Source organism: Streptomyces sp. NPDC006193 (assembly GCF_040613915.1).
In the GTDB taxonomy this organism is placed as follows: domain Bacteria; phylum Actinomycetota; class Actinomycetes; order Streptomycetales; family Streptomycetaceae; genus Streptomyces.
The window spans coordinates 113,406-167,098 of the sequence record NZ_JBEXTB010000012.1 but is presented as its reverse complement, the minus strand read 5'-3'; the positions used below and the strand labels follow the sequence as shown (position 1 = coordinate 167,098).

General features: G+C 73.4%; 51 protein-coding genes and 1 riboswitch (1 of these 52 only partly in view). Of the genes, 26 read left to right on the top strand and 25 right to left on the bottom strand.

Annotated elements, in window-relative coordinates:
- Window positions 1-400: 400 nt before the first annotated feature.
- Complete coding sequence (locus tag ABZ261_RS14735) at window positions 401-1,051, bottom strand: DNA-3-methyladenine glycosylase (RefSeq protein ID WP_356859016.1); 651 nt, start codon at window positions 1,049-1,051, stop codon at window positions 401-403.
- A 100-nt stretch (window positions 1,052-1,151) separates the two neighbouring features.
- Here ABZ261_RS14735 and ABZ261_RS14730 point away from each other — a divergent pair, with 100 nt between their 5' ends.
- From ABZ261_RS14730 to ABZ261_RS14720, 3 genes are all read left to right on the top strand, one after another.
- Complete coding sequence (locus ABZ261_RS14730) at window positions 1,152-1,934, top strand: sporulation protein (protein WP_356859014.1); 783 nt, start codon at window positions 1,152-1,154, stop codon at window positions 1,932-1,934.
- A gap of 45 nt (window positions 1,935-1,979) precedes the next feature.
- Window positions 1,980-2,519: a YbhB/YbcL family Raf kinase inhibitor-like protein gene (locus ABZ261_RS14725; RefSeq protein ID WP_356859012.1), complete on the top strand. Its 540-nt coding sequence runs from the start codon at window positions 1,980-1,982 to the stop codon at window positions 2,517-2,519.
- Between the two features lie 169 nt (window positions 2,520-2,688).
- Complete coding sequence (locus ABZ261_RS14720; protein ID WP_356859010.1) at window positions 2,689-3,195, top strand: HNH endonuclease; 507 nt, start codon at window positions 2,689-2,691, stop codon at window positions 3,193-3,195.
- A 64-nt stretch (window positions 3,196-3,259) separates the two neighbouring features.
- Here the strand turns inward: ABZ261_RS14720 and ABZ261_RS14715 are convergent, their stop codons facing one another.
- The 3 genes from ABZ261_RS14715 to ABZ261_RS14705 form a co-directional block, all read right to left on the bottom strand.
- Window positions 3,260-4,231 carry an SPFH domain-containing protein gene (locus ABZ261_RS14715; RefSeq protein WP_356859008.1) on the bottom strand — a complete coding sequence of 324 codons (972 nt, stop codon included), beginning with the start codon at window positions 4,229-4,231 and terminating at the stop codon, window positions 3,260-3,262.
- A 124-nt stretch (window positions 4,232-4,355) separates the two neighbouring features.
- Window positions 4,356-4,787, bottom strand: coding sequence for an NfeD family protein (locus ABZ261_RS14710; protein WP_356859006.1), 432 nt, complete (start codon window positions 4,785-4,787; stop codon window positions 4,356-4,358).
- Window positions 4,788-4,858: 71 nt separating this feature from the next.
- The gene (locus tag ABZ261_RS14705; protein WP_356859004.1) at window positions 4,859-5,656 is read right to left on the bottom strand and encodes an ABC transporter ATP-binding protein; all 798 of its coding nucleotides are present in this window, start codon (window positions 5,654-5,656) and stop codon (window positions 4,859-4,861) included.
- Between the two features lie 150 nt (window positions 5,657-5,806).
- Between ABZ261_RS14705 and ABZ261_RS14700 the strand changes: the two genes are divergently transcribed.
- The gene (locus ABZ261_RS14700; protein ID WP_356859002.1) at window positions 5,807-6,595 is read left to right on the top strand and encodes a hypothetical protein; all 789 of its coding nucleotides are present in this window, start codon (window positions 5,807-5,809) and stop codon (window positions 6,593-6,595) included.
- A 109-nt stretch (window positions 6,596-6,704) separates the two neighbouring features.
- Here the strand turns inward: ABZ261_RS14700 and ABZ261_RS14695 are convergent, their stop codons facing one another.
- Together ABZ261_RS14695 and ABZ261_RS14690 are read right to left on the bottom strand one after the other, a co-directional pair.
- Window positions 6,705-7,346, bottom strand: a complete 642-nt coding sequence (locus ABZ261_RS14695; RefSeq protein WP_356859000.1) for a response regulator transcription factor — start codon at window positions 7,344-7,346, stop codon at window positions 6,705-6,707.
- Window positions 7,339-8,484, bottom strand: coding sequence for a GAF domain-containing sensor histidine kinase (locus tag ABZ261_RS14690; protein ID WP_356858999.1), 1,146 nt, complete (start codon window positions 8,482-8,484; stop codon window positions 7,339-7,341). Before ABZ261_RS14690 ends, ABZ261_RS14695 begins: the two co-directional genes overlap by 8 nt.
- 662 nt (window positions 8,485-9,146) lie before the next feature.
- Between ABZ261_RS14690 and ABZ261_RS14685 the strand changes: the two genes are divergently transcribed.
- Window positions 9,147-9,950, top strand: coding sequence for a transglycosylase SLT domain-containing protein (locus ABZ261_RS14685; protein WP_356858997.1), 804 nt, complete (start codon window positions 9,147-9,149; stop codon window positions 9,948-9,950).
- Between the two features lie 84 nt (window positions 9,951-10,034).
- Here the strand turns inward: ABZ261_RS14685 and ABZ261_RS14680 are convergent, their stop codons facing one another.
- A complete protein-coding gene (locus tag ABZ261_RS14680; protein WP_356858996.1) occupies window positions 10,035-12,614 on the bottom strand; it encodes an FHA domain-containing protein in 2,580 nt (859 codons plus the stop codon).
- 972 nt (window positions 12,615-13,586) lie between these two features.
- On the opposite strand from ABZ261_RS14680, the gene serB reads away from it, so the two are divergent.
- The gene (gene serB, locus ABZ261_RS14675) at window positions 13,587-14,837 is read left to right on the top strand and encodes a phosphoserine phosphatase SerB (protein WP_356858994.1); all 1,251 of its coding nucleotides are present in this window, start codon (window positions 13,587-13,589) and stop codon (window positions 14,835-14,837) included.
- A 259-nt stretch (window positions 14,838-15,096) separates the two neighbouring features.
- Here serB and ABZ261_RS14670 read toward each other — a convergent pair whose 3' ends face one another.
- The 4 genes from ABZ261_RS14670 to ABZ261_RS14655 form a co-directional block, all read right to left on the bottom strand.
- Window positions 15,097-15,615 (bottom strand): histidine phosphatase family protein, encoded by a 519-nt coding sequence (locus tag ABZ261_RS14670; protein WP_356858992.1) that lies wholly within the window; start codon window positions 15,613-15,615, stop codon window positions 15,097-15,099.
- Window positions 15,616-15,694: 79 nt separating this feature from the next.
- Window positions 15,695-15,916, bottom strand: coding sequence for a hypothetical protein (locus ABZ261_RS14665; RefSeq protein WP_356858990.1), 222 nt, complete (start codon window positions 15,914-15,916; stop codon window positions 15,695-15,697).
- A gap of 217 nt (window positions 15,917-16,133) precedes the next feature.
- The gene (locus ABZ261_RS14660; protein ID WP_356858988.1) at window positions 16,134-16,253 is read right to left on the bottom strand and encodes an SGM_5486 family transporter-associated protein; all 120 of its coding nucleotides are present in this window, start codon (window positions 16,251-16,253) and stop codon (window positions 16,134-16,136) included.
- A 56-nt stretch (window positions 16,254-16,309) separates the two neighbouring features.
- A complete protein-coding gene (locus ABZ261_RS14655; RefSeq protein WP_356858986.1) occupies window positions 16,310-17,671 on the bottom strand; it encodes a CynX/NimT family MFS transporter in 1,362 nt (453 codons plus the stop codon).
- Window positions 17,672-17,764: 93 nt separating this feature from the next.
- Here ABZ261_RS14655 and ABZ261_RS14650 point away from each other — a divergent pair, with 93 nt between their 5' ends.
- Window positions 17,765-18,457 carry an FCD domain-containing protein gene (locus ABZ261_RS14650; RefSeq protein ID WP_356858984.1) on the top strand — a complete coding sequence of 231 codons (693 nt, stop codon included), beginning with the start codon at window positions 17,765-17,767 and terminating at the stop codon, window positions 18,455-18,457.
- Here the strand turns inward: ABZ261_RS14650 and ABZ261_RS14645 are convergent.
- The 3 genes from ABZ261_RS14645 to fabG form a co-directional block, all read right to left on the bottom strand.
- Window positions 18,435-18,785: a hypothetical protein gene (locus ABZ261_RS14645; RefSeq protein WP_356858982.1), complete on the bottom strand. Its 351-nt coding sequence runs from the start codon at window positions 18,783-18,785 to the stop codon at window positions 18,435-18,437. The two genes, ABZ261_RS14650 and ABZ261_RS14645, sit on opposite strands and share 23 nt — an antisense overlap.
- A gap of 184 nt (window positions 18,786-18,969) precedes the next feature.
- Window positions 18,970-19,737: an enoyl-ACP reductase FabI gene (gene fabI / locus ABZ261_RS14640; RefSeq protein WP_356858980.1), complete on the bottom strand. Its 768-nt coding sequence runs from the start codon at window positions 19,735-19,737 to the stop codon at window positions 18,970-18,972.
- Window positions 19,738-19,742: 5 nt separating this feature from the next.
- Window positions 19,743-20,447 carry a 3-oxoacyl-[acyl-carrier-protein] reductase gene (gene fabG / locus ABZ261_RS14635; RefSeq protein WP_356858978.1) on the bottom strand — a complete coding sequence of 235 codons (705 nt, stop codon included), beginning with the start codon at window positions 20,445-20,447 and terminating at the stop codon, window positions 19,743-19,745.
- Window positions 20,448-20,685: 238 nt separating this feature from the next.
- Here fabG and ABZ261_RS14630 point away from each other — a divergent pair, with 238 nt between their 5' ends.
- The 3 genes from ABZ261_RS14630 (at window position 20,686) to tyrS (ending at window position 24,935) form a co-directional block, all read left to right on the top strand.
- Window positions 20,686-22,209 (top strand): TldD/PmbA family protein, encoded by a 1,524-nt coding sequence (locus tag ABZ261_RS14630; RefSeq protein WP_356858976.1) that lies wholly within the window; start codon window positions 20,686-20,688, stop codon window positions 22,207-22,209.
- Window positions 22,206-23,600: a metallopeptidase TldD-related protein gene (locus ABZ261_RS14625; RefSeq protein ID WP_356858974.1), complete on the top strand. Its 1,395-nt coding sequence runs from the start codon at window positions 22,206-22,208 to the stop codon at window positions 23,598-23,600. The genes ABZ261_RS14630 and ABZ261_RS14625 overlap by 4 nt, the downstream gene beginning before the upstream one ends.
- Window positions 23,601-23,666: 66 nt before the next feature.
- Window positions 23,667-24,935, top strand: a complete 1,269-nt coding sequence (gene tyrS / locus ABZ261_RS14620; protein WP_356858972.1) for a tyrosine--tRNA ligase — start codon at window positions 23,667-23,669, stop codon at window positions 24,933-24,935.
- Between the two features lie 87 nt (window positions 24,936-25,022).
- Here the strand turns inward: tyrS and ABZ261_RS14615 are convergent, their stop codons facing one another.
- A complete protein-coding gene (locus ABZ261_RS14615) occupies window positions 25,023-25,304 on the bottom strand; it encodes a GlsB/YeaQ/YmgE family stress response membrane protein (protein ID WP_356858970.1) in 282 nt (93 codons plus the stop codon).
- Between the two features lie 251 nt (window positions 25,305-25,555).
- Between ABZ261_RS14615 and ABZ261_RS14610 the strand changes: the two genes are divergently transcribed.
- Window positions 25,556-25,975 (top strand): DUF3099 domain-containing protein, encoded by a 420-nt coding sequence (locus tag ABZ261_RS14610; protein ID WP_356858968.1) that lies wholly within the window; start codon window positions 25,556-25,558, stop codon window positions 25,973-25,975.
- Window positions 25,976-26,245: 270 nt separating this feature from the next.
- On the top strand, window positions 26,246-26,464 hold the full coding sequence (locus ABZ261_RS14605; RefSeq protein WP_356858966.1) for a hypothetical protein: 219 nt from the start codon (window positions 26,246-26,248) through the stop codon (window positions 26,462-26,464).
- On the opposite strand, the gene moaA is transcribed toward ABZ261_RS14605, so the two are convergent.
- The 3 genes from moaA to ABZ261_RS14590 all read right to left on the bottom strand — a co-directional run bounded on the left by moaA (window position 26,461) and on the right by ABZ261_RS14590 (window position 29,598).
- On the bottom strand, window positions 26,461-27,450 hold the full coding sequence (gene moaA, locus ABZ261_RS14600; protein ID WP_356858964.1) for a GTP 3',8-cyclase MoaA: 990 nt from the start codon (window positions 27,448-27,450) through the stop codon (window positions 26,461-26,463). The genes ABZ261_RS14605 and moaA overlap by 4 nt on opposite strands.
- A gap of 169 nt (window positions 27,451-27,619) precedes the next feature.
- On the bottom strand, window positions 27,620-29,245 hold the full coding sequence (locus tag ABZ261_RS14595; RefSeq protein WP_356858962.1) for a cation acetate symporter: 1,626 nt from the start codon (window positions 29,243-29,245) through the stop codon (window positions 27,620-27,622).
- Window positions 29,242-29,598 carry a DUF485 domain-containing protein gene (locus ABZ261_RS14590; RefSeq protein WP_356858961.1) on the bottom strand — a complete coding sequence of 119 codons (357 nt, stop codon included), beginning with the start codon at window positions 29,596-29,598 and terminating at the stop codon, window positions 29,242-29,244. Before ABZ261_RS14590 ends, ABZ261_RS14595 begins: the two co-directional genes overlap by 4 nt.
- A 310-nt stretch (window positions 29,599-29,908) precedes the next feature.
- Here ABZ261_RS14590 and ABZ261_RS14585 point away from each other — a divergent pair, with 310 nt between their 5' ends.
- From ABZ261_RS14585 to ABZ261_RS14550, 8 genes are all read left to right on the top strand, one after another.
- A complete protein-coding gene (locus ABZ261_RS14585; RefSeq protein ID WP_356858959.1) occupies window positions 29,909-31,435 on the top strand; it encodes a S8 family serine peptidase in 1,527 nt (508 codons plus the stop codon).
- A 130-nt stretch (window positions 31,436-31,565) separates the two neighbouring features.
- Window positions 31,566-33,080 carry a S8 family serine peptidase gene (locus tag ABZ261_RS14580; protein ID WP_356858958.1) on the top strand — a complete coding sequence of 505 codons (1,515 nt, stop codon included), beginning with the start codon at window positions 31,566-31,568 and terminating at the stop codon, window positions 33,078-33,080.
- 84 nt (window positions 33,081-33,164) lie between these two features.
- Complete coding sequence (locus ABZ261_RS14575) at window positions 33,165-34,541, top strand: CoA transferase (protein WP_356858957.1); 1,377 nt, start codon at window positions 33,165-33,167, stop codon at window positions 34,539-34,541.
- Between the two features lie 395 nt (window positions 34,542-34,936).
- Window positions 34,937-35,920: a DEDDh family exonuclease gene (locus ABZ261_RS14570; RefSeq protein WP_356858955.1), complete on the top strand. Its 984-nt coding sequence runs from the start codon at window positions 34,937-34,939 to the stop codon at window positions 35,918-35,920.
- A gap of 158 nt (window positions 35,921-36,078) precedes the next feature.
- The gene (locus tag ABZ261_RS14565) at window positions 36,079-36,312 is read left to right on the top strand and encodes a hypothetical protein (RefSeq protein WP_356858953.1); all 234 of its coding nucleotides are present in this window, start codon (window positions 36,079-36,081) and stop codon (window positions 36,310-36,312) included.
- 49 nt (window positions 36,313-36,361) lie between these two features.
- On the top strand, window positions 36,362-37,159 hold the full coding sequence (locus tag ABZ261_RS14560) for an SURF1 family protein (protein WP_356858951.1): 798 nt from the start codon (window positions 36,362-36,364) through the stop codon (window positions 37,157-37,159).
- 79 nt (window positions 37,160-37,238) lie between these two features.
- Window positions 37,239-39,023 carry a glycoside hydrolase family 15 protein gene (locus ABZ261_RS14555; protein ID WP_356858949.1) on the top strand — a complete coding sequence of 595 codons (1,785 nt, stop codon included), beginning with the start codon at window positions 37,239-37,241 and terminating at the stop codon, window positions 39,021-39,023.
- 5 nt (window positions 39,024-39,028) lie between these two features.
- Window positions 39,029-39,784 (top strand): SDR family oxidoreductase, encoded by a 756-nt coding sequence (locus tag ABZ261_RS14550; protein WP_356858947.1) that lies wholly within the window; start codon window positions 39,029-39,031, stop codon window positions 39,782-39,784.
- A 301-nt stretch (window positions 39,785-40,085) separates the two neighbouring features.
- Here the strand turns inward: ABZ261_RS14550 and ABZ261_RS14545 are convergent, their stop codons facing one another.
- The 4 genes from ABZ261_RS14545 to ABZ261_RS14530 all read right to left on the bottom strand — a co-directional run bounded on the left by ABZ261_RS14545 (window position 40,086) and on the right by ABZ261_RS14530 (window position 44,189).
- Entirely contained in the window at window positions 40,086-40,889 is an 804-nt protein-coding gene (locus ABZ261_RS14545; RefSeq protein ID WP_356858945.1) for an enoyl-CoA hydratase/isomerase family protein, read from the bottom strand.
- A gap of 117 nt (window positions 40,890-41,006) precedes the next feature.
- Complete coding sequence (locus ABZ261_RS14540) at window positions 41,007-41,228, bottom strand: helix-turn-helix domain-containing protein (RefSeq protein WP_004002281.1); 222 nt, start codon at window positions 41,226-41,228, stop codon at window positions 41,007-41,009.
- A gap of 335 nt (window positions 41,229-41,563) precedes the next feature.
- A complete protein-coding gene (abc-f, locus tag ABZ261_RS14535) occupies window positions 41,564-43,162 on the bottom strand; it encodes a ribosomal protection-like ABC-F family protein (RefSeq protein WP_356858943.1) in 1,599 nt (532 codons plus the stop codon).
- A 130-nt stretch (window positions 43,163-43,292) separates the two neighbouring features.
- Window positions 43,293-44,189, bottom strand: coding sequence for a hypothetical protein (locus ABZ261_RS14530; protein ID WP_356858941.1), 897 nt, complete (start codon window positions 44,187-44,189; stop codon window positions 43,293-43,295).
- A gap of 357 nt (window positions 44,190-44,546) precedes the next feature.
- Here ABZ261_RS14530 and ABZ261_RS14525 point away from each other — a divergent pair, with 357 nt between their 5' ends.
- Window positions 44,547-44,960: a VOC family protein gene (locus ABZ261_RS14525; RefSeq protein WP_356858939.1), complete on the top strand. Its 414-nt coding sequence runs from the start codon at window positions 44,547-44,549 to the stop codon at window positions 44,958-44,960.
- A 16-nt stretch (window positions 44,961-44,976) separates the two neighbouring features.
- Here ABZ261_RS14525 and ABZ261_RS14520 read toward each other — a convergent pair whose 3' ends face one another.
- The 3 genes from ABZ261_RS14520 to ABZ261_RS14510 all read right to left on the bottom strand — a co-directional run bounded on the left by ABZ261_RS14520 (window position 44,977) and on the right by ABZ261_RS14510 (window position 48,722).
- Complete coding sequence (locus ABZ261_RS14520) at window positions 44,977-46,395, bottom strand: hypothetical protein (protein WP_356858937.1); 1,419 nt, start codon at window positions 46,393-46,395, stop codon at window positions 44,977-44,979.
- A 181-nt stretch (window positions 46,396-46,576) separates the two neighbouring features.
- Window positions 46,577-47,704, bottom strand: coding sequence for an alpha/beta fold hydrolase (locus ABZ261_RS14515; RefSeq protein ID WP_356858935.1), 1,128 nt, complete (start codon window positions 47,702-47,704; stop codon window positions 46,577-46,579).
- Window positions 47,705-47,984: 280 nt separating this feature from the next.
- Window positions 47,985-48,722 carry a class II aldolase/adducin family protein gene (locus ABZ261_RS14510; protein ID WP_356858933.1) on the bottom strand — a complete coding sequence of 246 codons (738 nt, stop codon included), beginning with the start codon at window positions 48,720-48,722 and terminating at the stop codon, window positions 47,985-47,987.
- 148 nt (window positions 48,723-48,870) lie between these two features.
- On the opposite strand from ABZ261_RS14510, the gene ABZ261_RS14505 reads away from it, so the two are divergent.
- From ABZ261_RS14505 to cobN, 5 genes are all read left to right on the top strand, one after another.
- Window positions 48,871-50,154, top strand: a complete 1,284-nt coding sequence (locus ABZ261_RS14505; RefSeq protein WP_356858931.1) for an inorganic phosphate transporter — start codon at window positions 48,871-48,873, stop codon at window positions 50,152-50,154.
- 30 nt (window positions 50,155-50,184) lie between these two features.
- A complete protein-coding gene (locus ABZ261_RS14500; RefSeq protein ID WP_356858929.1) occupies window positions 50,185-50,412 on the top strand; it encodes a hypothetical protein in 228 nt (75 codons plus the stop codon).
- A 176-nt stretch (window positions 50,413-50,588) separates the two neighbouring features.
- Window positions 50,589-50,660, top strand: a riboswitch (cobalamin riboswitch).
- Between the two features lie 124 nt (window positions 50,661-50,784).
- Complete coding sequence (locus ABZ261_RS14495; protein WP_356858927.1) at window positions 50,785-51,729, top strand: cobalamin biosynthesis protein; 945 nt, start codon at window positions 50,785-50,787, stop codon at window positions 51,727-51,729.
- Window positions 51,726-53,270 carry a cobyric acid synthase gene (locus ABZ261_RS14490; RefSeq protein ID WP_356858925.1) on the top strand — a complete coding sequence of 515 codons (1,545 nt, stop codon included), beginning with the start codon at window positions 51,726-51,728 and terminating at the stop codon, window positions 53,268-53,270. The genes ABZ261_RS14495 and ABZ261_RS14490 overlap by 4 nt, the downstream gene beginning before the upstream one ends.
- A protein-coding gene (cobN, locus tag ABZ261_RS14485; protein ID WP_356858923.1) for a cobaltochelatase subunit CobN crosses the window boundary here: on the top strand, window positions 53,267-53,693 show its beginning. It continues 3,224 nt past the right edge of the window; the window shows 427 of its 3,651 coding nt (coding positions 1-427); its start codon is at window positions 53,267-53,269; its stop codon lies off the right edge, out of view. Before ABZ261_RS14490 ends, cobN begins: the two co-directional genes overlap by 4 nt.

The following is a 53,693-nucleotide window of genomic DNA, read 5'->3' as shown; positions in this document are numbered from 1 at the left end:
GGAGACGGGGTATCAACATATCTGGCGTTGATTTTTGGCACGCTGTTGAGTTCTCAAGGAACGGTCGCTTCCTTCGTACTCACCCTCTCGGGCTTCCTCCGGGCGCTTCCCTTCGGTGTCTCCGACTCTATCAGACCCTCTCGGCGTCCGATTCCCGGTCGGCGGAATTGTCTGCCGGCCTTCGGCTTTTCGCCTCCGGCCTTTCGACGTTCACTACGTTAGCCGATTCCCTCCGCGACTCATAATCGAGTCAGCGAGTTCGAATTCGAGCGCGCGGGCGCGCCGGAATCGACCCCGGCGAAGGGGTGGAGCTAGGTAGTGGGTTGGCCGCTCCGGCTGCAGGCGATCGCCGTACCCGGTTCAGCGGCTCGGGATACATTACGCAGCCCCGGCGGCCGAGTCAACTTCGTCGGCGCCTCGGCACGTGGGCCCGGTACGGGCTCACCGTCGGGTCGTCCGCGACCCAGTACCGCCACGGGTGGAGGTCCCCGTCCCCGCCCTCGCCGGCGACTCCGGTGCGCGGGCCGCTGCGCACCTGGTCGGCCGGGACCGGCGTACCGCTCAGCATCCTCAGCGGTGTCTCCCCGAAGGCGCACGCGTCCGTGCCGTTCAGGGCCCGGTCGACGGCCAGCGCCGTCGCCAGCCGGGCCGGTCCCTTGGCCAGTTCCTTGTCGTTGCGGGCCGACAGCCGGCGCCTGCGGGCCAGTTCAGCGCCCTCCACGACCTCGCCGGCGCGCAGCAGCACGGCGCTCGCCCGCCCCTCGGGTCCGCAGACGAGGTTCATGCAGTGCCACATGCCGTAGGTGAAGTAGACGTACACATGTCCGGGAGGACCGAACATCACCTCGTTGCGGGCGGTGCGGCCGCGGTAGGCGTGCGAGCCGGGGTCGTTCGGGCCGTCGTACGCCTCCACCTCGGTGAGGCGCACGGCGATCGGGCCGTCGGGGGTCTCCCGGACCAGGACGCGGCCGAGGAGGTCCTGCGCGACCTCCAGGACCGGGCGGTCGAAGAAGTCGCGGGGCAATGGCGTACGGTCCGGGGGCGCGATCATGCTCTCCGAGGGTAGCCCAGATGGGACGCCGCACCGGCGGAACCGGTCGCGGGCTGATCGCGTTGGTACGGGTCGAGGGTCCATTCGTCAAGGGAGAGTCATGGCGTTCAAGAAGCTGCTCGCGAGCCTCGGTGCCGGCGGGGCGTCGGTCGAGACGGTGCTGACCGAGGTCAACGTCGTACCGGGCGGTGTCGTCCAGGGCGAGGTGCGGATCCAGGGCGGGTCTGTGAACCAGAACATCGAGGGGCTGTCGGTCGGTCTGCAGGCCAAGGTCGAGGTGGAGAACGGCGACCAGGAGTACAAGCAGGACATCGAGTTCACCAAGGTGCGGCTCGGCGGCGCGTTCGAGCTGCAGGCCGGCGCGGTGCACGCGGTGCCGTTCGGGCTGGAGATCCCCTGGGAGACGCCGGTCACGATGATCGACGGGCAGGCGCTGCGCGGGATGAACATCGGGGTGACCACCGAGCTGGCGATCGCACGGGCCGTGGACTCCGGCGACCTGGACCCGATCAACGTGCACCCGCTGCCGGCGCAGAAGGCGATCCTGGACGCGTTCATCCAGCTCGGCTTCCGGTTCAAGAACGCGGACCTGGAGCGCGGCCACATCCGGGGCACGCGGCAGAAGCTGCCGTTCTACCAGGAGATCGAGTTCCTCCCGCCGTCGCAGTACCGGGGTCTGAACCAGGTCGAGCTGAGCTTCGTGGCGGACGAGCACGCGATGGACGTCGTGCTGGAGATGGACAAGAGGCCGGGTCTGTTCAGCGAGGGCTCGGACACCTACCGCTCCTTCCAGGTGGGTCTGAACGACTGGCAGGGGACCGACTGGGCGGCTTACCTCAACCAGTGGCTGTCCGAGGTCGGCAGCAAGCGCAACTGGTTCTAGGCTCGGGAACTGCTGGTTCCAGATCATCGATCAGGAGGTACCGAGGTGACCGAGCTCAAGCGGCGGCCGCTCCCCCACGACTTCCATCCCCCCGTGCCGTCGTTCACGGTGACGAGCGAGGACATCGAGGAGGGCGCGACGCTCAAGGCCGCCCAGGTGCACGCGGAGGGCAACACCTCCCCGCAGCTGCGCTGGGAGGGCTTCCCGCCGGAGACCAAGAGCTTCGCCGTGACGTGCTTCGACCCCGACGCGCCGACCGGCAGCGGGTTCTGGCACTGGGTCCTGTTCGACATCCCGGCCTCGGTGACGGAACTGCCGGCGGGTGCGGGCAGCGGGAAGTTCGAAGGGCTGCCGGCGGGCGCCGTGCACGCGCGGAACGACTACGGGACGAAGGACTTCGGGGGCGCCGCGCCGCCGCCCGGGGACGGCCCGCACCGGTACGTCTTCACGGTGTACGCGGTGGACCAGGAGAAGCTGGGCCCCGACGCGGACGCCTCGCCGGCCGTCGTCGGCTTCAACCTGCGGTTCCACACGCTCGCGCGCGCCCAGCTGATCGGCGAGTACGAGAACCCCGGCAGGGGCTGACCGCACCGCTTCGTCTCAGCCGGGCGTTCACGGAACGTTTGCCCGCCTCCGGTCTTGGAAGTGATCGGAGGCGGGCAGTTTTTTATTGCGTTGTCCATCTCGGCGTGCCCGTCCAGAGTTGATCCGAGCCCGCCGGGGGGTGGGCCGGTGCGCACGGGAGGTGGGCTGGATGCGGGACACGTTGGTCCTGAACGCGAGCTTCGAGCCGCTGTCGACGGTGACGGTGAACCGAGCCGTGGTCCTGGTGCTGCAGGACAAGGCCGTGGTGGAGCAGGCCCATCCCGAGCTGCGCATGCGCGGTGCCGATGTGGACATACCGGCGCCCCGGGTGATCAGGTTGTGCCGGTACGTACGGGTGCCGTTCCGAAGACGTGCTCCGTGGTCGCGGCGGGGTGTGCTGGTCCGGGACCGGCACCGGTGCGCGTACTGCGGGCGGCGGGCGACGACCGTGGACCACGTGGTGCCGCGGTCGCAGGGCGGGCAGGACACCTGGCTGAACACGGTGGCCGCCTGTGCGGAGGACAACCACCGGAAAGCCGACCGGACCCCCGAGGAGGCCGGGATGGCTCTGCTGCGGGAGCCCTTCGAGCCGACTCCGGCGGACGCGATGCTGCTGGCCCTGGGGCAGGACGACCTCGCCGCGCTTCCCGAGTGGCTGGCCCGGGAAGCGGCCTAGGGGTCGGCCGCCGGTGCGGTTCCCGCGGGGCGCGCGGGACCGCCCCGGCGGCCGTGCGGGACGGTCAGTCGATGGTCGGCTTCTCGCGGCGTTCCGTCGCCGTGCCCTTGTGCTGCGGCGGGACGGCGTTGCCGCCGCCGTTGCCCTGGCCGCCGCCGCCCAGAGGGCCGAAGTTGCCCATCGCGCCGGACAGGCCCTTGAGGGCGTCGCCGATCTCGCTGGGGACGATCCACAGCTTGTTGGCGTCGCCCTCGGCGATCTTCGGGAGCATCTGGAGGTACTGGTACGACAGGAGCTTCTGGTCGGGGTCGCCGGCGTGGATGGCCTCGAAGACCGTGCGGACGGCCTGGGCCTCGCCCTCGGCGCGCAGGGCGGCCGCCTTGGCCTCGCCCTCGGCGCGCAGGATCTGGGACTGCTTCTCGCCCTCCGCGGTGAGGATGGCGGCCTGGCGCGTGCCCTCCGCGGTGAGGATGGCGGCGCGCTTGTCCCGGTCGGCGCGCATCTGCTTCTCCATCGAGTCCTGGATGGAGGTGGGCGGCTCGATGGCCTTCAGCTCGACGCGGTTGACGCGGATGCCCCACTTGCCGGTGGCCTCGTCGAGGACGCCGCGCAGGGCCGCGTTGATCTCCTCGCGGGAGGTCAGGGTGCGCTCCAGATCCATGCCGCCGATGATGTTGCGCAGCGTGGTGACGGTGAGCTGCTCGATCGCCTGGATGTAGCTGGCTACCTCGTAGGTGGCGGCCCGGGCGTCGGTGACCTGGTAGTAGATGACCGTGTCGATGTTCACGACCAGGTTGTCCTGGGTGATCACCGGCTGCGGCGGGAACGGCACGACCTGTTCTCGCAGGTCGATGCGGTTGCGGATGGTGTCGATGAACGGGACCACGATGTTCAGGCCCGCGTTCAGCGTCCGCGTGTAGCGGCCGAAGCGCTCGACGATGGCGGCGCTGGCCTGTGGGATGACTTGGATGGTCTTGATCAGGGCGATGAAGACCAACACCACCAGGATGATCAAGACGATGATGACCGGTTCCATCGTCGTTTCCCCGTACCCTTCTCCGCCTTGGCGCCTACGGCAGATCTCATGACTGTTGAGGATCTTGCTGGTCGAGTCTGACAGACCGTCGGGCGACGCGTGCGTCGTTCTCGGTGAGTCGTCCTCAGATGACGATCGCGGTGGCTCCTTCGATGTCCACGACGTCCACCTCCTGGCCGACTTCGTAGGCGCGGCCGGTGTCGAGCGCGCGGGCCGACCAGATCTCTCCGGCGAGCTTGATACGGCCTCCGGAACCGTCGACCCGTTCCAGTACCACGGCTTGTCTGCCCTTCAGCGCCTCGATGCCGGTGGCGAGTCGGGGGCGCTGCCGGCCGTGCCGGGCCGCGATGGGCCGGACGACGGCGATGAGGGCGACGGAGACGACGACGAACGTCAGGACCTGCATCACGGCGTCGAAGCCGAGGGCGGAGACGACCGCCGCGGCGACGGCTCCCACCGCGAGCATGCCGAACTCCGGCATCGCGGTGACCACGAGCGGGATTCCCAGCGCCGCCGCGCCGACGAGCCACCACACCCATGCGTCGATGTCGTTCACATGGTCATGGTAGGACCGCGGCCGGGCGGCGGACAGGGCGCGAAAGGGGGCGGAGCGGGCCGGGGGCCGGGTCAGGACAGGGGCAGGCCCTGGGCGGTCCAGCGGTCGCCGACCTGCTCGACGACGAGCGGGAGGCCGAAGCAGAGGGAGAGGTTGCGGCTGGTCAGCTCAAGCTCGATGGGGCCGGCGGCGAGGACCTTGCCCTGGCGGATCATGAGGACGTGGGTGAAGCCGGGCGCGATCTCCTCGACGTGGTGCGTGACCATGATCATCGAGGGGGCGATGGGGTCGCGGGCGAGCCGGCCGAGGCGGCGGACCAGGTCCTCGCGGCCGCCGAGGTCGAGGCCGGCGGCGGGTTCGTCCAGCAGGAGCAGCTCGGGGTCGGTCATCAGGGCGCGGGCGATCAGGGTGCGCTTGCGCTCGCCCTCCGAGAGGGTGCCGAACCTGCGGTCGAGGTAGTCGCTCATGCCGAGGCGGTCGAGGAACGCGCGGGCGCGCTGCTCGTCGATCTCCTCGTACTCCTCCTGCCAGCCGGCGGTCATGCCGTACGCGGCGGTGAGGACCGTCTGCAGGACCGTCTGGCGCTTGGGGAGCTTGTCGGCCATCGCGATGCCGGCCATGCCGATGCGGGGGCGCAGCTCGAAGACGTCGGTGCCGGGCCTGCCGAGGGTCTCGCCGAGGATGGTGGCGGTGCCCTTGCTGGGATAGAGGTAGCTGGAGGCGACGTTCAGGAGAGTGGTCTTGCCGGCGCCGTTGGGGCCGAGGATGACCCAGCGCTCGCCCTCCTTCACCGACCAGGAGACCTGGTCCACCAGAGCCCGGCCCTCACGGACCACGGATACGTCCTGAAGCTCCAGAACATCGCTCATGAGCGTGTTGTCTCCCCTTGCAGTGTGGCCGGTCTCGGCTGTCGCGTACGCCTGTGGCTCGGTCCGCCGCGCCGGTGGGCGCAGCCCTTATGAAATCTACGCCACCGGTGCCCCGCAGCATTCCATCGGTCCGGTCCTTAGGGTGGGGGCATGCTCTCGGAACCGCGTTCAGGACGCCTCGCCGCTTGGGGCAACGCCCTCTTGGCCGGACTTGTCTCCCCCGACGACGCCGTACTCGCCATCGTGGGGGGCGACGCGGTGCACCGGGTGGAGGGGCTGCCGGGCGAGTCCGCGCCGGTCGGGCTGACGCTCGCGCTGGGGCGGCTGCGCGCGCTGCGGGTGACCGGGCTGCGGGTGGCGCTGCCCGCGCCGGGGCATCCGCTGGGGCTGAGCGGGCCGGCGGACTTCAATGCGCGGGCGATCGAGGCCGAGGAGGCGGTGGTCTGCCACGGCGCCGCGTTCGGGCTGGTGCCCGAGGTGTCCGAGGCGGGGCCCCGGGGTGATGTGCACACCGAGGTGGTGTGGCGTGTGCTGCCGGTGCGGGAGGCGCCGCCCGCGGACGTGCCGTCGCTGGGTGAGGCCGAGCGGGAGCTGGCCCAGGCGCTGCGGGACGCGACCGAGGTGCTGTCGAGGCTGGACGTGGCCGGGTCGGGCCCGGTGGCGGAGGCGGCGGTCGAGGCGTACCGGGCGCGGGCCGAGCGGAGCCGGGAGGTGCTGGCGCCGGGCTACCCGCCGCGTGCGGCACGGGTGTTGGAGATGGCGCAGCGGGTGCGGCTGCTGGTGTCGCTCGCGTACGGCAGCGGGCACGGGGGCGCGGTCAGTTCCGCCGAGATGGCGGCGCGGTCGCAGGCGCTGAGGCCGGTCGAGCGGACGGCCCGGCGGGCGCAGGTGGCGGCGTACAACGCCGTGGTGGAGGAGAGGGAGCGGGGAGCCCGGTGATCCGGCGGCCGGCGCCACGGCGGCGGACCTCCCGGCGGGACCGGGGGGCCGCGGCGGCCGTGGCGGCCGTGGCGGCGCCGTGCTCCGGCTGCCGTGTGCGGACGGCGGTTCAGCCGGCCACGCCGTGGCGTACGGCCCACAGCGCGGCCTGGGTGCGGTCGGCCAGGTCGAGTTTCATCAGGATGTTGGAGACGTGCGTCTTGACGGTCTTCTCGGACAGCACGAGGGCGCGGGCGATCTCCCGGTTGGAGCGGCCGTCCGCTATCAGGCCGAGCACCTCGCGCTCCCGTTCGGTCAGGGAGCTTCCCCTGCCCTGGCCGCCACCGGCCTCCTCCTGGGAGAGGAGGGCGCCGGCGACCTCGGGCTGGAGCAGGATGTGCCCGGCGTGCACGGAGCGGATGGCGCCGGCCAGCGCGTCGGGGTCCACGTCCTTGTAGACGTATCCGGCGGCGCCGGCGCGCAGGGCCGGGACGACCGTGCGCTGCTCGGTGAAGCTGGTGACGATGAGCACGCGCGCGGGGTTGTCGAGTTCGCGCAGGCGGCGCAGGGCGTCGATGCCGTCCATGCCCGGCATCTTGATGTCCATGAGGACGATGTCGGGCCGCAGTTCCTCGGCGCGGGCGACTCCTTCGGCGCCGTCGGCGGCCTCGCCGACGACCTCTATGTCGTCCTGGACCTCCAGGAAGGTGCGCAGGCCCCGGCGGACGACCTGGTGGTCGTCGACGAGCAGCACCCTGATCGGTTCACCCACCGGGTACCTCCATCTCGATCGTGGTGCCCTTGCCGGGCGCCGATTCCACGGTCAGCGTGCCGCCGACCCCGCTCGCCCGGTCCCGCATCGACACCAGACCGAGGTGGCGGCCGGCGCGGCGGACCGCCGTCGGGTCGAAGCCGCAGCCGTCGTCGGCGACGCGCAGGACGGCTCCGCAGCCGCGCCGCTCCACGCTCACGTCGACACGGCCGGCGCCGGAGTGGCGCAGGGCGTTGTGCAGGGCCTCCTGGGCGACCCTGAGCAGGGCCTCCTCCTGGGCGGCGGGCAGTGCGCGGAAGCCGTTGCTGGTGAACGTCACGCGCGCGGTGTGGGCGCGGTCGAGGACCTGGACCTGGGTGCGCAGGGTGGCGACCAGTCCGTCCTCGTCCAGTGCGGCGGGCCGCAACTCCACGACGGCGGCGCGCAGTTCGTCGGCGGCCTCCGCGGCGAGCGCCGCGACCCGGTGCAGTTCGTCCTTGGCGCGGGCGGGGTCGCGGTCGACGAGTGCGGCGGCCGCCTGAGCGGTCAGGCGCAGGGAGAAGAGCTTCTGGCTGACCGCGTCGTGCAGTTCGTGGGCGAGCCGGGAGCGTTCCTCGGCGATGGTCAGTTCGCGGCTGCGTTCGTAGAGCCGGGCGTTGGTGAGGGCGATGGCGGCGTGCTGGGCGAGGATGCCGAGCAGTTCCTCGTCCTGCGCGGTGAAGCCGCAGCCGCCTTCCGGCCTGGAGCAGTTCTTGTTGGCCAGGAACAGCGCGCCGATGACCTCGTCGCCGTCGCGGACGGGCAGGCCCAGGAAGTCGGCCAGCTCGGGGTGGGCGGACGGCCAGCCCTCGAAGCGGGGGTCCTTGCGCACGTCGGCGAGGCGCTCGGCCTTCGCCTCGCGCAGCATCGCGGCGAGGATGCCGTGCTGGCGCGGGAGCGGGCCGATGGCCCGCCACTGTTCGTCGCTGACGCCGTCCACGACGAACTGGGCGAAGCCCCCGTGGTCGTCGGGGACGCCGAGCGCGGCGTACTGGGCGTCGAGCAGCTCGCGGGCGGAGGCGACGATCGTCTTGAGGACGTCGCGCACCTCCAGGTGCCTGCTCATGGCGAGCAGCGCGGAGCTCACCGCCGCGATGCCGGACCGGGGACCTCGACTCATGTGCTCACGGTACCGGCGGGGAGCGGCAGCGCGGATCGGCCCCGCGGCGGGCCCGGCCCCGGCCCGCGGGCCCAGGGCCGGTGACGTAGGTCCCGGTGGCGGAGGCGGAGGGGGTGCCCGTGCCGTGCGGCGTCGGGGGCGACCCTCTCGCGCGTGCGCGCGTGCGCCCGCCTCGGGAGTGCGGTGACGCCGTCCGCAAGGCGGTGCGCCGCTGCCCGGCCGCCTGAGGGCCGGGGAATGGCGCGGGCTGGTGTGGGTACGGGGATCCGGTGGGCCGGCCCACCCGGCTGCGCGAGCCGGGCGGCGACCGTGCCGCCCTCCGGGGAGACAGTTCACGCAGAGCGTTGCGGCGGCAACTCCAGGTGAGGCGGCACCGGCTCCGGTGTGAGCCCGAGCATAGGGCGTACGTCACGTACGACGGGACATAGGAGATGAACCGCCCCGCATGAACGGGACAGACGACCCTGTCTGTCCCGTTTTGCCCTTCCCTGATCCACTACTCCGGATCGTACGTCACATCATTGCCTGGGTGTTTTGCGCCCGCTAAGAATTGCTCCGTCGCTCAGCGCCGCGGGTTCCGCTCGCGGCGTTCGTGCGGGAGGAGCCGATTCCCCCGGCGGACGCAGGAGCGACCTCCGCGCTATCGAAGAGGTCCATCAGCCATGCCCAAGAACATCCTCGACCGTGCCCGCAGTCGTGTCCTGACCAGGCAGCACAGGATCGCCGTCGCCGGCGTCGCCGCTCTCGGCACCGCCGCCCTCGCCTTCTCGGCCGTCCCCGGCGACACCGGGACCGTGACCACCGGCGCCACCGCCGCCACGACGCAGGTCGCCGCCGGCACCGCCCTGCAGAACGTCAAGGGCACCGTCACCGACCAGCTCGCCTCCGAGAACGTCAAGCTCGACACCTTCGCGGCGCAGAAGAAGGCCGCCGACGAGGCCGTCGCCAAGAAGGCCGCCGAGGCCGCGGCGAAGCGGAAGGCCGCGGCCGAGGCCGCCGCGAAGAGGGCCGCCGCCGCTGCCGCCGCCAAGAAGGCCGCGCAGGAGCGCGCCGCGAAGAAGGCCGCCCAGGAGCGCGCAGCCAAGGCCGCCGCCAACCGCTCCGTGCAGCGTCCGCGGATGCAGCCGGTCGCCGCGAAGACGTACGCCGACAACCTGGACGGCTGGATCCGGGAGGCCCTGGACATCATGAGGGCCAAGGGCATCCCCGGCAGCTACAGCGGCCTGCACCGCAACATCATGCGTGAGTCCTCCGGCAACCCGAACGCCATCAACAACTGGGACATCAACGCGATCAACGGCATCCCGTCCAAGGGCCTGCTCCAGGTGATCCCGCCGACCTTCCAGGCGTACCACGTCCCCGGCACGTCCTGGAACATCTACGACCCGGTCGCCAACATCACCGCCGCCGCCAACTACGCGGCGCACCGGTACGGCTCGATCGACAACGTCAACAGCGCGTACTGAGGCCTGGCGCGGGACCTCAGCGACATGACGCCGAAGGGCGGCCCCCCGGTCCGGGGGGCCGCCCTTCGCGTCGTCCGGTCGCGGCTACTTGCGCATGACCTCCGGCTCGTGGCGGCGCAGGAAGCGGGCCACGAGGAAACCGCAGAGCGCGCCGAGCGCGATCAGCGCGGTCATGTCCAGGGCCCAGGCCGAGGCAGCGTGGTCCCACAGCGGGTCGGTGCTGCCCGGGTCGTCGTTGTTCGGGGCGATGTCGTTGAAGTCCAGCGTGGTGCCGGCCGCGGCCACCGCCCAGCGCGACGGCATCAGGTACGAGAACTCGTTGACGCCGGGCGTGCCGTGCAGGGTGAAGAGGCAGCCGGTGAAGACGACCTGGACGATCGCGAACATCACGAGCAGCGGCATGGTCTTCTCGGCGGTCCTGACCAGCGACGAGATCACCAGGCCGACCATCATCGAGGTGAAGCCCAGCGCCATGACCGGCAGGCACAGCTCGAGCAGCGTCGAGCCGCCGAGGACGAGTCCCTCCGCGGGGATCTCCCGGCTGGCGAAGCCGATCACGCCGACCAGCAGGCCCTGCAGAACCGTGACCGCGCCGAGCACGACCACCTTCGACATCAGGTACGCCGAGCGGGACAGGCCGGTCGCCCGCTCCCGCTCGTAGATCACGCGTTCCTTGATCAGCTCGCGGACCGAGTTCGCCGCGCCCGCGAAGCACGCGCCGACCGCGAGGATCAGCAGGACGGTGGTGGCGGTGCCGTTGGGGACGTGGGCGCCGGTCCGGGGGTTGATCGCCTCGTTGACCAGCAGCCCGCGGTCGTGGTCGATCAGCAGGCTGACGGCGCCGAGGACCGCCGGCAGGATCACCGTCAGCGCCAGGAAGCCCTTGTCGGAGACGATGACCGCGACGTAGCGCCGGACCAGGGTCATCAGCTGCGAGCCCCAGCTCTGCGGCTTGGGCGGCTTGACGGCCTGCGGCGGCGGCAGGTGTACGGACTGCGGCGCGACGGCGTCGATGTCCGCGGCGTACATCTGGTAGTGCTGCGAGCTCTTCCAGCGGCCCGCCCAGTCGTAGTCGCGGTAGTTCTCGAAGGCGGAGAACACATCGGCCCAGCTGTCGTAGCCGAAGAAGTTCAGCGCCTCCTCCGGCGGGCCGAAGTAGGCGACCGCGCCGCCCGGCGCCATCACCAGCAGCTTGTCGCACAGCGCCAGCTCGGCCACCGAGTGGGTGACGACGAGGACCGTGCGGCCGTCGTCGGCGAGGCCGCGCAGCAGTTGCATGACATCGCGGTCCATGCCCGGGTCGAGACCGGAGGTCGGCTCGTCCAGGAAGATCAGCGACGGCTTGGTGAGCAGTTCCAGGGCCACCGAGACGCGCTTGCGCTGGCCGCCGGACAGGGAGGTGACCTTCTTGTCCTTGTGTATGTCGAGCTTCAGTTCGCGCAGCACCTCGTCGATGCGGGCGTCGCGCTCCTGCGCGGTGGTGTCGGCCGGGAAGCGCAGCTTGGCCGCGTACTTGAGGGCCTTCTTGACGCTCAGTTCCTTGTGCAGGATGTCGTCCTGCGGGACCAGGCCGATGCGCTGGCGCAGCTCGGCGAACTGCTTGTACAGGTCCCGGTTGTCGTACAGCACCGCGCCCTCGTTGGCCGGCCGGTAGCCGGTGAGCGCCTTGAGCAGGGTGGACTTGCCGGAGCCGGACGGGCCGATGACCGCGATGAGCGACTTCTCGGGGACTCCGAAGGAGACGTCCTTGAGGATCTGCTTGCCGCCGTCGACCGTGACGGTCAGGTGGCGCGCGGAGAAGGAGACCTCACCGGTGTCGACGAACTCCTCGAGACGGTCGCCGACGATACGGAAGGCGGAGTGGCCGACGCCGACGATGTCGGTGGGGCCGAGCAGCGCCGATCCGCCCTTGGCGATCGGCTGGCCGTTGACGAAGGTGCCGTTGTGCGAGCCGAGGTCGCGGATCTCGAAGCGGCCGTCGGGCGTGGCGTGGAACTCGGCGTGGTGCCGGGAGACCTGCAGGTCGGAGACGACGAGGTCGTTCTCCAGGCTACGGCCTATGCGCATCACCCGGCCGAGCGAGAACTCGTGGAACGTGGTGGGGCTGCGGTCGCCGTGCACCGGCGGCGCCCCCGCGTCGCCACCGGGCGTCTGCGGCATGTACGGCTCGCCGGTCCCGGCCTGCTGGTGCGGGACCGCGGACCCCTGCTGCCACCCCTGCTGGGGAGGCTGCTGCTGCACCGGCGCCTGGTGGGGCACGGGCTGCTGAGGTGCGGGCGCCTGCTGCGGGGCCTGCTGGGGCCAGCCGGGCGCGCCGGCGGCCGCGTACGGCGCCGGCTGCGCGTGCTGCGCCGGGCCGCCGGCCGGGGCCGCGGCGGCGGACAGGTTCACCTGCGGTCCGTCGGTCGCGTTGCCGAGGTGCAGCGACGAACCGGGGCCGACCTCCAGGTGCTGGATCCGCCGGCCCTGCAGATACGTGCCGTTGGTGCTGCCGTGGTCCTCGACGACCCAGCTGCGGCCGTTGAAACTGACCGTGGCGTGCCGCCAGGACACCCTGGCGTCGTCGAAGACGATGTCCCCCTGCGGATCGCGTCCGAGGGTGTAAGTCCTGGACGGATCCAGCGTCCAGGTACGTCCGTGTGTTTCGAGTACGAGTTCCGGCACTCCATGCCCCACTGAGTTGTCCCCCGAGTTACCCCCGTCGCGGGGAGTCTAGGGATGTCGAACATCGTGGGGAACTATTCCAGGCCCGCTCCTCTGACCGAAACCCGGGCCTTGCCGAGGGCGCCCTCTTGCGCTTCGCCCCGCCCCGTCGGCGGGGTTGAAAACGGGCCGGAGAGTGGTATTCCCCCCGCCGTACGCCGTTGCCCCGGAGGCAGAAAGGGACGTCCGGGCTCACTGTGCCCCGTGACGGCGGCCGTTGCGGTGCCCGTGTGCGGGCGGTCCGGACACGCCGTCCGGCGGTGCGTCCGCTCCCGGACCCCAAGGCGTCGAGGCACGCACCGCCGTCGAGTTCGCGCCACCGGGCGTGACCCCGGACGCCTCCCTGCCGCTGACGCCGCTGTCCTCACGGCCACTACGGTCCACAGCCCGTGCGCGGGAACGGAGTTGGGCTCGTCATCCGCCAACTCCCCGCCGGGGCAGGCACGTCGGCTGTCTGCGGGAAATCACGCGAATCCCGGGCGACGCGACGCGCACCGCCCCACCGCCGGGCCGCTCCACGCTCCGCGCTCCTCGCTCCTCCCCCGCCGCCGCGGAACCGTCCGGTGCGCGGGCGTCCGGTGCGCGGGCGTCCGGTGCGCGGGCGTCCGGTGCGGCGGACGGGTGGGCGCGCGCCGGGGCCGCCGGAGGAGGGTCTGTGCCCGCGGTCCGGGCCGAGGCCCGGGGTGAGGCGGCCACGGGACGACTGGCACGACCACCGGCCGGCACACGCGGGACACCGGGCCAACCGCTGCGCGGGCCTTCCGTCCGCGGCGCACCGGGCGCCTCACGGCACGGACCGGGTCGCGCGCGCCCGCAGGCCGGCGCCGTCCCCGGCGGCAACGTCCGGACACCGGTCGGACACCCGCTGTTCGGTGTCCGTCAGGCGGACCTCGGCGGCGGAAGGCGCCGCGTGCCGGATACGGTGGTGACACCATGAGCGCTTCGCAGACCCCCGCCTCGCAGACCTCCGAGGCCCCCACTCTCCTCGTCAAGATATTCGGCAAGGACAGGCCGGGCATCACGGCGGGCCTCTTCGACACCCTCGCCGCCTTCCTCGTCGACGTGGTCGACATCGAGCAGGTCGTCACCCGGGGCCGCCTGGTGCTGTGCGCGCTGGTGACGCAGCCGCCGGCCGGTCTGGAGGGCGACCTGCGGGCCACCGTGCACAGCTGGGCCGAGTCGATGAAGATGCAGGCGGAGATCATCTCCGGGCACGGCGACAACCGTCCGCGCGGTCTCGGGCGCTCCCTGGTGACCGTCCTCGGTCATCCGCTGACCGCCGAGTCGACGGCCGCGATCGCCTCCCGGATCGCGAAGGCCGGCGGCAACATCGACCGCATCTTCCGGCTGGCGAAGTACCCGGTGACGGCCGTGGAGTTCGCCGTCTCCGGGGTGGAGACGGAGCCGCTGCGCACCGCCCTCGCCTCGGACGCGGCGGCGCTGGGTGTGGACATCGCGGTGGTCGCCGCGGGCCTGCACCGGCGGGCGCAGCGGCTGGTCGTCATGGACGTGGACTCGACCCTGATCCAGGACGAGGTCATCGAGCTGTTCGCCGCGCACGCCGGCTGTGAGGACAAGGTCGCCGAGGTGACGGCGGCGGCGATGCGCGGGGAGCTGGACTTCGAGCAGTCGCTGCACGCGCGCGTGGCGCTGCTGGAGGGGCTGGACGCGTCGGTGGTGGAGAAGGTGCGCGACGAGGTCCGGCTGACGCCGGGCGCGCGCACCCTGATCCGCACCCTGAAGCGGCTCGGCTACCAGGTCGGCGTCGTCTCCGGCGGCTTCACGCAGGTCACGGACGACCTGAAGGAGCGGCTGGGGCTGGACTTCGCGCAGGCCAACACCCTGGAGATCGTCGACGGGAAGCTGACCGGCCGGGTCACCGGAGAGATCGTGGACCGGGCGGGCAAGGCGCGGCTGCTGCGCCGGTTCGCCGCGGAGGCCGGGGTCCCGCTGTCGCAGACCGTGGCGATCGGCGACGGCGCGAACGACCTGGACATGCTGAACGCCGCCGGTCTGGGCGTGGCCTTCAACGCCAAGCCCGTGGTGCGACAGGCCGCGCACACCGCGGTGAACGTCCCCTTCCTGGACACGGTCCTGTACCTCCTCGGCATCACGCGCGAAGAGGTCGAGACGGCCGACACCCACGACGACGAGGCTGAGCTGGGACAGGGCTCCCCGCGCTGAGCCGGCAGGTCCCAGGGGCCGGGCCGGCTTCCTCCGGCCGAGCCCGTCGGCAGCGGGGCCGGACAGGCTCGGGGCCGTACAGGCTCCCACGGGCCTGCCCCACCACCGGCGGGCGCCGGCCGCCCGGCGGGCCCCACGTGCCCGCCCCTGGAGGGACCGCCGGCCAGGCGGTGCCGTGCCCCTGCCCGAAGGGGCACGGCGTCCTGAGCGGCGGCGGGCCCGTCGGCGTCCTGTGCCGGCCGGAGGCGTCGGGTACGGGTCACTCGGAGGGGGCCCAGTAGTCCATGAGTGTGGCCACGCCCGGCTCCACGCTCTTCCAGGGGCCGTCGAAGGTCAGCAGGGCGAAACCGGCGGCGGGGAAACCCCGGCGGTTCATCCGCTCGCGGGCCTCGTCCTCCGCGGCGCCCGCCAGGATGTCGGCCAGGCCGTGCACGCCCGGGTTGTGGCCGATCAGGATCACGTTCCGCACGTCGTCCGGGAGCTCGTTGAGCACGGCGATCAGCTCGCCGGGCGAGGCCTCGTAGATCCGCTCCTCGTAGACGGTCTTCGGCCGGTGGGCCAGCTCGTGGACGGCGAGCTTCCAGGTCTCGCGGGTCCGGGTCGCCGTGGAGCACAGGGCCAGGTCGAAGGTGATGCCGCTGTCGGACAGCTTCCGTCCGGCGACTGCGGCGTCCTTGCGGCCCCGCTCGGCGAGCGGGCGCTCGTGGTCGGCGACCTGGGGCCAGTCGGCCTTCGCGTGCCGGAAGAGGACGATCCTGCGGGGTTCTGCGACGCTCATGAAACCCAGCTTCGCATGAAACAGGCCACCCGGCGCAGGGAGTTGACATGCGCATTCGCCACGGAAGAGGGCTCCCCCGTCAGCGCGCCAGCAGCTGCTGGGCGCGCTCCAGGACACGCGCGATCGCCGGGTCGCCGCTCGCCGGGTCGCCGCTCGCCGCGTGGGCCTGCGTGGGGTCGATCATCAGCACGAACAGCGCGACGAACGCGAGGGCGGGCAGGGCGAGCGCCCACCAGGGCAGCCTGGTGTCGACGCCGCCCGTGGTCGCCGGGTGGGGCCGGGGGTGGGTGCGGGCCGGCATGGTCGCCTCCGTGGGTCTTCGAGCGGGTCCGTGACCGACGGGCCGCGGTCACCTCTCGAAACTACGGAATCCGGGCCCGGCCGCCCATCCGGAAGCCCACCCACTCGACCCTGACACTGGCCCCCTAGGGGATGGGGGGGCCAGCCCCACCCTCCACCGCGGCGGCCCTTCCCCGGGGCCGGCGGCACGCGCCCCGGCACGCCCGCCGGCGCGCCCCTCAGGGCGACGCGAGGGTCGCGACGACGGCGATGATCACGAAGATGGCGAAGAACGAGCCGAGGACGAGAAGCAGCTTCTTCTGGCCGTTTCGCGGGTTCGGGTCGAGCACAGGCTGCATGCGCCCAGTGTCGCACCCCGCTCTCCGCGCGGCGCCGCCGGGGCCGCCCGGCCGGGTCAGCGCGCCGCCTCGTCCTCCACGGTGCGGTCGCGGCCCGCGAAGTAGCCCACCGCCGTCTGCGGCACCATGAGGCCCGCCATGAGGGCGATCGGCAGCCCCCAGCCGCCGGTGTGCTGGTACAGCACGCCGACCAGCAGCGGGCCGGGGATGGAGATCAGATAGCCGGTGCTCTGCGCGAACGCGGACAGCTGGGCCACGCCCGGTCCGCTGCGGGCCCGCATGCCGACCATGGTGAGCGCCAGCGGGAAGGCGCAGTTGGCGATGCCGAGGAGCACCGCCCAGACCCAGGCGCCACCGGCCGGCGCCAGGTACAGCCCGGCGTATCCGGCGAGCCCGCTGAGGCCCAGGGCCAGCACGATCGGCCCCTGGTGGGGCAGCCGCACGGCGACGCGCGGGATGACGAAGGCCAGCGGCACGCCCATCACCATGGTGACGGCGAGCAGCAGGCCCGCGGTGCCCGCCGGGACGCCGGCGTCCCGGAAGATCTGCGCCATCCAGCCCATGGTGATGTAGGCGGCGGTGGCCTGCAGGCCGAAGAAGACGGCGAGGGCCCAGGCGGTGCGGCTGCGGGTGATGCGCAGCGGCGCGTGCCGCTCCGCCGTGCCGCGGGCCTGCGCCTGCGGCGCCGCCGGGGCGGCGCCGCGGTCCCGTGCGAGCGGCAGCCACGGCAGGACGGCGGCCGCGGCGACGGCGGCCCAGACGGCGAGGCCGGAGCGCCAGTCGCCGCCGAGGGCGCCGGTCAGCGGCACGGTGACGGCCGCGGCCAGGGAGGTGCCGAGGGCGAGGGCCATCGAGTACAGGCCGGTCATGGAGCCGACGCGGTCCGGGAACCAGCGCTTGACGATGACCGGCATCAGGACGTTGCTGACGGCGATGCCCATCAGGGCGAGCGCGCTGGCGGCCAGGAATCCGGCGGTGCCGCCGGCGTAGGGCCGTATCAGCAGGCCGGCGGTGATGGCGGCCATGCCGGCGCACACCACGGCGGCCGCTCCGAAGCGGCGGGCCAGGCGGGGCGCGGTGACCCCGAAGACGGCGAAGCACAGCGGCGGCACCGAGGTGAGCAGGCCGGCCACGCTGCCGCTCATCCCCAGCCCGTCGCGGACCTCCTCCAGGAGGGCGCCGAGGCTGGTGATGGCCGGGCGGAGGTTCAGCGCGGAGAGCACGATGCCGACGACGACCAGCCGGGCCGCCCACGCACGCCCGCGGCCCGCGCCGGGAGCCGCTTCGCGGGGGTCCGCCGCGGCGGACCCGTCGCCGCGCGGGGCCGCCGGTGTCGCCGGCGTCGCCGGTGTCGCCGTGCGGGTGTCCGTCGTGCCGGTGTCCGTTGTGCGGGTGTCCTCGGTCGCCATGCCCTCCATCATAGAATCATAGGATGATTGACTGTCCGTTCTGACCGACTGTTCACCCCCAGGGAGCGTCGCCGCCCCGGGCCTCGCGTGCGAAGGTGGGCCATGCCCTTGAGCCACCCGCGCCGTTCGGCGCTGTCCGAGCAGGTCATCGCCGAGCTGCGGAACCAGATCACCTCCGGCGAGTGGCCGGTCGGATCGCGCATCCCCACCGAGCCCGAGCTGGTCGAGCAGCTCGGTGTCGCCCGCAACACCGTCCGCGAGGCCGTCCGCGCGCTGGCGCACAACGGCCTGCTGGACATCCGCCAGGGTTCGGGCACGTACGTGGTGGCCACCAGCGAGCTGGCCGGTGTGATGCACCGCCGCTTCGCGGACGCCGACCCCCGGCACATCGCCGAACTGCGCTCCGCCCTGGAGTCCGCGGCGGCGAAGCTGGCCGCCGCGCGGCGCACCGAGAAGGACCTCAAACAGCTGGACGCGCTGCTGGTCCGGCGCGAGGAGGCCTGGGAGTCCGGGGAGGCGGAGGCGTTCGTGACGGCCGACGCCACCTTCCACCTGGCGGTGGTGGCGGCCTCGCACAACGACGTGATGACGGCGATGTACGCCGACCTGGACGAGGTGCTGCGGGACTGGCTGCGCGCGGACGTCGGCGCGGAGCTCGCCCCGGAGGCGCACATGGACCACACGCGCCTGGTCGACGCGATCCGCGCCCAGGACGCACAGGCCGCGGCGGCGGAGGCCGCCGGCTATCCGTTCCTGTGCCGGCCGGGCCGGTTCACCGCCCCTTCTGGTGGCTGACCCAGACGGAACGGACCTCCTTCCAGCAGCGGCCGGTGAGCCGTACGGTCATGGCGGGCCCGGCGTCCACCGGGGCGCTGTCGGTGTCGATGTCCCACCAGCGGGCGCATTCGATGTGCAGGCGCACGCGATCGGTGTCGACGTACGGGTTGTGGCAGTAGGCGACCACGTGGGAGCCGCGGACGGACGTCCGGCACGCGGCGCCGAACCGGCTCGGCGCGGGCGGTTCCGCCTCGCTCACGCGCGCGCGGGGCAGCGCGTCGTACGGGGCGGACAGGACGAGGGCCAGGGCCAGGGTCACCGGGGCAAGGCTGCGGGACAGGCGCACAAGGGGACCTCCAGGGCCGGGCTGCGGAGGGACGTGCGGGGCAGGGCGTAATCCAGGGTGCGCCGCCACGGGGGCGGCGGCCCGGCCGGTGAGCCGAACGGGTGACGCCCCGCCGCCCGCGGACGGCGGGCGACGGGGCGTCGGTGAGGTATTGCGGTGTCGCGGTGTTGCGGCGTTGCGCGGATCAGGCGCCGATGGCGTGCAGACCGCCGTCGACGTGGATGATCTCTCCCGTGGTCTTCGGGAACCAGTCGCTCAGCAGGGCGACCACACCGCGGCCGGCCGGCTCCGGGTCCTTCAGGTCCCACTCCAGCGGCGAGCGGGAGTCCCACACGGAGGCCAGCTCGCTGAAGCCCGGGATGGACTTGGCGGCCATGGAGCCGATGGGACCCGCCGAGATCAGGTTGCAGCGGATGTTCTGCTTGCCGAGGTCGCGCGCCATGTAGCGGTTGGTCGCCTCCAGGGCGGCCTTGGCCGGGCCCATCCAGTCGTACTGCGGCCAGGCGTACTGGGCGTCGAAGGTGAGGCCGACGACCGAACCGCCGTTCTGCATCAGCGGCAGGCAGGCCATGGTCAGCGACTTCAGGGAGAACGCCGAGACGTGCATGGCGGTGGCCACCGACTCGAACGGCGTGTTCAGGAAGTTGCCGCCGAGCGCGTCCTGCGGGGCGAAGCCGATGGAGTGGACGATGCCGTCGAGGCCGCCCAGCTCCTCGCCGACGACGTCGGCCAGGCGCGCGAGGTGCTCCTCGTTGGTCACGTCCAGCTCGATGACCTTGGTCGGCTTCGGCAGCTTCCTGGCGATGCGCTCGGTCAGCGTGGGCCGCGGGAAGGCGGTCAGGATGATCTCGGCGCCCTGCTCCTGGGCCAGCTTGGCGACGTGGAAGGCGATGGAGGACTCCATCAGCACACCCGTGACCAGGATGCGCTTGCCCTCGAGAATTCCGCTCATGGTGATCAGTGACCCATTCCCAGTCCGCCGTCAACGGGAATGACGGCTCCAGTGATGTACGAGGCGTCGTCCGAGGCGAGGAACCGCACCGTCGCGGCGATCTCCTCCGGCTGCGCGTACCGGCCGAGCGGCACCTGCGACACGATGTTCGCGCGCTGCTCGTCGGTGAGCGCCTTGGTCATGTCGGTGTCGACGAAACCGGGCGCGACGACGTTGAAGGTGATGTTGCGCGAGCCCAGCTCCCGGGCGAGGGAACGCGCGAAGCCGACGAGGGCGGCCTTGGAGGCGGCGTAGTTCGCCTGCCCCGCGGAGCCGAGCAGGCCCACCACGGAGGAGATCAGGACGACGCGGCCCTTCTTGGCGCGCAGCATGCCGCGGTTGGCGCGCTTGACGACGCGGAAGGTGCCGGTGAGGTTGGTGTCGATGACCGAGGTGAAGTCCTCCTCGGACATCCGCATCAGGAGCTGGTCCTTGGTGACGCCGGCGTTGGCGATCAGGACCTCGACCGGACCGTGCTGGTCCTCGACCTCCTTGTAGGCCTGCTCCACCTGCTCCGGGTCGGTGATGTCGCACTTGACGGCCAGGAAGCCGGCCGGCGGCTCGCCCGAGCGGTACGTGATCGCGACCTTGTCGCCGGCGTCGGCGAAAGCGCGGGCGATGGCGAGGCCGATGCCCCGGTTGCCTCCGGTGACGAGAACCGAGCGGCTCAACGGATCACCCTTTCGATAGCGGTCTGCACACATCCGCCCGAGACCTGGCTGGCAGGCGGCTTCATCGGAAACCTATCGGTATCGCCCTGCCCGCGGGCAATCGGGCACCGACAGTGGCGCGGGAGTGTCGCTGTCGGGTCCCTACAGAATGCGCCCGTCCGGGACCCTAACCTGTGGTCCGCCGGGTCACCCGCACGACATGATCGGATCGACAGGCCACGACAGCAGGGAGACCTCCGTGCCTCATTCCATCGACGAAGCCTTCACGGCGCTTCCCCTACGGGCCCTCGCCGACGCCGCGCTCGCCCGCGCGCGTGCGCTGGGGGCGGAGCACGCGGACTTCCGGTTCGAGCGGGTGCGCAGCGCGTCCTGGCGGCTGCGGGACGCCAGGCCCGCCGGATCGTCGGACACCACCGACCTCGGGTACGCGGTCCGGGTGGTGCACGCGGGCGCGTGGGGCTTCGCGTCCGGGGTCGATCTGACCATGGACGCCGCCGCCCGGGTCGCCTCACAGGCGGTGGCCATGGCCAAGCTGTCCGCGCAGGTGATCAAGGCCGCCGGGTCGGACGAACACGTGGAGCTGGCCGACGAGCCGGTGCACGCCGACCGGACGTGGATCTCGTCGTACGAGGTCGACCCGTTCTCGGTGCCCGACGAGGAGAAGGTCGCGCTGCTGACCGGGTGGAGCGAGCGGCTGCTGGCCGCGCAGGGCGTCGACCACGTCGACGCCTCGCTGCTGACCGTGCACGAGAACAAGTTCTACGCCGACACGGCCGGGACCGTGACCACCCAGCAGCGGGTGCGGCTGCATCCGCAGCTGACGGCCGTGTCGGTGGACGAGTCGAGCGGGGAGTTCGACTCGATGCGCACGCTCGCGCCGCCGGTGGGGCGCGGCTGGGAGTACCTGACCGGCACCGGCTGGGACTGGGACGCCGAGCTGGAGCAGATCCCGGAGCTGCTCGCCGAGAAGATGCGGGCGCCGAGCGTGCAGCCGGGCCTGTACGACCTGGTCGTGGACCCGTCCAACCTGTGGCTGACCATCCACGAGTCCATCGGCCACGCCACCGAGCTGGACCGCGCCCTCGGCTACGAGGCCGCCTACGCCGGCACCTCCTTCGCCACCTTCGACCGGCTCGGCGAGCTGAGGTACGGCTCGGAGCTGATGAACGTCACCGGCGACCGCACCGCCGAGCACGGCCTCGCGACCATCGGGTACGACGACGAGGGCGTCGAGGCGCAGTCCTGGGACCTGGTGCGCAACGGCACCCTCGTCGGCTACCAGCTGGACCGGCGGACCGCGCGGCTGACCGGCTTCGAGCGCTCCAACGGCTGCGCCTTCGCCGACTCGCCCGCGCACGTGCCGGTGCAGCGCATGGCCAACGTGTCGCTGCGGCCGGATCCGGCGGGGCTGTCCACCGAAGACCTGATCGGGGGCGTCGACCGGGGCATCTACGTCGTCGGCGACCGCTCCTGGTCGATCGACATGCAGCGCTACAACTTCCAGTTCACCGGGCAGCGCTTCTTCAGGATCGAGAACGGGCGGCTCACCGGGCAGCTGAAGGACGTCGCCTACCAGGCCACGACCACCGACTTCTGGGGGTCGATGGCCGCGGTCGGCGGCCCGCAGACGTACGTCCTCGGCGGCGCCTTCAACTGCGGCAAGGCCCAGCCGGGCCAGGTGGCCGCCGTGTCCCACGGATGCCCGTCGGCCCTGTTCAAGGGCGTCAACATTCTGAACACCGCGCAGGAGGCCGGCCGATGAGCACCCGCACCGTCAAGCCGCACGAGGTCGTCGAGCAGGCCTTGGCGCTGTCCCGCGCCGACGGCTGCGTCGTCATCGCCGACGAGCACTCCAGCGCCAACCTGCGCTGGGCGGGCAACGCGCTCACCACCAACGGTGTGACGCGGGGGCGGACGCTCACCGTGATCGCGACCGTGGACGGCGCGCAGGGCACCGCCTCCGGTGTGGTGTCCCGGTCGGCGGTCACCGCCGGGGAGCTGGAGCCGCTGGTGCGGGCCGCCGAGGCCGCCGCGCGCGGCGCCGGTCCCGCCGAGGACGCGCAGCCGCTGGTCGGCGGGGTGCCCGCGGCCCCGGACTTCACGGACGCGCCCGCCGAGACCTCCTCCGCCGTGTTCACCGACTTCGCCCCGGCGCTCGGCGAGGCCTTCGCGCGCGCCCGTGCGGGCGGCCGGGAGCTGTACGGATTCGCCCACCACGAGCTGGTGTCGACGTACCTCGGCACGTCCACCGGGCTGCGCCTGCGGCACGACCAGCCCACCGGCACGCTGGAGCTGAACGCCAAGTCGCCGGACGGCACGCGCTCGGCGTGGGCCGGACGGTCCACCCGGGACTTCCGGGACGTCGACCCCAGGGCGCTGGACGCCGAGCTCGCCGTACGGCTCGGCTGGGCTCAGCGGCGCGTGGACCTGCCCCCCGGCCGCTACGAGACGCTGCTGCCGCCCACCGCCGTGGCGGACCTGATGATCTACCAGATGTGGTCGGCGTCGGGCCGGGACGCGGCCGAGGGGCGGACGGTGTTCTCCCGGCCCGGCGGCGGCACGCGGGTCGGGGACAAGCTGAGCGGACTGCCGCTCACCCTGCGCAGCGACCCGGCCGAGCCGGGGCTGGAGTGCTCGCCCTTCGTGGTCGCCCACTCCTCCGGGGGCGACCAGTCGGTGTTCGACAACGGGCTGCCGGCCCCCGCCACCGAGTGGATCGGCCAGGGCGTGCTCAGGCACCTGCCCACCACCCGGCACAGCGCCGCCCTGACCGGGCTGCCCGTCGCCCCGGCGCCGGGGAACCTGATCCTGGACGGCGGGCGGGACCGCTCCCTGCAGGAGATGATCGCGGACACCGGACGCGGGCTGCTGCTGACCTGCCTGTGGTACATCCGCGAGGTCGACCCGGCGACGCTGCTGCTGACGGGGCTGACCCGGGACGGCGTGTACCTGGTGGAGAACGGCGAGGTGACCGGGCAGGTGAACAACTTCCGGTTCAACGAGTCGCCGGTGGACCTGCTGGGCCGGGCCGCGGAGGCCGGGCGGACCGAGAAGACGCTGCCGCGGGAGTGGAGCGACTGGTTCACCCGGGCCGCGATGCCCGCGCTGCGCATCCCCGATTTCAACATGAGCTCGGTCAGCCAGGGCGTATAACCTCGTAGGCGTTCGTGGTCGGGTGTCATCCGGCCGCCCGAAGATCACCAAGGAGACACGAGAACCGTGACGGACATCGTCGACGAGCTGAAGTGGCGGGGGCTCATCGCCCTCTCCACCGACGAGGACGCACTGCGCAAGGCGTTCGCGGACGGTCCCGTCACGTTCTATTGCGGCTTCGACCCGACCGCCCCCAGCCTGCACCTCGGCAACCTCGTGCAGATCCTGACGATGCGCCGCATCCAGGAGGCGGGGAACCGGCCGCTGGCGCTGGTCGGGGGCGCCACGGGTCTCATCGGCGACCCGAAGCCCACGGCCGAGCGCACGCTGAACGCGCCGGAGGTCGTCGCCGGCTGGGTGGAGCGGCTGCGCGCCCAGATCGAGCCGCTGCTCCACTTCGACGGGCCGAACGCCGCGGTGATGGTCGACAACCTGGACTGGACCCAGGGGCTGTCGGCCATCGAGTTCCTGCGGGACATCGGCAAGCACTTCCGGGTCAACAAGATGATCGCCAAGGAGGCCGTCTCCCGGCGGCTCAACTCCGACGCGGGCATCAGCTACACCGAGTTCAGCTACCAGATCCTGCAGGGCATGGACTTCCTGGAGCTGTACCGGCGGTACGGCTGCACGCTGCAGACCGGCGGCAGCGACCAGTGGGGCAACCTCACGTCGGGCACCGACCTGATCCACCGGGTGGAGCCGGACGCCGTGGTGCACGCGCTGGGCACCCCCCTGATCACCAAGGCGGACGGCACCAAGTTCGGCAAGACCGAGTCCGGCACGGTCTGGCTCGACCCGGAGATGACCACGCCGTACGCGTTCTACCAGTTCTGGGTCAACGCCGACGACCGGGACGTCTCCAAGTTCCTGCGCATCTTCAGTTTCAGGTCCCGTGAGGAGATCGAGGAGCTGGAGCGGCAGACCGAGGAGCGACCGCAGGCCCGGGCCGCGCAGCGCGCGCTCGCCGAGGAGCTCACGACGCTGGTGCACGGCGCCGGCCAGACGGCCGCGGTGATCGCCGCGTCCAAGGCGCTGTTCGGTCAGGGCGAGCTGGCGGAGCTGGACGAGGGGACGCTGGCCGCGGCCCTGTCCGAGGTGCCGCACATCCGGGTCGCCGAGCCGGCCCCGGTGGTCGACCTGTTCGCGGAGGTCGGTCTCGTGGCCAGCAAGTCCGCCGCGCGCCGCACGGTCAAGGAGGGCGGGGCCTACGTGAACAACGTGAAGGTCACCGCGGAGGACGCGGTCCCGGCGGCCGAGGACCTGATCCACGGCCGGTGGCTGGTGCTGCGGCGCGGGAAGAAGAACCTGGCCGCGGTGGAGATCACGGGCGCCTGAGCGCCGCCGGGGCGCGGGGACCGGCGCTCGCGGCCTCGCCGTGGCCGTGGACGCCCGGTCCCCGCGCCCCCGCCGGGCGGCTGCGGGTCAGGCCCGCCGGTACTTCCTCCGGCCCGTCGTCGCCGTGTACAGGGCGTCCACCGCCGCGACGATGATGATCGCGGCCACCAGCTGGAAGGCGTGCCGGCTCCAGTCGATGCCCCGTGTCGCCGCGACGCCGAGCGCGCGGGCGACCACGTTGCCCACGATGGCGCCCAGGATGCCGCAGATGGTCGTCAGCCACAGGGGGCTGTGCTGCTTGCCCGGGATGACCGCCTTGGCGATGAGGCCCAGCACGAATCCCACGATGATCGCCCACACCCAGCCCATGGCTGCCTCCTCGTACGACTCGACGTGAGCATTACCGCCAGTGTGGTGCGGTCCGCAGTACGGCGCACGTCGAGTGCCGCCGTGGGCGGCGGGGGCGGCGGGGGCGCCGCGGGCGTGCGCGCCTCGGGGCGACCCGGTCTCCGCGGCGGCGGGCACGCGGCGTACCGTGGGAGGTGTCCTCGGCGACGTCTTCCCGAAGGTGCGGACGACGGTGCGGGCCGGGACGGCTCTGCGGGCGGACGGTGAGGGTGATGCGGAAACAGCACGGCGGCGCCGGCCCGGTGTTCCGGATCACCGGGGCCCGGACGGGACTGGCCGAGGACGTACGGGCCCGGCAGCGGCGGTACGTGATCTCGATGTCGGTCCGCACCGTGGCGGTGATCCTCGCGGCCTCCCTGTGGAACGTGCAGCGGTACGTCGCCGTCGTGGCGCTCGTGCTCGGCGCGGTCCTCCCCTACATCGCCGTGGTGATCGCCAACGCGGGCCGGGAGAAGCCGCCGTCCCTTCCGTCCACGTTCGTCACCGTGCCGCTGCGCCCGATGATCGCGTCTCCCCCGGCCGGCGACGAGCGGGCGGAATCCGCGCGGGAGCCCGTGCGGGAGGCGGTGCCGGAGGATGTGCCGCCGAATCCGGGGGCCGGAATGCGCGGCGAGCGCGCCGGTCCGGCCTGAGCACGGCGGCCCGCGGGAGAAGCGGAATCGAACCGTGCGGCAAGCTCAGGAAAAGCTCAGATCAATCCTGCGCTTCCGGTGCCGGGCGGTGGGGTGCCCGTGACATACTGCGTACGCGCTCCGCATCCCCCGTCGGAGCGACGGACCGACGCCGGGCAGCTCCCCCCGTGGCTGCTCGGCGTCGCCATGTCTGCGCCGTTTTCGGCGTGAGACGACTTCCGAGACGAACCCCTGAGACGAACCCCGAGACGAACCCCGAGACGAATCCCCGTGAGTGACGAGACCCCGATCTGCTCCGCCAAGGGCTGCCGTGCCGACGCCGTGTGGGTGCTGGCGTGGAACAACCCCAAGATCCACGCACCGGAGCGCCGCAAGACGTGGCTCGCCTGCGACGAGCACCGCGAGCATCTGTCGCAGTTCCTCGGGGTGCGCGGGTTCCTGAAGGACGTCGTGGCGTTCGCGCAGTGGCAGGCGCCCGAGGGGGCCTAGCCGCCGATCGCCGACATGGGCCGGTCCGGCTGGACGAACGTCGGGTCGTCGAGACCTGCTCCCGCCTTCTTGCCCCACATGGCCAGGCGCCAGATGCGGGCGATCTCCTCGTCCGGCGCGCCCGAGCGGAGGGCCGTGCGCAGGTCGGTCTCCTCGGTGGCGAACAGGCAGTTCCGTATCTGGCCGTCGGCGGTCAGCCGGGTGCGGTCGCAGGCCGCGCAGAACGGGCGGGTGACCGAGGCGATCACGCCCACCCGGTGCGGGCCGCCGTCCACCAGCCAGCGCTCGGCCGGCGCCGAGCCGCGCTCGGCCGCGCCCTCGGGGGTGAGGTCGAAGCGGGTGCGCAGGGAGGCGAGGACGTCCCCGGCGGTGACCATGCCCTCGCGCTTCCAGCCGTGCTGGGCGTCCAGCGGCATCTGCTCGATGAAGCGCAGTTCGTAGTCGTGCTCCACGGCCCAGGCGAGCAGGTCCGGGGCCTCGTCGTCGTTCAGACCGGGCATCAGCACCGAGTTGACCTTGACGGGGGTCAGGCCCGCCGCGCGGGCGGCGTCCAGGCCCTCCAGCACGTCCTTGTGGCGGTCGCGGCGGGTGAGGGCCTTGAAGACGTCCGGGCGGAGGGTGTCCAGGGAGACGTTGACCCGGTCGAGTCCCGCTGCCTTCAGGGCGGCAGCCGTGCGCTTGAGGCCGATGCCGTTGGTGGTGAGGGACGTCTGCGGGCGCGGGGCCAGCGCCGCGACGCGCTCGACGATGCCGACCAGGCCGGGTCGCAGCAGGGGCTCGCCCCCGGTGAAGCGGACCTCCTGGATGCCGAGCGTCCGCACGGCGATGCCGATCAGCCGGACGATCTCGTCGTCGGTGAGCAGGTCGGGCTTGGCCAGCCACTGCAGACCCTCCTCGGGCATGCAGTAGGTGCAGCGCAGATTGCACCGGTCGGTCAGCGAGACCCTCAGGTCGGTGGCCACCCGGCCGTAGGTGTCGATGAGCACGTGGGCCCCCTCCCTCTCGTCACTCGTTCTCCGTCGGCTGCACGTCCGCCGTCACTTGCGAGCCTACGTGACGCCGCTGACAACGACAGAGGCCCGATGACGTGAGGGACGCCGCGGCCGCGCCGCCCGGCCGTGCGGTCCGGGGCGGCGCGGCCGTCGGTGCGCCCCCTCAGTGCGCTCCGGTGCCGGTCAGGGACCGCACCTCCAGTTCCGCGTACTTGCCGGCGTCCGGGACCTCCTTCGACAGCAGCGTCCCGACGGCGCCGAGCAGGAAGCCGACCGGGATGGAGATGATGCCGGGGTTCTCCAGCGGGAACCAGTGGAAGTCGGTGTGCGGGAACATCGAGGTGGGCTTGCCGGAGACCACCGGCGAGAACAGCACCAGGCCGACCGCGGTGACCAGGCCGCCGTAGATCGACCACAGGGCGCCCGAGGTGGTGAACCGCTTCCAGAACAGGCTGTAGAGGATGGTCGGCAGGTTGGCGGAGGCGGCGACCGCGAAGGCGAGGGCCACCAGGCCGGCCACGTTCAGGTCGCGGGCCAGGGCGCCGAGCAGGATCGAGACGGCGCCGATGCCGACGGTCGCCCACCGCGCCGCGCGGATCTCCTGTTTCTCGGTGGCCCCGCCCCTCTTGATGACGTTGGCGTAGATGTCGTGCGCGAAGGACGACGACGACGCGAGGGTGAGGCCGGCGACGACCGCGAGGATGGTGGCGAAGGCGACCGCCGAGATGCTGGCGAGCAGGACGGCTCCCCAGGTGGAGTCGGTGCCGCCCAGATGCAGGGCCAGCAGCGGCGCCGCGGTGTTGCCCGACTTGTTGGAGGCGATGATCTCGTCGGGTCGGATCAGTGCGGCGGCGCCGAAGCCGAGGGCGAGGGTCATCAGGTAGAAGGCGCCGATCAGGCCGATCGCCCAGATGACGGAGGTGCGGGCGGCCTTGGCGGTGGGGACCGTGTAGAAGCGGATCAGGATGTGCGGCAGGCCGGCGGTGCCGAGGACCAGGGCGATGCCGAGCGAGAGGAAGTCCAGCTTGGTGGTGCCCGTGGCGCCGTACTTCAGGCCCGGCTCCAGGAAGGCGCTGCCCTTGCCGCTGTTGTCGGCGGCCTTGCCGAGCAGGTCGGACACGTCGAAGTGGAACTTCAGCAGGACCAGGAAGGTCAGCAGCAGGGCGCCGGCGATGAGCAGCACCGCCTTGACCATCTGCACCCAGGTGGTGCCCTTCATGCCGCCGATGGTGACGTACACGATCATCAGGAGGCCGACCAGGGCGACGATGCCGATCTTGCCGCTGTCGCTGGTGATGCCGAGCAGGAGCGAGACGAGGACGCCGGCGCCGGCCATCTGGGCGAGCAGGTAGAAGATCGACACGACGATGGTGGAGGCGCCGGCGGCCGTGCGGACGGGGCGCTGGCGCATCCGGTAGGCCAGCACGTCGCCCATCGTGTAGCGGCCGGAGTTGCGCAGCGGCTCGGCGACCAGGAGCAGGGCGACGAGCCAGGCGACGAGGAAGCCGATGGAGTACAGGAAGCCGTCGTAGCCGAACAGGGCGATGGCGCCGGCGATGCCCAGGAAGGACGCGGCGGACATGTAGTCGCCGGACACGGCGAGCCCGTTCTGGAAGCCGGTGAACTGCCGTCCGCCGGCGTAGAAGTCGGCGGCGTCCTTGGTCTGCCGGCCCGCCCAGACGGTGATGACGAGGGTCGCGGCGACGAACACCGCGAACAGGGTGACGATCAGCGTGCGGTGCTCGCTCGCCTCGCCGGCGGCCAGCAGGACGTGCGGTGCGGCAGTCATCGTCCGCCCTCCATCCGGGACTTGATGGCCTCGGCCCGGGGGTCGAGCCGGGCGGCGGCGTGCCGCGCGTACCACCAGGCGATCAGGAACGTGGTGAGGAACTGGGCGAGGCCCAGGACGAGGGCCACGTTGACGTTGCCGGCCACCTCGGTGCCCATGAAGCCGCCCGCGTAGTTGGACAGCAGGACGTACAGCAGGTACCAGACGATGAAGGCGATGGTCAGCGGGAAGGTGAAGGAGCGGTGGGAGCGGCGCAGTTCGCCGAACTCCGCGCTCTGCTGCACCTCGGTGAACTCCTCGGTGGAGGGAAGTAGGGCCTCTGGGTTCGCGGGGGGCGATGTATCGGCGGCCACGGAGTCTCCTCGTGCGACGGATGTGCGCGTTGCTGATCTCACAGGGCAGGGATCACGTTACCGCGAGTCAGATTCCGGCTGCCGTACGTGATTTCCCCGGGAGGTCCGTTCCTGCCGGGCCCCCTGTCCACGGTCACGGCGCCGTGCGCGGAGCGGTTCACGCCGGTCGGGTTCTTTCCCGGCGAGTGCGCCGTGCCCTTCCGGAGATCGGGCGCGGCAGATAGCTTCGGCCTGCACCACTCGTCATGTACCTGCCCGAGCACCACCCGGTGTCCCGGGCGGTCCCGTGTCCCGATGATGTGGAGAACCCATGGCACACCTGCGCTCCAGACGCCGGCTCGCGCTCGCCGTTCCGGCCGTGCTGTCGCTGACCGCCTCGCTCGGCCTCCTCCCGGCGGCGGCCTCGGCGGCGCCCGGCGCCGGCACGGTGGCGCGGGCGGCGGACGGCCCGGACCTGGCCTACGTGGTCAACACCCGCGGCGGCCACCGCACGAACGCGGCCGTGCGGCGCGAGATCGCCCGCAACGGCGGCACCGTCGTGGCCGGTTACGACCGGATCGGCGTCCTCGTCGTCCACTCCGCGAACCCGGACTTCGGCGCGCGGATGCGCGCGGTCCGCGGGGTCGTCTCGGCGGGCGCCACCCGCACGGCGCCGCTCAGCGCGGCGGGGACGACCTACGAGGGCGCGGTGCAGGTGCTGTCCCGCGCCGAGCAGGCGCGGCTCGCCCGGTCCGCGGCGGCGGGCGAGGAGCCGCTGGAGGCGGACCAGTGGGACCTGCGGGCGATCGGCGCCGACCGGGCGGCGAAGATCGATCCGGGCAGCCGGAGCGTGACCGTCGGGGTGATCGACACGGGGGTCGACGACACCCACCCGGACATCGCCCCGAACTTCTCGGCGGCGCAGTCGGCGAGCTGCGTGAGCGGCCGGGCGGACACCGCCTACGGGGCCTGGCGGCCGGCGGACGCCGACCACTACCACGGCACCCATGTGGCCGGTGAGATAGCCGCGGCCCGCAACGGCACGGGCGTGGCCGGTGTGGCACCGGGGGTGAAGGTCGCGAGCATCACCGTGGCGCAGCCGGACGAGAAGTCGCTGTTCTACCCGGAGAGCGTGGTCTGCGCGTTCGTGTTCGCCGCGGACCACGGCATCGAGATCACCAACAACAGCTACTACGTCGATCCCTGGCTGTACAACTGCCTGGACGACCCCGATCAGCGGGCCATCGTGGAGGCGGTCGACAGGGCCCAGGCGTACGCCCAGCGCAAGGGCACCCTCAACGTCGCCTCCGCGGGCAACTCCAACGACGACCTCGACGCGGACGCGCTGGTGGACGACTCCAGCCCCGACGACTCGACGGCGCGCACCCGCACGGTCGACCCGCACGCGTGCTTCGACGTGCCGACCCAGCTGCCCGGCGTGGTGACCGTGAGCGCCACCGGCGTGAAGGGCGTCAAGGCGTACTACTCCAGCTACGGCCGGGGCGTCGTCGATGTGGCCGGGCCGGGCGGCGACAAGTACCAGATCCCGGACACGCCGTCGAAGAACGGCCGCATCCTGTCGACCCTGCCGAACGACCAGTACGGCTTCCTGCAGGGCACGTCGATGGCCTCCCCGCACGTGGCCGCGGTGGCCGCGCTGCTCAAGTCGGCCCACCCGCACGCCACTCCGGCGCAGCTGCGGGCCCTGCTGAAGGCGCAGGCGGACAACCCGGGCTGCCCGGCCGGGCCCTACGACGGCGACGGCGACGGCGTCGTGGACGCCACCTGCGCCGGCGGCGAGCACGTCAACGGCTTCTACGGCGCCGGCGTCGTCGACGCCCTGCGAGCCGTCCGGTAGCCGAAGGCCACGGCACCTCACCTGCGCCCGCCCGCACCGCACCGCGCGCCCGCACCGCCCGTACCGCACCGCACCGCCCGCACGCACCGCACGCCCGTCGTACCGCGAACGAACTGGAGAGAACCGACCCATGACAGCGCCCACGCCGCGCCGCCGCATCCTCGCCCTGCCCGCCGGGATGGCCCTGGCGACGGCCCTCGCCCTCCTGCCCGGCACCACCGCGTCCGCCGCCGGCGACGCCCCCGCGGCCGCCGCCGACGGGCCCGTGCTCAGCTACGTCGTCAACGTCAGCCCGGGGCACGCCGCCTCGGCCCGCGTCCAGCAGGCGATCGCCCGGGCCGGGGGCTCGGTGGTGATCGCCTACGACCGGATCGGCGTGATCGTCGTCCGCTCGGCCGACCCCGGCTTCGCCCGGAGGATCCGCGCCGTGCGCGGCGTCGACTCGGCGGGCGCCACGCGCAACGCCCCGCTGCCCGCCCAGTCCACCACCGACGTGGGCACGCCCAGGGCGCTGAGCGCCGACGAGATCGCCGGCGTCCGGGCCGCCGACGGCCAGGACCCGCTGGAACCCCTGCAGTGGGACCTGCCCGCCATCAAGGCGGACAAGGCGCACGAGAAGACCCTGGGCAGCCGGGACGTCACGGTCGCCGTCATCGACACGGGCGTCGACGACACCCACCCGGACATCGCGCCCAACTTCGACCGCCGGGCGTCCGCGAACTGCGTCTCGGGCAAGCCGGACACCACGGACGGCGCCTGGCGGCCGGGAGCGTCGGAGAGCCCGCACGGCACGCACGTGGCGGGCGAGATCGCGGCGGCGAAGAACGGAGTGGGCGTCACGGGCGTGGCCCCCGGCGTCAAGGTCGCCGGCATCAAGGTCGCCGACCCGGGCGGTTACTTCTACACGGAGGCCGTGGTCTGCGGCTTCGTCTGGGCGGCCGAGCACCACGTCGACGTCACCAACAACAGCTACTACACCGACCCGTGGTACTTCAACTGCTCCGCCGACCCGGACCAGAAGGCGCTCGTCGACGCCGTCGCCCGGGCCTCCCGGTACGCGGAGCGGAAGGGCGCGGTCAACGTCGCGGCGGCGGGCAACGAGAGCTACGACCTCGCGTCCGACTCGATCACCGACCCCGTCTCCCCCAACGACGGCACGCCCTCGGACCGGGTGATCGACCCGCACGAGTGCTACGACATACCGACCCAGCTGCCGGGTGTGGTGACGGTGTCCGCGACGGGCGCCAGGGGCGTGAAGTCGTCCTTCTCCAACTACGGCCTCGGCGTGATCGACATCGCCGCGCCCGGTGGCGACTCGACGGCCTACCAGAAGCCGGAGCCCCCGGCGACCAGCGGCCTGATCCTGGGGCCGCTGCCGGGTGGCACGTGGGGATACATGGCCGGTACGTCCATGGCGACCCCGCACGTCGCCGGTGTCGCCGCACTGATCAAGTCGACGCATCCGCACGCCCCGGCGGCCGCCGTGAAGGCCCTGCTGTACGCGCAGGCCGACGCCGTGCCGTGCACCGACCCGTACGACATCGACGGGGACGGAAAGGCCGACGCGGTGTGCGAGGGGCCGAAGAACCGCAACGGCTTCTACGGCCACGGCACGGCCGACGCGCTGGACGCGGTGACCCGGTAGCTCCGCGCGCCGTGCACGGCGCACCGCACCCTGCCGCACATTGATTCAATCAATGTTGATTGATCAATAGTGCATAGTACAGTCATGACTGGTATCGATGACGCCTGGGCCGCCCTGGGCGGCGACCCCGCTTCCTCGCCACGGCTCACCGCCGTCGCACGGGAGGGCGCGCTCGACGCGCGTCTTCCCGTGCGGGAACTCGCCCGGGCCTGCGTCGGCGTGTGCGCGCTGGCCGCGGCGGAACTGGCGGCCCGCCGGTACGGACTTCCCGAGGCGCCCGCCGTCCGGGTGGACGACGGCGCGGTCGCCGCCTCCTTCCACAGCGAGCGGGTGCTGCGGGTGGACGGGCGGGCGCCGCTCCTGTTCGCCCCCCTGTCCCGGTTCTGGCGGACCGCGGACGGCTGGGTGCGCACCCACGCCAACTACCCGCACCACCGCGCCCGGCTGCTCGGTGCGCTGGGCCTGCCGGACGGCGCGTCGGCGGACGATCTCGCCGGACGCCTCGCCGGGTGCCGGGCGCTGGAGGCCGAGGAGGCGGTCCACCGTGCCGGCGGCCTCGCCGTGGCGGTGCGCACCCCCGATCAGTGGCGGGCGCACCCGCAGGCCGCCGAGGTGGTCGCACGGCCCCTGGTCGAACGTGAACGGCTGGACACGGCCCCCGCGCGCGTCCTGCCGCGTCCGGACTCCGCCGCCCCATCCCTGCTGCCCGCCGCCGGGCTGCGCGTCCTGGACCTGACCCGGGTCCTGGCGGGCCCGGTCGCCACCCGCGTCCTCGCCCTGCTGGGCGCGGACGTGCTGCGCCTGGACGCCCCGCGGCTGCCCGAACTCCCGGACCAGCACGCCGACACGGGCTTCGGCAAGCGGTCCGCCACGCTCGACCTGGCCGCCGACCGGGACGCGTTCGACGCGCTGCTGCGCATGGCCGACGTCGTGGTGACCGGGTACCGGCCGGGCGCGCTCGACCGGTTCGGGCTCGCTCCGCGGGCGCTGGCCGAGCGGCGGCCCGGCCTGGTCGTGGCGCAGGTGTCGGCGTGGGGCGCGTACGGGCCGTGGGGCGGGCGGCGCGGCTTCGACAGCCTGGTGCAGGCGGCGACCGGCATCGCGGTCGCCGAGGGCTCCGCGGAGCGGCCCGGCGCGCTGCCCGCGCAGGCCCTGGACCACGGCACCGGTCATCTGCTGGCGGCGGGCGTGCTGCGGGCGCTGACCGAGCAGACCTACGACGGCGGGAGCCGGCTGGTCCGCACGGCGCTGGCGAGGACCGCGCACTGGCTGACGACCGGCATCCGGCCGGCCCCGGCCGAGGGCGCGCCGTACACGGGTCCGGACGCCTGGGTGGCCGAGACGGACAGCTCCCTCGGCCGGCTGCGGCACGCCCGCCCCGCGGTGTCGTTCGCCGGCGGCCCCACCGCCTGGACCCGGCCCCCGGGGCCGTGGGGCACGGACCCGGCACGCTGGCGGTGAGCGCCTCCCGTCCGTCTCCCGTCCGTCTCCCGTCCGTCTCCCGTCCGTCTCCCGTCCGGCCGCCGACGGGCCCTCAGCGGCCGTCGCCGCTCGTGCGGGTGAAACGGTGGTGCCGAAGCGCGTGCCGGCGATCCGCGTGCGCGGCCGGGCGCCGCGGGGGTGCGGCCGGGTCCGGCGCCGGCTGCCGGCAGGCAGGTGCGGGAACCGTCGACGGCCGGTCACCTGGCGCGGGCCAGGGGCGGCCGCACCCTGCGACCGGACACCCAACTCGTGCGCGCGTGCGCCGCCTTGAGACGCGTGCGCGTGTGCCGGCGGCGGACAGGAGGGCAAGTCGGGGCTCCGGGCCGGTACCTGAGGGGCGGCGCTGTCAGTCGTGGCCCGTATCCTCAGTGACCATGCTCGAAGACCGTGCGACCGCAGTGTCCTCCCCCACCCAGTGGCCGGCCGCGTATCCCCAGGGATACGCGGTCGTTGACGTGGAGACCACCGGCCTGGCCCGGGACGACCGGATCATCTCCGCGGCCGTCTACCGGCTGGACGCCCGCGGCGAGGTCGAGGACCACTGGTACACGCTGGTCAACCCGGAGCGCGATCCGGGACCGGTGTGGATACACGGTCTGACGAGCGAGGTCCTCGCGGACGCCCCGCTGTTCGCGGACGTCGCCGAGGAGTTCGCCGCCCGCCTGGACGGCCGGGTGCTCGTGGCGCACAACGCCGCCTTCGACTGGCAGATGATCGCACGCGAGTACGCGCGCGTGCGGAGCGCGCCGCCGGTGCGGCAGCGGCTGTGCACCATCGCGCTGTCGAAGCAGCTGGGACTGCCGCTGCCCAACCACAGACTGGAGTCGCTGGCGGCCCACTTCGGAGTGGTGCAGCAGCGGGCGCACCACGCGCTGGACGACGCACGCGTGCTGGCCGAGGCGTTCCGGCCCAGCCTGCGGGCCGCGGCGGCGAGCGGTGTGCGGCTGCCGCTGCTGGAGTGCCGGCCGCTGACGGAGTGGTCGGAGCCGTCCGTGCCCCGGCAGGCGCGGGCCGGCTACGGGGGTCACCGGTCCGGCAGTTGGCGCCCCTCCCGCAAGAGGCCCGCATGCCCCTATCCCAACCCCGGCCGCTACGAACCCGGCAAACGCCTCAAACAGGGCATGCGGGTTGCCTTTTCGGGTGACACGTCCACCGAGCGGGAACTGCTGGAGGACCGCGCCGTCGAGGCGGGGCTGCACATCGCGACCAGCATCTCCCGGCTGACCAGCCTGCTGGTGACCAACGACCCCGACTCGGGCACCTCGAAGACGGTCAAGGCCCGGCAGTACGGCACGCCGGTCGTGGACGAGGCCGCGTTCGGGCAGCTGCTGGGGGACGTGGAACCCGCCGACGCGTAGCCGCACCCCGGCGCCTGTCCTTGCCCCTGCGCCGCCGCTGCCCGGCTCCTTCCCCGCTCCCCGTGGCCCCGTCCATCGATCGTACGAACGGGTGATTGCCCCACGACTCACCCGGCGCCCGCTCGCCCGCGGATCGGCGACGGCTCACCCTGTGGCGCATGGCGACATGCGAAGTGTGCGGCAACGACTACGGAATGACCTTCGAGGTGCACGCGCAGGGCGCGGTGCACGTCTTCGACTGCTTCTCCTGCGCGATCCACCGCATGGCCCCGGTGTGCGAGCACTGCCAGGCGCGGATCATCAACCAGGGCGTGGAGGCCGAGGGCCACTGGTACTGCGGCGCGCACTGCGCCCGCGCGGAGGGGAGGACGGGCATCGTCGACCGGGTGTGACCCGGTACCCGCCTGATTGCACCCCACGCTCCGGAGGTACCGTCGTGGGGTGCACCGCTACCGCTTCCTGTTGTCCCGCCAGTGGGTGATCCTCACGCTCGTCGCGATCGCGCTGATCCCGACGATGATCAGGCTGGGCTTCTGGCAGCAGCACCGGTACGAGGAGCGCACCGCCCGCAACGACCTGGTCTCCGCCGCGCTGCACGCCAAGCCGGTACCGGTCGAGCGGCTCACCTCGCCCGGGCACACCGTGACCCGTGCCGAGAAGTACCGCACGGTCACCGCGACCGGCACCTTCGACACCGCCAGGCAGGTCGTGGTCCGGCGCCGGACCAGCTCCGACGGCGAGGTCGGCTTCCACGTCCTCACCCCGTTCGTCCTCACGGACGGCAAGGTGCTGCTCGTCAACCGCGGCTGGATCCCCGCGAACGGCGTGCAGACCGCCTTCCCCGAGATCCCCGACCCGCCGGCCGGCCGGACCACCATCACCGGGCGGCTGAAGGCGGACGAGACGACCGCGGCGAGCGGCATCAAGAACGTCAAGGGCCTGCCCGACCGGCAGATCATGCTGATCGACAGCGCCGAGGAGGCACGCCGGCTGGGGGCGCAGGTGCTCGGCGGCTACGTCGAGCAGACGGCGCCCGAGCCGAAGGGCGGCTCCCCGGAGCAGATCTCCGACCCGGGCCGCGAGGACGCCCCCCTGAACTACGCGTACATGATCCAGTGGTGGCTGTTCGCCGCGGCCGTGCCGGTCGGCTGGTGGTTCCTGGTCCGGCGGGAGGTCCGGGACCGCGAGGAGGCCGCGGCGGAGCGCAGGCCGGAGGAGAGCGAACCGGCCACGGTCTGAGCGGGCTGCCGCGCGGGCGGCGTCACTCCGCCGGCGCCCCGCCTGATTGGCCCCCTGATCCGCCGGGAAACCGCATCCCGTGGACGCGCGCATCGAGGACTACGCCCTCATCGGGGACGAGCAGACCGCCGCCCTGATCGGACGGGACGGCTCGATCGACTGGCTGTGCCTGCCCCGCTTCGACTCCGGCGCCTGCTTCGCCCGGCTGCTCGGCGACGAGGACCACGGCCACTGGCGGATCGCGCCCGCGGGGGCGGACACCTGCACCCGCCGCGCCTACCGGTCCGACACGCTCGTCCTCGACACCGAGTGGGAGACCCCCGACGGCACGGTGCGGGTGACCGACCTGATGCCGCAGCGCGACCGCGCCCCCGACGTCGTACGGATCGTGGAGGGCGTCAGCGGCCGGGTCACCGTCCGCAGCACCCTGCGCCTCCGCTTCGACTACGGCTCGATCATGCCGTGGGTGCGCCGCGTGGACGGGCACCGGGTGGCCGTCGCCGGCCCGGACTCCGTCTGGCTGCGCGCCGAGCCGCCCGTGCGCACCTGGGGCGAGGACTACGGCACCCACGCGGAGTTCACCGTCGCCGAGGGCGACCGGGTCGCGTTCGTGCTCACCTGGCACCCCTCGCACGAGCGGCGCCCGCCGCTCGTCGATCCGTACGAGGCGCTGGAGTGCAGCGTCACCGACTGGCGGCGGTGGGCGCGGCACTGCCGGTACGACGGCCCGTACCGGGACGCGGTGGTGCGCTCCCTCATCACGCTCAAGGCCCTCACCTACGCCCCGACCGGCGGCATCGTGGCCGCGGCGACCACCTCGCTGCCCGAACAGCCGGGCGGGGTGCGCAACTGGGACTACCGCTACTGCTGGCTGCGCGACTCCACCCTCACCCTCGGCGCGCTGCTCGCCGCGGGTTACCAGGGGGAGGCCGAGGCCTGGCGCGACTGGCTGCTGCGCGCGGTCGCCGGCGACCCGGCCGACCTGCAGATCATGTACGGCGTCGCGGGCGAGCGGCGGCTGCCGGAGACCGAGCTGCCGTGGCTGCCCGGCTTCGCCGGCTCCGCCCCCGTGCGGATCGGCAACGGCGCCGTGGCCCAGCTCCAGTTCGACGTCTACGGCGAGGTGATGGACTCCCTGACGCTGGCTCGCAGCGCCGGCCTGCCCGCGAAGCCGCACATATGGGCACTGCAGCGCTCGCTGATGACGTTCCTGGAGTCGGCGTGGCGGCAGCCGGACGAGGGCCTGTGGGAGGTGCGCGGCGGCCGGCGCCACTTCGTGCACTCCAAGGTGATGGTGTGGGTGGCCGCCGACCGGGCCGTGCAGACCCTGGAGAAGCACCCGGACCTGCACGGCGACCTGGAGGGCTGGCGCCGGCTGCGTGACGAGGTCCACCGCGAGGTGTGCGAGAAGGGCTTCGACCGGGAGCGCAACACCTTCACCCAGTCCTACGGCTCCCGCGAGCTCGACGCGGCGCTGCTGCTCGTCCCGCGCACCGGTTTCCTGCCGCCGGACGACCCGCGGGTCGTCGGCACGGTCGACGCGATCCGCGACGGCCTGGGGCACGGCGGCTTCCTGCGCCGGTACGAGACCGACGACTCGAGTGTCGACGGGCTGCCGGGCGGCGAGGGCGCGTTCCTGGCCTGCTCGTTCTGGCTGGCCGACGCGCTGCACCTGACCGGCCGCACGCAGGAGGCGCGGGAGCTGTTCGACCGGCTGGTGGGCCTGTGCAACGACGTGGGGCTGCTGGCCGAGGAGTACGACCCGGTCCGCCGCTGCCAGCTGGGCAACTTCCCGCAGGCGTTCAGCCATGTCGGTCTGGTCAACACCGCCCTCACCCTGTTCGGCGGCGAGCGGGCAGGATAGGCACCATGGATCTTGGACTGAAGGACCGGGTGTACATCGTCACCGGAGCCACGCGCGGGCTGGGCAACGCCGCCGCGCGCGAGCTCGTCGCCGACGGGGCGAAGGTGGTCGTCACCGGCCGGGACGGGCAGCGGGTCGCCGACGCCGCCGCCGCACTGGGCCCGAACGCGGCGGGCGTGGCCGTGGACAATGCCGACGCCGAGGCCGCCGGGCGGCTCATCGCCACCGCGCGCGAGCGCTTCGGCGGCTTCCACGGGGTGCTGGTGAGCGTGGGCGGGCCGCCGCCGGGGTTCGTCGCCGACAACACCGACGAGCAGTGGCGCAGCGCGTTCGAGTCGGTGTTCCTCGGCGCGGTGCGGGTCGCCCGCGCGGCGGCGGCCGAGCTGGAGGAGGGCGGGGTCATCGGGTTCGTGCTGTCGGGTTCGGTGTACGAGCCGATCCCCGGGCTGACCATCTCCAACGGGCTGCGGCCCGGGCTCGCCGGGTTCGCCAAGTCCCTCGCGGACGAGCTGGGGCCGCGCGGGATCCGGGTGGTGGGGCTGCTGCCGGGCCGGATCGACACCGACCGGGTGCGCGAGCTGGACGCGCTGTCGGCCGACCCCGAGGCCACCCGGACGGCCAACGAGTCCCGGATCCCGCTGCGGAGGTACGGGGCGCCGGAGGAGTTCGGGCGGGTCGCGGCGTTCCTGCTGTCCCCGGCGGCCTCCTATCTGACGGGGGTCATGGTGCCCGTGGACGGCGGGACGCGGCACGGGTTCTAGACGCGAGGTGCGCGCCGCGGACGCGGCGTGGCCGGCCCGCCGGGACGCGCACCGGCCCGGTGGGCCGCACGGCCCCGCCCGGAGCGCGCCGGCGGACCGGCCGGCGCGTGCCCGGGCGCAACGGCGAGCGCGGGCCGCGGGTGAGGTGCTGGTGCCGGCGGCCGGCCGACGCGGTCCGGCGACGGGCGGCGGTGGCCGTCACGGTGCGACGGGCAGGCGATCACCGTCCCCGGCGGCTGCGGACGGACCGGTGGCCGTCCGCGCGGGCCGGGGACCGACTGCGGCCGAGGCCGGACGGGGGCTATTCGCCCAGGCCCGCCAGGTCACGGAGCCGCCGGGCCTGGGCGGCCCGCTCCGCCGCGCGCTGCTCGTCGTACGTGCGGTCCACGGCCTCGCGCAGCAGCGCCTTGGTCTCCACCACCGCGTCCCGCGGCGCGGCCAGCACCGCCGCCGCCAGGTCACGCACGGCCGCGTCGAGCTCCGCCGCGGGCACCGCGAGGTTGGCCAGCCCGCTGGACACCGCCTCCTCGGCCCCGACGAACCGCCCGGTCACGCAGATCTCCAGGGCGCGGGCGTACCCGACGAGACCCACCAGCGGGTGCGTGCCGGTCAGGTCGGGTACGAGGCCGAGGCTGGTCTCGCGCATGGCGAACTGCACGTCGTCGGCGACGACCCGGAGATCGCAGCCGAGCGCGAGCTGGAAGCCGGCGCCGATCGCGTGCCCCTGGACGGCGGCGATGGAGACGATGTCGTTCCGCCGCCACCAGGTGAACGCCTCCTGGTAGGCGGCGATGGTCGCGTCGACCCCGGCGTCGTCGCGGCGCGCGAGGTCGGTGAAGGTCGGCTCGCCCGGGATCCCCTCCGGGGTGAACATCCGGCGGTCCAGCCCGGCGGAGAAGGACTTGCCCTCGCCGCGCAGCACGACGACCCGGACGGAGCCCGGCAGCAGCCGCCCGGCCTCGGCGAGCGCCCGCCACAGGGCTGGGCTCTGCGCGTTGCGCTTGGCCGGGTTGGTCAGCGTCACCGTGGCGAGCGCGTCGTCGACGGTGAGCCGTACGCCGTCCTTGTCGAGTGCGGGTGCGAGGTCCTGGTCGGGCGAAGCCATGGGGCGCCTCCGATGGGTGCGGTCAGCAGAGCAGAGCTAAGTGACTGCACAGTAACCACCCGGTCGGTCGGTCTGCCGACCGGGTGGCCACCATCGAAGCCGATGGGCCGCCCGGCGTCAGGACGAAGCGGCCTTCTTACCGCGGGTCGCTCCGCCACGCCCACGCAGCGTGACGCCCGACTCGCTCAGCATCCGGTGCACGAAGCCATACGAGCGGCCGGTCTCCTCGGCCAGCGCCCGGATGCTCGCACCGGAGTCGTACTTCTTCTTCAGGTCTGCCGCGAGCTTGTCGCGCGCGGCGCCGGTCACCCGGCTGCCCTTCTTCAGAGTCTCGGCCACCCGTGCCTCCTCATGGGAAGTGCGCTCTGGTCCCCTCATGATCACCCCTCCCGGGCCCGATGGCCACCCATTCGGCAAGGTCCGTGAGACCTCGTTGTGACGACAGGAGTCGATCCGCACAAGCGGAACACGCGATTCCAAGGGGTGGTGTCGGTGCGTCCGAACGGGCGCTTCCGCATAAGGCCAGGTCAGGGACGCGAGACGGCCGACCCCCCGGTCGCCGGGGGATCGGCCGGAAAATCCGTGTAGGACACACCCCGATACGAGGAGATCTCACACAGATGGTGGATCACGGCTCGGCCGAATGATCCATACTCAGTGGATCAGGCGTTCGATCACGCCAGGGCGACGAGATCCGCGTAGTCGGAGCCCCACAGGTCCTCGACGCCGTCCGGCAGCAGGATGATCCGCTCCGGCTGGAGCGCCTCGACGGCGCCCTCGTCGTGGGTGACGAGGACGACCGCGCCCTTGTAGGTGCGCAGCGCCCCGAGGATCTCCTCACGGCTGGCCGGGTCCAGGTTGTTGGTCGGCTCGTCCAGGAGCAGCACGTTCGCCGAGGAGACGACCAGGGTGGCGAGGGCCAGCCGGGTCTTCTCACCGCCGGAGAGGACACCGGCGGGCTTGTCGACGTCGTCGCCGGAGAACAGGAACGAGCCGAGCACCTTGCGCACCTCGACCAGGTCCATGTCGGGCGCGGCCGAGCGCATGTTCTCCAGGACCGTGCGGTCGGCGTCGAGGGTCTCGTGCTCCTGCGCGTAGTAGCCGAGCTTGAGGCCGTGACCGGGGACGACCCGGCCGGTGTCCGGCGTCTCCACGCCGGCCAGCAGCCGCAGCAGCGTCGTCTTGCCGGCGCCGTTGAGGCCGAGGATGACGACCCGGGAGCCCTTGTCGATGGCGAGGTCGACGTCGGTGAAGATCTCCAGCGAGCCGTACGACTTCGACAGGCCCTCCGCCATCAGCGGGGTCTTGCCGCAGGGCGCGGGCTCCGGGAAGCGGAGCTTGGCGACCTTGTCGGACTGCCGGGCCTCCTCCAGGCCCGCGAGCAGCTTCTCCGCCCGGCGCGCCATGTTCTGCGCGGCGACCGTCTTGGTGGCCTTGGCGCGCATCTTGTCGGCCTGGGCGTTGAGCGCGGCGGCCTTCTTCTCGGCGTTGGCGCGCTCGCGCCTGCGGCGCTTCTCGTCGGCCTCGCGCTGCTGCTGGTACAGCTTCCAGCCCATGTTGTAGATGTCGATCGTGGACCGGTTGGCGTCCAGGTAGAACACCTTGTTGACGACGGTCTCGACCAGGTCGACGTCGTGGGAGATGACGATGAAGCCGCCGCGGTACGTCTTCAGGTAGTCCCGCAGCCAGATGATCGAGTCCGCGTCGAGGTGGTTGGTCGGCTCGTCCAGCAGCAGGGTGTCCGCGTCGGAGAACAGGATGCGGGCCAGCTCGATGCGGCGGCGCTGACCGCCGGAGAGGGTGTGCAGGGGCTGGCCGAGCACCCGGTCGGGCAGGTTCAGCGCGGCGGCGATGGTGGCGGCCTCGGCCTCGGCCGCGTACCCGCCCTTGGTGAGGAACTCCGTCTCCTGGCGCTCGTACTGCCGCATGGCCTTCTCGCGGGTGGCGCCCTTGCCGTTGGCGATGCGCTCCTCGTTCTCCCGCATCTTGCGGATCAGCACGTCGAGGCCGCGCGCGGACAGGATGCGGTCGCGGGCGAGGACGTCGAGGTCGCCGGTGCGGGGGTCCTGCGGCAGGTACCCGACCTCGCCGGAGCGGGTGATGGTGCCGGCGGCCGGGATGCCCTCGCCGGCCAGGCACTTGGTGAGGGTGGTCTTGCCGGCGCCGTTGCGGCCGACGAGGCCGATGCGGTCGCCCTTGGCGACGCGGAAGGTGGCGTTCTCGAGGAGGACGCGCGCACCGGCGCGCAGCTCGATACCGGAGGCGGAGATCACGGACAGACTCCAGGGCGGTGGGAAACCCCCTGCTCGGACGGAACCGTGAGCCAGGGGGCGGGTCGGCGGGTGGACGGCTTGAGGGCGTTCCCGCCGTCTAATGCGCGAGGAGAATGGCCATGGGCCAAGTCTAACGGGGCCGGGCAAGCGGTTTTTCCGGCTCCACGCGTTCGGGTGCGCGCCCCGGGGGACCGCTGTCGAGGGGTGTGCGGTCGGGGGTGATCCGGCCCAGGTCGTCCACGGCCACGAGCTGCCCGGTCCAGGCGGCGCGGTCGCACGGCTGGGCGAGCAGCAGGGCCGGGCCCCGCCGTACGGCGCCCCCGGGCCGGAAGGCGCAGCCGCTCCGGGCGGGCAGCACCCACCGCAGATCGCCGTCGGCCGTGCGGTAGGCGGTGACGCGGTGCGGGGTGACGACCGCGAGGATGCCCCGGCCGAGGGGGCGCAGGACGCCGGCGCCGCCCCGGGCCGGGAGCCATTCGGCCGCGTCGGGAAGGGCCCGGTGCCAGCGCACCGAGCGCCCGTCGGTGGCGGTGAGCAGCCCGTCGTCCCAGAGGACGACCACCTCACCGGGCACGGGCGCCACGGCGGCCGGGCGGCGCCCGGCGCGCGCGTACCGCCAGCGCGGCGCGTCGCCGCGCGCGTCGTACCCGACCACGGCGGCGCCCCGCACCCGCGGGGCCCACGTCCGGGCGGCCGGACGCCCGTTCCCCGGTTCGCCGCTCAGCAGCCGGTCGCCGTAGGGGACGGGCCGCAGGGTATGGGCCGCACCGAGCAGCCCGGCGGCCAGACCCAGCCCGAGAAGACCGGCCGCGGCACGCAGCAGGGGCCCGGGCCGGGAGCGGCGGAGGGCGGGGGCGGCGGGCGTGCGGGCGGCCCGGCCGGCGCCCGGAACGGGGGCCGCTTCCGCCGCAGGGGCGGGCTCCGGGGCCCGGTCGCCGGGGACGGAGCCGGGCGGGGTGGTCGCGGCGGGGGTGGCCGCCGGGGCGGGGGCGCGTCGCGGGCGGCGGCCGTGCGCAGGGACTGCCACCTCGCCCCCCTCCGTCTCCGCCGTCGTCCACCGTCCCGGATCAGGCGGAGCGTAGCCACCGCCGGAGCGGGCGGCCCGGTGCCCTGGCGGGCGGGTCCGCAAGCTCCCCCGTTCGGAGGACCCGCGCCGGGACCCCGCGGCACGGCGCCTCGCGCGGTCCGGGCCCCGCGTGCAGACCGGGGCGCGGAGGCCGGAACCCCGGCCCGACCCGGAGGAGGCCAAAGCTTTCGTGCGGGGCGCGGGCAGGGGCGGGGACCGCCGGACGGGGGGTCCGGTGGTGGTTTCGCGGGGCGGTGTCGGAGGCGGCTGGGAGACTCGGAGGAGGACGCGGAACCGGCGCACGAAGGAGTGGTCGCGATGGCAGGGACGGACGGCGTACGGCCGAGCATCTACCCCACGCTGCTGTACGCGGACGCGAAGGCGGCGATCAGGCAGCTGACCGAGGCCCTCGGCTTCACCGAGCTGTCGGTGTTCGAGACGGAGGACGGCAAGGTGATGCACGCCGAGCTGGTCCAGGGGCACGGGGCGGTGATGATCGGCTCCAAGGGCCGCGGCGGCCGCTTCGACGCGGCGATGGAGGGCGCGGGGCCCACCGGGGTGTACGTCGTCGTGGACGACGTGGACGCCCACCACCAGCGGGCCGTGGAGCACGGGGTGGAGATCCTGATGCCCCCGACGGACCAGGACTACGGCTCGCGGGACTACATGGCCCGGGACGTCGAGGGCAACATCTGGAGCTTCGGCACGTACGCCCCCGAGATCGGCGTCTGAGCCGCGCCCGGCCCGCTCATCCGCCGGTGTGCACCTGGAACGCCGCCCGGCGCACGGCCTTGGCCAGGGCCGGGTCGGGGTGGGCGGCGGCGAGCGCGACCAGGACCTGCACCGTGCGGGGGTGGCCGACGGCGCGGACCTCGTCGAGCAGCTGGGGGACGGTGGGCTGCACCGCGGACTCCAGGTGCCGGACCAGCATCGGCGCCTCGCCGTGGTCGGCGACGGCGGCGGCGGTGTCCACCCACAGCCAGGTGGCCTCCTCGCGGGTGAGGACCTCGTGGGCGTCCTCCGGATCGACCCCGTCGTGCTCGGCGAGCCACAGCAGGGCGTACGGCCGCAGGGCCGGTTCGTCGACGACGGCCCGTACGTCGGGCTCGGCGGGGGCGCCGACGACGCGCAGCGCCTCGAAGGCCAGGCCGCGCAGCAGGGCGTCGTCGCCGCGGGCGGCGCCGATCAGCTCGGCGACGGCGCTGCCGACGGGGCGGGCGGCGAGCCAGGCGCGGTACTCGGCGCGGGCCGCGTTGGGGCGCAGCTGGGCGCAGCCGCGGAGCATGTCCTCCGCGGACTGCTCGATGTTGCCGGCGGGGCTCTGCGCGGCCACGCAGATCTGCTCCAGCTTGACCCATACCGCCCAGCTGCCCAGCGGGGTCAGGGTGGCCTGGCCGTCGCCGTAGGTGAGGGCGCCGACGGAGGCGAGGGCGCGCAGCGCCCAGTCGAGGAGCGGGGCGAGCGGGGCGCCGGTCGCGGGCGGGGGCGCCGCCGGGCTCGGGGTGGGGGCCGGCTCCCCGGGGCCGGGCTCGTAGACGACCTCGCAGCGTTCGGTGCGCAGTTCCGTGACCCGCTGCTGGAGCAGGTCGAGCAGCTGCTCGACCGGGACGGGCCCGGCGGACAGCTGGAGGAAGGAGAGCACCTGGGGCATCGCCGAGACCACTTCGGCGACGGCGGCCGGCTCGTGTCCGTCCGGTTCGGGCGACGCGAGCGACCAGGCGTCGAAGAGGGCGACCCAGCCGCGCAGGACGGCGCTGTCGTCGCGGTCCCAGGCGCGCAGGCGCCAGCCGGGGCGCGCGCTGTCGCCGTGCACCTCGACGAGCCCGGCGAGGCGGGCGGTGTCCCAGTCGGCCCGGACCTGGGCGGGGCTCAGGCCGAGATCCGCGGCGGCGCGTTCGGCGGTGGCGTCGGAGAGGGCGGCCTTGCCGTCGGTGGTGGCGGCGTCGCGGCCGGGGCCGAGGGCGGCGTCGGCCCAGCGGGCCACCCGGACCGCGCCGGCCAGTACCGTGCGGGCCATTCCGGCCAGTTCGGCGGGGGCGGGCGTGCCCTCCGGCGGCCGGGGTGCGGGCCGGCGGGGGCGCCGCTGGTTCACAGCTCTGGGGGCGGCGGCCAGGGGTCGCGGTCGGACGAGTCGGAGCCTGGAGTCGCGCGGGATACGGGACGTCACGGGTGCAGTCTTGCGGTTGACGGTCCGAAAACCCAAACGGAATGTCACGGGCGGCGACGGAGGGGGCCAACGCACCGGGTGCCGGAACGGGCGAACCGACACGATCAGGCCAGTGGTACGGCTTGAAACGGAACGCCGGCGCCGGTGCGGGCCGGTGCGGGCCGGTCCGGGGGCCGGGTGCTCACATCAGCGGGGTCAGGAACCGCCGCAGCCGTTCCTCGTACTCCTCCGGGTCCGCGTTCCACATCGCCGCGTGGGGGGCGTGGGGCACGGTGTGCAGGGAGACGAGGTCGGCGCGGCGCCGGGCGAGCCGGCGGGAGTGCTCCCAGGGGGCGACCTGGTCGTCCGGGCCGTGGACGACCAGGGTGGGGACGCGGAGCCGGGCGGGGTCGGCGGCCGTGGCGGCCCGGCCGGTGTGCAGGCCGGCCCGGCCCTGGGCGGCCCGCACCGCGAGCGGCAGCAGCAGCGGCGGGGTGCGGCGGGCCCTCGCCAGGGCGCGCAGCGTGGCCTCCCAGCTGAGCACGGGCGAGTCGAGGACGAGCCCGGCGACGCGGTCGCGGGCGGCGGAGTGCTCGGCGGCGCGCAGCGCCATGGTGGCGCCGGTGGACCAGCCGAGGAGGACCACGCGGCGGGCGCCGTGGCGCAGGGCGTGGCGGATCGCCGCGTCGACGTCCCGCCACTCGCTCTCGCCGAGGTGGTTCAGCCCGTCCGGGGAGCGTGGGGCGCCGGGGTCGCCGCGGTAGGCGAGGACGATGACCGGGAGGCGGCGGCCGTGCAGGAAGCGCAGGACGTTCAGGGCGTGCTCGCGGGTGGTGCCGAGGCCGTGGACGGCGATGACCCAGGTGTCCCGGTGGGCGGGCACGAACCAGGCGGGCAGGGCGCCGAGCTCGCCGGGCACGTCGACGTCGGTGTGGTCAAGGCCGAGGGCGGAGCCCGGGTCGCCGGCGTACAGGCTGGGGGTGAGCCACACCGCGTCGCCGGGGGCGAGGGTGCCGTGGGTGACGCGTTCCAGACGGCGTACGACGGTGTCGGCGGTGTGCGGGGCGGCGTCCAGGACGGGGCCGACGACGGCGTGGGAGCCGTCGCCGGCGAGGCCGTAGACGCCGGGGCGCAGGGAGGCGAGGTCGCGGGTGAGCGTGATCTGCCCGGCGGCGGTGGCGTGCACGGTGAGGCGGGGCTCGGTGGGCAGCGGGCGGCCCGCGGGCGCCTTCAGGGCGGCGTCGCTGGCGAGCCGTCCGGCGGCCACGGAGGCCGTGCCGGCGGCCAGGACGGCGGTGAGCCCGGCGAGGGCCGCTCTGGCGGTGCGCACGGCTCCAGTGTCGTGCGGGGCCCCGTCCCCGGCCAGCGGGAAGGCGGCCGGGGGCGCCGGCCGGGGCGGTGCGGACGGCCGCGGCGCCGCCGGCCGTCCCCGGCGCGGCCGGGCGGGCTCGCGGCCGAGGCGGCGGAGCGGCGTCCCGAGGGCGCGGCGGAGCGCGGAGAGCGGCGGGGGCAGGGAGCCGCGGAGCGCGGAGAGCGGCGGGGGCAGGGGGCTGCGGGCGCCGGGCGGCGGGTCGGGCAGCGGACGGAGCCGGGGACTGCGCGGCAAGGGGTCACCTCCGTTGGCCGTATCCCTTCAAGCGTTCCCCGGCCTCGTCCAGTTGTGCCTGGGTCAGCAGGGTCGGGGTCAGGCCGGGCACGCTGGACGCCGTCAGCCACACGCGGCACATCCACTCCAGCTGGGCGGTGCGGTCGTAGGCCTGGTCGAGGGTGGCGCCGTAGGTGAGGGTGCCGTGGTTGCGCAGCAGGCAGCCGGAGCGGCCCTCGAGGGCGCGGAGCATGTGCCCGGCGAGCTCGTCGGTGCCGTAGGCGGCGTAGGGGGCGACCCGGACGGGTCCGCCGAGGGCGCAGGTCATGTAGTGGACGGGCGGCAGCTCGGGCACGAGGGTGGAGACGGCGGTCGCGTGCACGGCGTGGGTGTGCACGACGGCGCGGGCGTCGGTGGTGCGGTAGACGGCGAGGTGCATGGGCAGCTCGCTGGTCGGCGCGAGGGCGCCGAGCACCTGGCGGCCGGTGAGGTCGACGCCGGTGAGGTCGTCGGGGGTGAGCCGGTCGTAGGGGACGCCGGTCGGGGTGACCAGCACGAGGTTGTCGAGGCGTGCGGAGACGTTGCCGGAGGTGCCGACGACGAGCCCGTCGGCGACGGTCCGGCGGGCCGTCGCGACGACCTCCGCCCACAGGCGGCCCGGGTCCTCCGCCGCCTTCCCTTCCGCTTCGGTTCCCTTCCCCGGCGGTTGTGCCGGTCGTGCCGGTTCCTGTACGCCGTCCGGGTTCCGCCGCTGCTCAGCCATGCGGCGATCCTGCCAGCAGGCCCGGCGGGAGCGAAGCGGAATCCGCAACCCCGCTACTGACACCGACGCGCCTGCCCCAGTTCATCTTCCGTTCACCCAGGTTGCCTACGTTCACCATGCCAATGACCTCGAACGATTGCCTGGGTAAATGGAAAGCTTCTCGCTGATCCTCGCGATTGTGGTGGTAACCGCACTCGCGTTCGATTTCACGAACGGTTTCCACGACACCGCCAACGCGATGGCCACCACCATCTCCACAGGCGCCCTGAAGCCCAAGATCGCGGTGACCATGTCCGCCGCCCTCAATCTTGTGGGCGCCTTCCTCTCCGTGGAGGTCGCCAACACGATCTCCAAGGGTCTCGTCGACGAGACCGGCATCCGGCCCGAGGTCATCTTCGCCGCCCTGGTCGGCGCGATCCTCTGGAACCTGCTCACCTGGCTGGTGGGCCTGCCCTCCAGCTCCTCGCACGCCCTGATGGGCGGCCTGGTCGGCGCCACCGTCGCCTCCGCCGGCTTCGGCGCCGTCCACGGTGACGTGCTGGTCACCAAGGTGCTGCTGCCGGCGGTCGCCGCGCCGGTCGTGGCGGGCCTCGCCTCGCTGCTGGCCACCCGCTTCTCCTACGGCATCGGCGGCGGCGCCGACGGCGAGGCCACCCGCAAGGGCTACCGCGCCGGCCAGATCGCCTCCGCGGGCCTGGTCTCCCTGGCCCACGGCACCAACGACGCCCAGAAGACGATGGGCATCATCACCCTCGCCCTCGTCACGGGCGGTTCCCTCGCCCCCGGCTCGAACCCTCCCACCTGGGTGATCCTCTCCGCGGGCCTGGCCATCGCGCTCGGCACCTACATCGGCGGCTGGCGCATCATCCGCACCATGGGCAAGGGCCTGACCGACCTGGAGCCGCGCCAGGGCTTCGCCGCCCAGACCAGCGCCGCGACCGCCATCCTGGCCTCCTCGCACCTCGGCTTCTCCCTCTCCACCACCCATGTCGTCTCCGGCTCGGTGATGGGCGCCGGCCTCGGCCGCAAGGGCGGCGTGGTCCGCTGGTCCACCGCGACCCGCATGTTCGTCGCCTGGGCGCTCACCCTCCCGGCCGCCGCCGTGGTCGGCGCGGGCGCCGAGGCCGTCACCGGCCTGGGCGACGCCGGCACCGCCGCCGTCGCCGTCTTCCTGGTCGCCGCCAGCGCCGCGATCTGGAAGATCTCCCGCCGCGAGGTCGTGGACCACACCAACGTGGTCGAGGCCGAGGAGCCGGCCGGCGTGGTCACCACCGCCATCGCCGCCGTCACCCCGCCCCCGGCCGCCGCCGTCACCCCGCCCCCGGCCGGCACGGTCGCCGACCTGGAGGTCTCCTTCCCGCAGCAGGCCACCGGTCCCGCCGAGCCCGCGGCCGCCGCGGCCCCGGCCGTGCCGCCGGCCGCCACCGTCTGATCACGAGCACCGGTTACCGAAGGAAGCATCATGAAGATCGACTGGGCGGCCCTGGGCTCCGTCTTCGGCGTCAGCCTCGTGGTCACCGTGGGTCTGGTGACCCTGTTCACCCTCGGCATCGCGGGCCTGAACCGGCGTGAGAAGGCCGCGGCGCAGGGCGGTTCCGCCGGCCTCGCCGTCACCGGCGCCTACGTCTGCTTCGCGGCCTGTGCGGCGGCGGTGGCGTACGGCATCCACCTCATCGTGGCCAAGCCCTGACCGAACACCCCCGAGGCTCCCCTCCGCACGCCGCGCAGGGGAGCCTCCGGCGTGCCCGCGCCCGCCCGCACGCCCGGCGGTGTGGGGATGGGCACACTCCCCGCACGCAGGTCAGCGGCAAGTTGACGGCCGTTCCGGGCGCGTGGTGGACTGCCCGGGCCAAGTACGGCGGCACGAGAGGAAGCCGGTGCGAATCCGGCGCGGTCCCGCCACTGTCACCGGGGAGGAACCCCGGGAGCCAGGAACTCTCACCGCCGGTTCCCGTCGAACACAGGGCGCGGACACCCTGAGTGAGGACATACAGCGACATGCTCGGCTGCCGATCGAGGACCCGTACCAGGCCCGCACCCGCACGTACGGCCGGCTGAGCCGATGGGTGCCGATCGCACGTACGCGTACGGCGCCGCCGCCGGCCTCCTCGGTGACCTGGTCCTCGGCGATCCGCGCCGCGGGCATCCGGTGGCCGCGTTCGGCCGGGCGGCCGCAGCCGTGGAACGCGCGCTGTGGCACGACCACCGCGGCTGGGGCGCCCTGCACACCGCGGTGTGCGCCGGCGGCGCCGTCGCACTCGGCGCGGTGGCCGCACGCGCCGTACGCCCCTCCCGCACCGCCTCCGCCGCGCTGACCGCCGCCGCCACCTGGGCCGTGGTCGGCGGGACCTCGCTCGCCCGGGAGGCCCGCGCCGTCGGGCGCGCCCTTCGGGCCGGGGACGTCGAGGCGGCCCGGGCCCGGCTGCCCCACCTGTGCGGCCGCGACCCGCAGGCGCTGGACGCCGACGGCATCGCCCGGGCCGTGGTCGAGTCGGTCGCCGAGAACACCTCCGACGCCGTGGTCGGCGCCCTCGTCTGGGGCGCCGTGGCCGGCGTTCCGGGGCTCCTCGGGTTCCGGGCGGTCAACACCCTCGACGCGATGGTCGGCCACCGCTCCCCCCGCCACCGGCGCTACGGCTGGGCCTCCGCCCGCCTGGACGACGTCGCCGGCTGGCCCGGGGCGCGGCTCACCGCCGCACTCGCCGCGCTCGCCGGACCCGATCCGCGCGGCGCCGTGCGCGCCTGGCGGGCCGACGCGGCGAAGCACCCCAGCCCCAACGCCGGACCCGTCGAGGCGTCCTTCGCGGGCGCCCTCGGGGTGCGGCTGGGCGGGACGCTGTCCTACGGCGGCCGGGTCGAACACCGGCCGGTGCTCAACGGCGGCGCCGGCCGGCCGGTCCGGGTCGCCGACATCGACCGGGCCGTACGGCTCTCCCGCCGCGTCGGCCTGCTCGCGCTCGGCGCCACGCTCGCCGCGCGCCGACTAGTGAAGGGACGTGGGAAGTGAGCGGGGGTCTCCTCGTCGCCGGCACCACCTCCGACGCCGGCAAGAGCGTCGTGACGGCCGGCATCTGCCGCTGGCTGGTGCGCCAGGGCGTGAAGGTCGCGCCGTTCAAGGCGCAGAACATGTCCCTCAACTCGTTCGTCACGCGCGAGGGCGCGGAGATCGGGCGGGCGCAGGCCATGCAGGCGCAGGCCTGCCGCATCGAGCCGGCCGCGCTGATGAACCCGGTGCTGCTCAAGCCGGGCGGCGAGCAGAGCAGCCAGGTGGTGCTGCTGGGCAAGCCGGTCGGCGAGCTGAGCGCACGCGGCTACCACGGGGGGCGCCAGCAGCGGCTGCTCGGCACGGTGCTGGACTGCCTGGCCGAGCTGCGGGACACCTACGACGCGGTGATCTGCGAGGGGGCGGGCAGCCCGGCCGAGATCAACCTGCGCCGCACCGACATCGTCAACATGGGCATCGCCCGCAACGCGCGGCTGCCGGTGCTGGTGGTCGGCGACATCGACCGCGGAGGCGTCTTCGCGTCCTTCTTCGGCACGGTGGCCCTGCTGTCGCCCGAGGACCAGGAACTGGTCGCCGGGTTCCTCGTGAACAAGTTCCGCGGGGACGTCTCCCTGCTGGAGCCGGGCCTGGAGATGCTGCGCGGGCTCACCGGGCGGCGGACGTTCGGCGTCCTGCCGTTCCGGCACGGCCTCGGCATCGACGAGGAGGACGGGATGGGGGTCCCCCCGCGCGAGCGGAGCCGAGCGTGGGGGAGGGCGTCCCTGCGCGGCACGGTCCGCGAGTCCGCGGTGACGCCCCCGGTCGGCCAGGACGTGCTGCGGGTCGCCGTCTGCGCGATCCCGCTCATGTCCAACTTCACCGACGTGGACGCGCTCGCCGCCGAGCCGGGCGTCGTGGTGCGGTTCGTGGACCGGCCGGAGGAGCTCGCCGACGCCGACCTGGTGATCGTCCCGGGCACCCGCGGGACCGTGCGGGCGCTCGCGTGGCTGCGGGAGCGCGGGCTGGCGGACGCGCTCGTGCGCCGGGCCGCCGAGGGGCGTCCGGTCCTCGGTGTGTGCGGTGGCTTCCAGATCCTCGGCGAGCACATCGAGGACGAGGTCGAGTCGCGCGCCGGCGCCGTCGCCGGGCTGGGCCTGCTGCCCGTCCGGGTGCGCTTCGCCCGTGAGAAGACCCTGGCCCGGCCGGCCGGGGAGGCACTCGGCGAGCGGGTGGAGGGGTACGAGATCCACCACGGGGTCGCCACCGTCGAGGGCGGCGAACCCTTCCTGGACGGCTGCCGCGTCGGCCAGACCTGGGGCACCCACTGGCACGGCTCGCTGGAGTCGGACGGCTTCCGGCGGGCCTTCCTGCGCGAGGTGGCCGCCGCCGCGGGCCGCCGCTTCGTCCCCGCGCCGGACACCTGCTTCGCCGCGCTGCGCGAGGAGCAGCTCGACCGGCTCGGCGACCTGATCGAACAGCACGCGGACACGGACGCGCTCTGGCGGCTCATCGAGTCGGGCGCGCCGCAAGGACTGCCTTTCATCCCCCCGGGAGCGCCCGCATGAGCACAGTGTTGTTGTTGTCGACCGCCGACACGGATCTGCTGGCGGCCCGGGCCTCCGGCGCCGGCTACCGCATCGGCAACCCCACCCGCGTCGACGTCGCCGAGGAGCTGCCGGCCCTGGTCGAGGGCGCGGACATCGCCGTCGTACGGCTGCTGGGCGGCAAGCGCGCCTGGGAGGACGGGCTGGCCGCGCTGCGGGCGTCCGGCGTCCCGACCGTGCTGCTGGGCGGCGAGGCCGTGCCCGACGCCGAGCTGATGGCCGAGTCGTCGGTGCCGGCCGGTGTGGTCGCGGAGGCGCTGAAGTACCTGGTCGAGGGCGGCCCCGAGAACCTGCTGGAGCTGTCCCGGTTCCTGTCGGACACCGTGCTGCTGACCGGGGAGGGGTTCGCCGCGCCGCGCAGGATGCCGGAGTACGGCGTGCACG

What these genes read in the sequence shown, in the direction of transcription:
- ABZ261_RS14735 (WP_356859016.1), bottom strand. Translation starts at nt 1,051, where the DNA reads ATGATCGCGCCCCCGGACCGTACGCCATTGCCCCGCGACTTCTTCGAC.
- ABZ261_RS14730 (WP_356859014.1), top strand. Translation starts at nt 1,152, where the DNA reads ATGGCGTTCAAGAAGCTGCTCGCGAGCCTCGGTGCCGGCGGGGCGTCG.
- ABZ261_RS14720 (WP_356859010.1), top strand. Translation starts at nt 2,689, where the DNA reads ATGCGGGACACGTTGGTCCTGAACGCGAGCTTCGAGCCGCTGTCGACG.
- ABZ261_RS14715 (WP_356859008.1), bottom strand. Translation starts at nt 4,231, where the DNA reads ATGGAACCGGTCATCATCGTCTTGATCATCCTGGTGGTGTTGGTCTTC.
- ABZ261_RS14705 (WP_356859004.1), bottom strand. Translation starts at nt 5,656, where the DNA reads ATGAGCGATGTTCTGGAGCTTCAGGACGTATCCGTGGTCCGTGAGGGC.
- ABZ261_RS14700 (WP_356859002.1), top strand. Translation starts at nt 5,807, where the DNA reads ATGCTCTCGGAACCGCGTTCAGGACGCCTCGCCGCTTGGGGCAACGCC.
- ABZ261_RS14690 (WP_356858999.1), bottom strand. Translation starts at nt 8,484, where the DNA reads ATGAGTCGAGGTCCCCGGTCCGGCATCGCGGCGGTGAGCTCCGCGCTG.
- ABZ261_RS14685 (WP_356858997.1), top strand. Translation starts at nt 9,147, where the DNA reads ATGCCCAAGAACATCCTCGACCGTGCCCGCAGTCGTGTCCTGACCAGG.
- serB (WP_356858994.1), top strand. Translation starts at nt 13,587, where the DNA reads ATGAGCGCTTCGCAGACCCCCGCCTCGCAGACCTCCGAGGCCCCCACT.
- ABZ261_RS14670 (WP_356858992.1), bottom strand. Translation starts at nt 15,615, where the DNA reads ATGAGCGTCGCAGAACCCCGCAGGATCGTCCTCTTCCGGCACGCGAAG.
- ABZ261_RS14665 (WP_356858990.1), bottom strand. Translation starts at nt 15,916, where the DNA reads ATGCCGGCCCGCACCCACCCCCGGCCCCACCCGGCGACCACGGGCGGC.
- ABZ261_RS14660 (WP_356858988.1), bottom strand. Translation starts at nt 16,253, where the DNA reads ATGCAGCCTGTGCTCGACCCGAACCCGCGAAACGGCCAGAAGAAGCTG.
- ABZ261_RS14655 (WP_356858986.1), bottom strand. Translation starts at nt 17,671, where the DNA reads ATGGAGGGCATGGCGACCGAGGACACCCGCACAACGGACACCGGCACG.
- ABZ261_RS14650 (WP_356858984.1), top strand. Translation starts at nt 17,765, where the DNA reads ATGCCCTTGAGCCACCCGCGCCGTTCGGCGCTGTCCGAGCAGGTCATC.
- fabI (WP_356858980.1), bottom strand. Translation starts at nt 19,737, where the DNA reads ATGAGCGGAATTCTCGAGGGCAAGCGCATCCTGGTCACGGGTGTGCTG.
- ABZ261_RS14625 (WP_356858974.1), top strand. Translation starts at nt 22,206, where the DNA reads ATGAGCACCCGCACCGTCAAGCCGCACGAGGTCGTCGAGCAGGCCTTG.
- ABZ261_RS14615 (WP_356858970.1), bottom strand. Translation starts at nt 25,304, where the DNA reads ATGGGCTGGGTGTGGGCGATCATCGTGGGATTCGTGCTGGGCCTCATC.
- ABZ261_RS14610 (WP_356858968.1), top strand. Translation starts at nt 25,556, where the DNA reads ATGCGGAAACAGCACGGCGGCGCCGGCCCGGTGTTCCGGATCACCGGG.
- ABZ261_RS14595 (WP_356858962.1), bottom strand. Translation starts at nt 29,245, where the DNA reads ATGACTGCCGCACCGCACGTCCTGCTGGCCGCCGGCGAGGCGAGCGAG.
- ABZ261_RS14585 (WP_356858959.1), top strand. Translation starts at nt 29,909, where the DNA reads ATGGCACACCTGCGCTCCAGACGCCGGCTCGCGCTCGCCGTTCCGGCC.
- ABZ261_RS14580 (WP_356858958.1), top strand. Translation starts at nt 31,566, where the DNA reads ATGACAGCGCCCACGCCGCGCCGCCGCATCCTCGCCCTGCCCGCCGGG.
- ABZ261_RS14575 (WP_356858957.1), top strand. Translation starts at nt 33,165, where the DNA reads ATGACTGGTATCGATGACGCCTGGGCCGCCCTGGGCGGCGACCCCGCT.
- ABZ261_RS14570 (WP_356858955.1), top strand. Translation starts at nt 34,937, where the DNA reads ATGCTCGAAGACCGTGCGACCGCAGTGTCCTCCCCCACCCAGTGGCCG.
- ABZ261_RS14565 (WP_356858953.1), top strand. Translation starts at nt 36,079, where the DNA reads ATGGCGACATGCGAAGTGTGCGGCAACGACTACGGAATGACCTTCGAG.
- ABZ261_RS14550 (WP_356858947.1), top strand. Translation starts at nt 39,029, where the DNA reads ATGGATCTTGGACTGAAGGACCGGGTGTACATCGTCACCGGAGCCACG.
- ABZ261_RS14545 (WP_356858945.1), bottom strand. Translation starts at nt 40,889, where the DNA reads ATGGCTTCGCCCGACCAGGACCTCGCACCCGCACTCGACAAGGACGGC.
- ABZ261_RS14525 (WP_356858939.1), top strand. Translation starts at nt 44,547, where the DNA reads ATGGCAGGGACGGACGGCGTACGGCCGAGCATCTACCCCACGCTGCTG.
- ABZ261_RS14510 (WP_356858933.1), bottom strand. Translation starts at nt 48,722, where the DNA reads ATGGCTGAGCAGCGGCGGAACCCGGACGGCGTACAGGAACCGGCACGA.
- ABZ261_RS14505 (WP_356858931.1), top strand. Translation starts at nt 48,871, where the DNA reads ATGGAAAGCTTCTCGCTGATCCTCGCGATTGTGGTGGTAACCGCACTC.
- ABZ261_RS14500 (WP_356858929.1), top strand. Translation starts at nt 50,185, where the DNA reads ATGAAGATCGACTGGGCGGCCCTGGGCTCCGTCTTCGGCGTCAGCCTC.
- ABZ261_RS14495 (WP_356858927.1), top strand. Translation starts at nt 50,785, where the DNA reads ATGGGTGCCGATCGCACGTACGCGTACGGCGCCGCCGCCGGCCTCCTC.